Origin of the sequence: Empedobacter tilapiae (genome assembly GCF_004785645.1) — a bacterium.
Taxonomy (GTDB): domain Bacteria; phylum Bacteroidota; class Bacteroidia; order Flavobacteriales; family Weeksellaceae; genus Empedobacter; species Empedobacter tilapiae.
Map to the genome: position 1 here is coordinate 115,344 of NZ_SRPE01000009.1, position 57,671 is coordinate 173,014.

The 57,671-nt window shown below is 30.0% G+C and carries 48 protein-coding genes, 2 pseudogenes and 1 riboswitch (1 of these 51 only partly in view); of the genes and pseudogenes, 21 read left to right on the plus strand and 29 right to left on the minus strand.

Annotated elements, in window-relative coordinates; genetic code table 11:
• Positions 1-100 precede the first annotated feature (100 nt).
• Both E4J94_RS13045 and E4J94_RS13050 read left to right on the plus strand, forming a co-directional pair.
• Positions 101-418 (plus strand): thioredoxin family protein, encoded by a 318-nt coding sequence (locus E4J94_RS13045; protein WP_135836238.1) that lies wholly within the window; start codon positions 101-103, stop codon positions 416-418.
• Positions 399-650 carry a DUF6952 family protein gene (locus E4J94_RS13050; RefSeq protein WP_038336694.1) on the plus strand — a complete coding sequence of 84 codons (252 nt, stop codon included), beginning with the start codon at positions 399-401 and terminating at the stop codon, positions 648-650. The genes E4J94_RS13045 and E4J94_RS13050 overlap by 20 nt, the downstream gene beginning before the upstream one ends.
• 61 nt (positions 651-711) lie before the next feature.
• Here the strand turns inward: E4J94_RS13050 and E4J94_RS13055 are convergent, their stop codons facing one another.
• The 7 genes and pseudogenes from E4J94_RS13055 to amaB all read right to left on the minus strand — a co-directional run bounded on the left by E4J94_RS13055 (position 712) and on the right by amaB (position 6,656).
• Positions 712-915: a hypothetical protein gene (locus E4J94_RS13055; protein ID WP_135836239.1), complete on the minus strand. Its 204-nt coding sequence runs from the start codon at positions 913-915 to the stop codon at positions 712-714.
• Positions 875-1,396 (minus strand): annotated as a pseudogene (locus E4J94_RS13060) (GLPGLI family protein); the annotation flags it as partial. The gene E4J94_RS13055 and the pseudogene E4J94_RS13060, both read right to left, overlap by 41 nt.
• Before the next feature lie 47 nt (positions 1,397-1,443).
• Positions 1,444-2,196 (minus strand): GLPGLI family protein, encoded by a 753-nt coding sequence (locus tag E4J94_RS13065; RefSeq protein WP_135836241.1) that lies wholly within the window; start codon positions 2,194-2,196, stop codon positions 1,444-1,446.
• A 307-nt stretch (positions 2,197-2,503) separates the two neighbouring features.
• On the minus strand, positions 2,504-2,962 hold the full coding sequence (locus tag E4J94_RS13070) for a hypothetical protein (protein ID WP_135836242.1): 459 nt from the start codon (positions 2,960-2,962) through the stop codon (positions 2,504-2,506).
• A gap of 18 nt (positions 2,963-2,980) precedes the next feature.
• Positions 2,981-3,760, minus strand: coding sequence for an HAD family hydrolase (locus E4J94_RS13075; protein ID WP_135836243.1), 780 nt, complete (start codon positions 3,758-3,760; stop codon positions 2,981-2,983).
• A gap of 62 nt (positions 3,761-3,822) precedes the next feature.
• Positions 3,823-5,112 (minus strand): L-lysine 6-transaminase, encoded by a 1,290-nt coding sequence (gene lat / locus E4J94_RS13080; protein WP_135836244.1) that lies wholly within the window; start codon positions 5,110-5,112, stop codon positions 3,823-3,825.
• A 14-nt stretch (positions 5,113-5,126) separates the two neighbouring features.
• A complete protein-coding gene (gene amaB / locus E4J94_RS13085; protein ID WP_135836245.1) occupies positions 5,127-6,656 on the minus strand; it encodes an L-piperidine-6-carboxylate dehydrogenase in 1,530 nt (509 codons plus the stop codon).
• A gap of 141 nt (positions 6,657-6,797) precedes the next feature.
• On the opposite strand from amaB, the gene E4J94_RS13090 reads away from it, so the two are divergent.
• Positions 6,798-7,964, plus strand: coding sequence for an acyl-CoA dehydrogenase family protein (locus E4J94_RS13090; RefSeq protein WP_135836246.1), 1,167 nt, complete (start codon positions 6,798-6,800; stop codon positions 7,962-7,964).
• Positions 7,965-8,036: 72 nt separating this feature from the next.
• Positions 8,037-9,713: a PNGase F N-terminal domain-containing protein gene (locus E4J94_RS13095; protein ID WP_135836247.1), complete on the plus strand. Its 1,677-nt coding sequence runs from the start codon at positions 8,037-8,039 to the stop codon at positions 9,711-9,713.
• 20 nt (positions 9,714-9,733) lie between these two features.
• On the opposite strand, the gene E4J94_RS13100 is transcribed toward E4J94_RS13095, so the two are convergent.
• The gene (locus E4J94_RS13100) at positions 9,734-10,663 is read right to left on the minus strand and encodes an alpha/beta fold hydrolase (protein WP_135836248.1); all 930 of its coding nucleotides are present in this window, start codon (positions 10,661-10,663) and stop codon (positions 9,734-9,736) included.
• 414 nt (positions 10,664-11,077) lie between these two features.
• Here E4J94_RS13100 and E4J94_RS13105 point away from each other — a divergent pair, with 414 nt between their 5' ends.
• Both E4J94_RS13105 and E4J94_RS13110 read left to right on the plus strand, forming a co-directional pair.
• Complete coding sequence (locus E4J94_RS13105) at positions 11,078-12,274, plus strand: CynX/NimT family MFS transporter (protein ID WP_135836249.1); 1,197 nt, start codon at positions 11,078-11,080, stop codon at positions 12,272-12,274.
• A 215-nt stretch (positions 12,275-12,489) separates the two neighbouring features.
• Complete coding sequence (locus E4J94_RS13110) at positions 12,490-13,992, plus strand: tetratricopeptide repeat protein (protein ID WP_135836250.1); 1,503 nt, start codon at positions 12,490-12,492, stop codon at positions 13,990-13,992.
• 49 nt (positions 13,993-14,041) lie between these two features.
• Here E4J94_RS13110 and E4J94_RS13115 read toward each other — a convergent pair whose 3' ends face one another.
• The 4 genes from E4J94_RS13115 to E4J94_RS13130 form a co-directional block, all read right to left on the minus strand.
• Complete coding sequence (locus E4J94_RS13115) at positions 14,042-15,373, minus strand: metal-dependent hydrolase family protein (protein ID WP_135836251.1); 1,332 nt, start codon at positions 15,371-15,373, stop codon at positions 14,042-14,044.
• 138 nt (positions 15,374-15,511) lie between these two features.
• Positions 15,512-16,042, minus strand: coding sequence for a hypothetical protein (locus E4J94_RS13120; RefSeq protein ID WP_135836252.1), 531 nt, complete (start codon positions 16,040-16,042; stop codon positions 15,512-15,514).
• Between the two features lie 21 nt (positions 16,043-16,063).
• A complete protein-coding gene (locus E4J94_RS13125) occupies positions 16,064-20,530 on the minus strand; it encodes a DUF11 domain-containing protein (protein ID WP_135836253.1) in 4,467 nt (1,488 codons plus the stop codon).
• A gap of 821 nt (positions 20,531-21,351) precedes the next feature.
• Positions 21,352-23,772: a hypothetical protein gene (locus E4J94_RS13130; protein WP_135836254.1), complete on the minus strand. Its 2,421-nt coding sequence runs from the start codon at positions 23,770-23,772 to the stop codon at positions 21,352-21,354.
• Between the two features lie 288 nt (positions 23,773-24,060).
• Here E4J94_RS13130 and E4J94_RS13135 point away from each other — a divergent pair, with 288 nt between their 5' ends.
• Positions 24,061-25,143, plus strand: coding sequence for a PCMD domain-containing protein (locus E4J94_RS13135; protein WP_135836255.1), 1,083 nt, complete (start codon positions 24,061-24,063; stop codon positions 25,141-25,143).
• Positions 25,144-25,147: 4 nt separating this feature from the next.
• Positions 25,148-25,942 (plus strand): porin family protein, encoded by a 795-nt coding sequence (locus tag E4J94_RS13140; protein WP_135836256.1) that lies wholly within the window; start codon positions 25,148-25,150, stop codon positions 25,940-25,942.
• 50 nt (positions 25,943-25,992) lie between these two features.
• Here E4J94_RS13140 and E4J94_RS13145 read toward each other — a convergent pair whose 3' ends face one another.
• Complete coding sequence (locus tag E4J94_RS13145; protein ID WP_135836257.1) at positions 25,993-26,721, minus strand: metallophosphoesterase family protein; 729 nt, start codon at positions 26,719-26,721, stop codon at positions 25,993-25,995.
• Positions 26,722-26,930: 209 nt separating this feature from the next.
• Between E4J94_RS13145 and E4J94_RS13150 the strand changes: the two genes are divergently transcribed.
• From E4J94_RS13150 to E4J94_RS13165, 4 genes and pseudogenes are all read left to right on the plus strand, one after another.
• Positions 26,931-27,803, plus strand: a complete 873-nt coding sequence (locus E4J94_RS13150; RefSeq protein WP_135836258.1) for a heme/hemin ABC transporter substrate-binding protein — start codon at positions 26,931-26,933, stop codon at positions 27,801-27,803.
• Between the two features lie 18 nt (positions 27,804-27,821).
• The gene (locus tag E4J94_RS13155) at positions 27,822-28,853 is read left to right on the plus strand and encodes a FecCD family ABC transporter permease (protein ID WP_135836259.1); all 1,032 of its coding nucleotides are present in this window, start codon (positions 27,822-27,824) and stop codon (positions 28,851-28,853) included.
• A gap of 53 nt (positions 28,854-28,906) precedes the next feature.
• Positions 28,907-29,557: pseudogene (locus E4J94_RS13160) on the plus strand (ATP-binding cassette domain-containing protein); the annotation flags it as partial.
• An 81-nt stretch (positions 29,558-29,638) separates the two neighbouring features.
• Positions 29,639-30,676 (plus strand): hemin-degrading factor, encoded by a 1,038-nt coding sequence (locus E4J94_RS13165; protein ID WP_135836299.1) that lies wholly within the window; start codon positions 29,639-29,641, stop codon positions 30,674-30,676.
• Between the two features lie 798 nt (positions 30,677-31,474).
• Here E4J94_RS13165 and E4J94_RS13175 read toward each other — a convergent pair.
• The 9 genes from E4J94_RS13175 to E4J94_RS13215 form a co-directional block, all read right to left on the minus strand.
• The gene (locus E4J94_RS13175; protein ID WP_135836261.1) at positions 31,475-32,725 is read right to left on the minus strand and encodes a T9SS type A sorting domain-containing protein; all 1,251 of its coding nucleotides are present in this window, start codon (positions 32,723-32,725) and stop codon (positions 31,475-31,477) included.
• Positions 32,726-32,837: 112 nt separating this feature from the next.
• The gene (locus tag E4J94_RS13180; RefSeq protein WP_135836262.1) at positions 32,838-34,232 is read right to left on the minus strand and encodes an HmuY family protein; all 1,395 of its coding nucleotides are present in this window, start codon (positions 34,230-34,232) and stop codon (positions 32,838-32,840) included.
• 11 nt (positions 34,233-34,243) lie between these two features.
• Positions 34,244-36,385: a TonB-dependent receptor plug domain-containing protein gene (locus E4J94_RS13185; RefSeq protein WP_135836263.1), complete on the minus strand. Its 2,142-nt coding sequence runs from the start codon at positions 36,383-36,385 to the stop codon at positions 34,244-34,246.
• Positions 36,386-36,599: 214 nt separating this feature from the next.
• Complete coding sequence (locus E4J94_RS13190) at positions 36,600-36,851, minus strand: hypothetical protein (protein WP_135836264.1); 252 nt, start codon at positions 36,849-36,851, stop codon at positions 36,600-36,602.
• 6 nt (positions 36,852-36,857) lie between these two features.
• Positions 36,858-39,035: a hypothetical protein gene (locus E4J94_RS13195; protein ID WP_135836265.1), complete on the minus strand. Its 2,178-nt coding sequence runs from the start codon at positions 39,033-39,035 to the stop codon at positions 36,858-36,860.
• Between the two features lie 13 nt (positions 39,036-39,048).
• Positions 39,049-39,963 carry a bifunctional UDP-sugar hydrolase/5'-nucleotidase gene (locus tag E4J94_RS13200; protein WP_135836266.1) on the minus strand — a complete coding sequence of 305 codons (915 nt, stop codon included), beginning with the start codon at positions 39,961-39,963 and terminating at the stop codon, positions 39,049-39,051.
• A 15-nt stretch (positions 39,964-39,978) separates the two neighbouring features.
• Entirely contained in the window at positions 39,979-40,563 is a 585-nt protein-coding gene (locus E4J94_RS13205; protein WP_135836267.1) for a phage tail protein, read from the minus strand.
• A 5-nt stretch (positions 40,564-40,568) separates the two neighbouring features.
• Positions 40,569-41,156 carry a phage tail protein gene (locus E4J94_RS13210; RefSeq protein ID WP_135836268.1) on the minus strand — a complete coding sequence of 196 codons (588 nt, stop codon included), beginning with the start codon at positions 41,154-41,156 and terminating at the stop codon, positions 40,569-40,571.
• A 3-nt stretch (positions 41,157-41,159) separates the two neighbouring features.
• On the minus strand, positions 41,160-41,732 hold the full coding sequence (locus tag E4J94_RS13215) for a phage tail protein (protein WP_135836269.1): 573 nt from the start codon (positions 41,730-41,732) through the stop codon (positions 41,160-41,162).
• A gap of 424 nt (positions 41,733-42,156) precedes the next feature.
• Here E4J94_RS13215 and E4J94_RS13220 point away from each other — a divergent pair, with 424 nt between their 5' ends.
• Positions 42,157-43,032 (plus strand): AraC family transcriptional regulator, encoded by an 876-nt coding sequence (locus E4J94_RS13220; RefSeq protein ID WP_135836270.1) that lies wholly within the window; start codon positions 42,157-42,159, stop codon positions 43,030-43,032.
• A 93-nt stretch (positions 43,033-43,125) separates the two neighbouring features.
• Positions 43,126-45,075 (plus strand): oleate hydratase, encoded by a 1,950-nt coding sequence (locus E4J94_RS13225; protein ID WP_135836271.1) that lies wholly within the window; start codon positions 43,126-43,128, stop codon positions 45,073-45,075.
• Positions 45,076-45,242: 167 nt separating this feature from the next.
• On the opposite strand, the gene E4J94_RS13230 is transcribed toward E4J94_RS13225, so the two are convergent.
• The 3 genes from E4J94_RS13230 to E4J94_RS13240 all read right to left on the minus strand — a co-directional run bounded on the left by E4J94_RS13230 (position 45,243) and on the right by E4J94_RS13240 (position 47,708).
• Positions 45,243-46,463: a serine hydrolase domain-containing protein gene (locus tag E4J94_RS13230; protein WP_135836272.1), complete on the minus strand. Its 1,221-nt coding sequence runs from the start codon at positions 46,461-46,463 to the stop codon at positions 45,243-45,245.
• Positions 46,464-46,620: 157 nt separating this feature from the next.
• Positions 46,621-46,875, minus strand: coding sequence for a helix-turn-helix domain-containing protein (locus E4J94_RS17920; protein WP_135836273.1), 255 nt, complete (start codon positions 46,873-46,875; stop codon positions 46,621-46,623).
• 191 nt (positions 46,876-47,066) lie between these two features.
• Positions 47,067-47,708, minus strand: coding sequence for a DUF6266 family protein (locus E4J94_RS13240; protein WP_135836274.1), 642 nt, complete (start codon positions 47,706-47,708; stop codon positions 47,067-47,069).
• 432 nt (positions 47,709-48,140) lie between these two features.
• On the opposite strand from E4J94_RS13240, the gene E4J94_RS13245 reads away from it, so the two are divergent.
• On the plus strand, positions 48,141-48,965 hold the full coding sequence (locus tag E4J94_RS13245; protein ID WP_135836275.1) for a hypothetical protein: 825 nt from the start codon (positions 48,141-48,143) through the stop codon (positions 48,963-48,965).
• A 445-nt stretch (positions 48,966-49,410) separates the two neighbouring features.
• Complete coding sequence (locus E4J94_RS13250; protein WP_262710486.1) at positions 49,411-50,199, plus strand: alpha/beta fold hydrolase; 789 nt, start codon at positions 49,411-49,413, stop codon at positions 50,197-50,199.
• 81 nt (positions 50,200-50,280) lie between these two features.
• On the opposite strand, the gene E4J94_RS13255 is transcribed toward E4J94_RS13250, so the two are convergent.
• Positions 50,281-51,075 (minus strand): alpha/beta fold hydrolase, encoded by a 795-nt coding sequence (locus E4J94_RS13255; RefSeq protein WP_135836277.1) that lies wholly within the window; start codon positions 51,073-51,075, stop codon positions 50,281-50,283.
• Positions 51,076-51,686: 611 nt separating this feature from the next.
• A riboswitch (SAM-I-IV-variant riboswitch) is annotated at positions 51,687-51,781 on the plus strand.
• Positions 51,782-51,829: 48 nt separating this feature from the next.
• Between E4J94_RS13255 and E4J94_RS13260 the strand changes: the two genes are divergently transcribed.
• The 5 genes from E4J94_RS13260 to E4J94_RS13280 all read left to right on the plus strand — a co-directional run bounded on the left by E4J94_RS13260 (position 51,830) and on the right by E4J94_RS13280 (position 55,203).
• Positions 51,830-52,435: a hypothetical protein gene (locus tag E4J94_RS13260; RefSeq protein WP_135836278.1), complete on the plus strand. Its 606-nt coding sequence runs from the start codon at positions 51,830-51,832 to the stop codon at positions 52,433-52,435.
• Between the two features lie 48 nt (positions 52,436-52,483).
• Entirely contained in the window at positions 52,484-52,906 is a 423-nt protein-coding gene (locus E4J94_RS13265) for a PaaI family thioesterase (protein WP_038337190.1), read from the plus strand.
• Complete coding sequence (locus tag E4J94_RS13270; RefSeq protein ID WP_246034334.1) at positions 52,903-53,433, plus strand: DUF4269 domain-containing protein; 531 nt, start codon at positions 52,903-52,905, stop codon at positions 53,431-53,433. Before E4J94_RS13265 ends, E4J94_RS13270 begins: the two co-directional genes overlap by 4 nt.
• Positions 53,434-53,521: 88 nt before the next feature.
• Positions 53,522-54,208 (plus strand): VOC family protein, encoded by a 687-nt coding sequence (locus E4J94_RS13275; protein ID WP_135836280.1) that lies wholly within the window; start codon positions 53,522-53,524, stop codon positions 54,206-54,208.
• 80 nt (positions 54,209-54,288) lie between these two features.
• A complete protein-coding gene (locus tag E4J94_RS13280) occupies positions 54,289-55,203 on the plus strand; it encodes an AEC family transporter (RefSeq protein ID WP_135836281.1) in 915 nt (304 codons plus the stop codon).
• Between the two features lie 3 nt (positions 55,204-55,206).
• Here the strand turns inward: E4J94_RS13280 and E4J94_RS13285 are convergent, their stop codons facing one another.
• The 3 genes from E4J94_RS13285 to E4J94_RS13295 all read right to left on the minus strand — a co-directional run.
• Complete coding sequence (locus E4J94_RS13285; RefSeq protein ID WP_135836282.1) at positions 55,207-56,682, minus strand: serine hydrolase; 1,476 nt, start codon at positions 56,680-56,682, stop codon at positions 55,207-55,209.
• Between the two features lie 87 nt (positions 56,683-56,769).
• Positions 56,770-57,345, minus strand: coding sequence for a helix-turn-helix domain-containing protein (locus tag E4J94_RS13290; protein WP_135836283.1), 576 nt, complete (start codon positions 57,343-57,345; stop codon positions 56,770-56,772).
• A 40-nt stretch (positions 57,346-57,385) separates the two neighbouring features.
• On the minus strand, positions 57,386-57,671 hold the final stretch of the coding sequence (locus E4J94_RS13295) for a dienelactone hydrolase family protein (RefSeq protein WP_221411294.1). Its footprint extends 461 nt past the window's final position; the window shows 286 of its 747 coding nt (coding positions 462-747); its start codon lies off the right edge, out of view — the gene reads right to left on this strand; its stop codon occupies positions 57,386-57,388.

Consider the following 57,671-nt stretch of genomic DNA (forward strand, 5'->3'; position numbering starts at 1 on the left):
ACAGGAGATTTTAACGGATTCATTTTCAATAAAAATCACTAAGCTCAACACTTAGACAGCCTTTTTTATACCCAATTTTTAACTTATAAAAATTAATAAAATGTTTGCAGAATTAGAACAAGATAACTTAGCACAAGTAGTTGCTGACAACAATATAGTAATTGTACAATATGGTGCTGGATGGTGTGGAAACTGCCGTTTAGTAAAACCAAAATTCAAAAAATTAGCTGCTGAATATGAAGGTCAAGCTGAGTTTTTATATGTTGATGCTGAGAAATTAGTAGAATCAAGAAAATTAGCTGAAGTTCCGAATTTACCAACTTTCGCGGTTTTCAAAGGAGGAGTTAATGTAGGACAAGTAACTGCGTCTAAAATTGATGCTGTAAAAGAATTGATCAATGAAGCTGCCGGTATTTAAGAATTTAGCAAAAAACGTTTCTATTGAAGCAATGGAAACGGCTTTAGAAGTTTTGGAAGTTTATGCTGATTCCCCAGCTGTAAAAGAGCCAGAACAAGAAGTAATTGGAGAAATGATTTCTAACATTTGTGGAGCAATGGAAATGAAGCAAATGATGGAAGAAGAAGGATTGGATGAGCGTACTGCTGCCAATACTTTTATGCAACGCGTAATGGGTTCAATTGATAAATAATTTTATCAATTAGTTAGTATATAAAAAAGGATTTCACTTATGAAATCCTTTTTTATTTAGGTTAATTTTTATCTACTCCTTGATTTTCATTCGAACTTTGTTGGTTATAATCAGCTTTCAGCTTTTCAAATTCGGCTTTTGAAATTTCCTTAGCCTTGAATAATTTCTTAAATTCTAAATGATCTTTTGTTGTAACAGAAGTTGCTTTCAAAGAATAAGATGGATCAATAATTCCATTTCGAATAGATTCTACTTTTAATACCAAACCTTGGAAGATTAATAAATTCTTTTGGACCAAAACGTTTGGGTAAACTTGGTGCGTACCAAATAATTGATTTGTTATTATCATCATATTTTACAACTGCTTGTTTAACATCAAAACCCAAATAAGTCGATTTCTCTTGTGTTAGTTCGTATTTCAAATGTGTAGAAATTGTATCAGTTACAAGGTATTTTTTATTCTCTATCATCCATTCTTGTTTCATTTTATTTTGATTGAAATCTTGCTCAAAATTATACGAAAAAATACCATACATCGTAACCGATGCGTTACCTTGAGAATTATTAATTTTCTCAATCTTAGAAAAAACACTTTTTCCTTTTTCTATTTGTAGCACATAATTTTTTGGAACAGAAAGTGCTTTTATAAAATCATCATCCAATTTTTCTTCCTTCCCATCTTTTCCTATAATTCTAGGAATAGAAACTTCTTCGTATTCTATTTCCAATCCATTTTGAGCAAAACTTAAGCTAGAAAAAAACTAATAAAAATAACTAAATATTTCATTCAAAATTATTTTTTGTCCACTCCAATTGAAAAAGATTCTCTCATTTTTTGACGAGATTCATCTTGCAATTTTTTTAACTCTTCTTGTGTTATTTCTTCACCTTTTATAGGTTTAGTTTTAGACATTTTTTTAGGATTTAAGGTAATTTTATCCGCTTCATAAGTCATAATCGAACCAAATTTACCACCCGTTTCGCTCACCGTTTTCAGAATCAAACCTGGCAATCCATTCACTTGATTTGGCCCTGCATCAACCTTAATATCTGGCGCAAACCAAGCTGCTATTTGCTTACCTTTATCATTACCAATAGCTTTTTTTACTTTGTAACCCAAAATCGTATCTTCAATATCTGTAATTTTCCATTCATAATCTTTATATGGCGTAACCACAATAAAATTTTGTTTATCTAAAACGACTTCTTGGCGAAACGCTTTCTTACTTGTTTCATTAATCAGATCTTTATATTCTCCTCCAATATTAATTGAAAAAGCCCCCATAGAGCTACCATTTTGATCATTATTAATGGTTTCTATTTTTTTGTAAACGGACTGATGATCACTATATTCTAATTGATAATAAATATTTGGAGACCCTCCAATTTTTATTGTACCTCCTCCTTTTTGTGCTTGTTCTCTTTCAAACTCTTTTATTTTCTCTTCATCATGCTTTATATCGTATTTATAATCGACAATAAGCTTTTCTTGCCCAAAACCAAAATTCGAAAAAAGTAAAAATCCAGCTAGTAATAATTGTTTCATTGTGTTGTAATTAATTAATAGACTAAAATAATTTTAATTTTCAATTCTACAACAATAGAATAATTATTTAACGCAACATTGTGAAAGAAAAAAAATCAACTAAATGGTTGAACTTTTATATAACTTCTATTAAATAATATACTCCCATACCAAATAAGCGATATAATTAAGAATTAAATTAGTTTCCTTGATAAATGATTTCAATCAAAATGAAAACGATTAAATAAATACCAATCTTCTTATATTAAAGGTTTGACGAATTATCTTTCCTTTTATCTCCTAAAATAATATCATATCTAACATTAATTTATTTCTCTATAAACGGATCTTCTAACATTTGTAAGTTTTGTGTTAAATAATATAGCAATTGTTCTCTATCTAAATAGTAATCAAATGAAATCCCTATACGTGTATTACTCTTCAAAAGTAAAAAAAAATTTGACTGTACTTTACCAAAACGATCTTTAGTGTAATGAATAAAATAACCTGAAATTTCGTGATTATAGATTTTTTGCTTCTTAAAACCAAACCTACTAATTAACTCAAAATAATTATGGTAGATATTAATTTTATATATTTTTTCAAAAATCAAAAAATAAAATAATACCATAATAGATATTGGTAATGAGATAAATAGTTTAATGAAAAGATTTTCTCCTTTAAGTTCTAAAAGAAAATATATACCAACCCCTAATAAAGTAATAATAATTAAAATTGCCAGTAATATACTGGCTAAATTAAATTTGGTTATGTAAATTGGTTTCATTGTAGATTTTATAGCTTTCTAAATTATCTCAAAATGTTTCAGCGCATTCCATATTCCGTGATTGTCCGCAGAGGTTGTAACATAATCAGCAAATTCACGAACATTCTCTTTCGCATCGCCCATAGCTACACCAATTTTGCAACCTTTCAACATACTAATATCATTACCTCCATCACCAAAAGCCATTGTTTTCGATAAATCTAATTGATGACGTTCTGCTACACGTTCTATTCCACGCATTTTACTAATATCTTTCGGATTTATATCTGCAAAATATTCTATCCAACGCGTTCCAACACTATTTGTCAACACATTTTTCATCAAATACTCTTCTTGTTCTTCGTTCACAAAAAAGTTCATTTGCATGATATTATCTTTCGGCAAAGTTCGAGGATCAACAACTTCAGGAACTTCCATTCCAAAATAAGCAAACGATTTTTCCACATTCTCATTCACTCGATTGATACTAAACGCTTCTTTTGTCATATACGAAAATGAAAAAGGATTCTCTTCATCATATTGCAACAAAGCTTCTATATCATTAGGATTGATGTAATCTACAAAAAATGATTGACGATTTTCGTCCGAGCACATTCCTCCATTATTATTAATGTAACCATCAAAACCATATTCAAAAATATGTTCGGGCATATCAACCATATTTCGTCCTGTTGCAATGTATATTTTTTTGTTTTTTTGTTTCAATAATTTCAACGCTTCAATTGTTGAATCACTGATTTTGTGGTTTTCAAAACCTTGCAATGTTCCATCAAAATCGAAGAAAAAAGAATCTATCATAATTTTATTTTATCTAATGTAAAATTAAAAAAGCAACCTTCGTTTGGTTGCTTTTTTTTAGTTTATTTTAATGCTAATTTAATAATTTTAATGGCTTTATCCACATCTTCTTCTGAAATATTGAGATGAGGACGCATTCGCACTGAATTTTCTCCACAAGGAAGAATAATCATATGATTATCGAAACATGTTTTGATGAATTCTGAACGATCTTCATCAGAAATAAAATCAAATGCGATAAATAATCCTAGACCGCGAACCGAATGAATTTTCTTTGTTTCTTTGGCAATTTCATTTAATTTATTGATAATATATTTTCCTTTTTCAGCTGCATTCTCAACTAATTTTTCTTGTTCTATAACTTCTAAAATTAATTTAAAACGCAACATATCGATATAATTTCCACCAAAAGTTGAATTAATACGACTCGATTCTTTGAAAACATTATTCGGAATTTGATCTAATTTTTCTTTGTTTGCTAAAATCCCACAAACTTGAGTTTTCTTTCCAAATGAAATAATATCTGGGATTACATCATAATGCTGAAAAGCCCACATTTTACCTGTCATTCCCATTCCTGTTTGAACTTCATCAAAAATTAGTATAATTTCTTCTTTATCACAAATTTCTCTCAACTTTTGAAAGAATTCTTTTCGGAAAAAATTGTCTCCACCTTCTCCCTGAATTGGTTCAATAATAATGCAAGCTATCTTATTTTTTCTATCAGAAAGAACTTTCTCTATCTGTTCTATTGCTTGTTTCTCATGTTCAATAGTTTTACAAAGATTATCTTCTGTAACAGGATATTGAATTTTTGGGTTTTCTATTCTAGGCCAATTAAACTTAGGAAAGTAATCATATTTTCGTGGGTCTTTTGTATTCGTTAATGATAAGGTATAGCCAGAACGACCATGAAATGCTTGCTTGAAATGAATTACTTCTCCAGCCTCCTGCTCAATTCCTTTTGAAAAATTTAATCTAGTTTTCCAATCAAAAGCAGCCTTCAAAGCATTTTCAACGGCCAACGTTCCACCCGAAATAAAGAATAAATATTGTAATTCTTTTGGCATTGCAACACGCTCAAACGTATCTATCAAATCTGCATAATCTTTTGTATAAATATCTGACATTGCAGGTTTATTAACTGCATTTCGACCTAAAAAATCTATTTTAGACATCAAATGTGGATGATTGTATCCAATCGCTGTTGAAGCGAACATCGAAAATAAATCCAAATATTCAACGCCATTTTCATCTACAACATAAGATCCATGCGATTTATCCATATCCATTACAATTGGATATCCATCTGCTAATATATGTTTTGCTAATCTTTCGTGTACTGTACTCATTTCTATATTTTTTTTTAAAAATCAAACTTAATTCCTTGCGCCAATGGCACTTCTGTCGAATAATTAATTGTATTCGTTTGTCGTCGCATATAAGCTTTCCAAGCATCCGAACCTGACTCACGTCCACCTCCAGTTTCCTTTTCCCCACCGAAAGCACCACCAATTTCAGCTCCAGATGTTCCAATATTTACATTCGCAATTCCGCAATCAGAACCTTGTTGACTTAAAAATAATTCAGCTTCACGAAGATTATTTGTCATAATAGATGATGATAATCCTTGCGCTACATTATTCTGAATTTCAATAGCATTTAACACATCCCCAGAATATTTGATTAAATATAAAATTGGAGCAAAGGTTTCATGTTGAACAATTTCGAAATGATTCTCAACCTCAGCAATTACAGGCTTTACATAGCAACCGCTTTCAAAACCATTTCCTTCTAAAATTCCTCCTTCAACGATAATCTTTCCTCCTTCTTGATTAATTTTTTCTAATGCATTTGAATACATTTCAACCGCATATTTATCAATCAACGGACCAACATGATTTGCTGTATCCAACGGATTACCTATTTTTATTTGTTTGTAAGCATTTACTAACGATTCTTTTACTTTATCATAAATCGATTCATGAACAATCAAACGTCTTGTTGTTGTACAACGTTGACCAGCAGTACCAACCGCACCAAAAACAGCTGAAGTCAACATAATTTTTAAATCTGCATCTTGCGTAACGATTATCGCATTATTTCCACCTAATTCTAAAATTGTTTTACCCAAACGAGCAGCAACAACTTTATTCACTTCAATTCCCATTCGCGTAGAACCTGTTGCAGAAACCAAAGCCACACGAGAATCTTGCGCAATTAATTCACCAATTGTTTTATCGCCCATCACCAAAGAAGAAACTCCTTCTGAAATATTATTTTCTTTTAAAACTTCTGCTAAAATATGTTGACACGCAACCGCACATAAAGGTGTTTTTTCACTTGGTTTCCAAACTACAACATCACCGCAAACCATCGCTAAACACGTATTCCAAGACCAAACAGCAACTGGAAAGTTGAACGCTGAAATCACTCCTACAACTCCAAGCGGATGATATTGATCGTACATGCGATGCAAAGGTCTTTCCGAATGAATTGTCGAACCATATAATTGACGCGATAATCCAACTGCAAAATCACATATATCAATCATTTCTTGTACTTCACCCAAACCTTCTTGATAGGATTTTCCCATTTCATATGAAACCAATTTTCCCAAGGAAGCCTTTTTCTTACGAAGTTTATCTCCAAATTGACGCACAATCTCTCCTCGTTTCGGAGCAGGAATCATTCTCCATTCTTTGAAAGCTGTTTGTGCTTTTTTTATCACTTCTTCATAATCATCTTTGGTTGATGATTTAACTTTTCCAATCAATTTTCCGTCTACTGGCGAGTAAGAAGAAAGCTCTTCACCTTTTCCAAACCAAGTATTTCCTGTCGATGTTCCGAGATTTTCGGAAGAAATACCCAATTCTTTTAATTCGTTTTCTATCATTTTTTTGTGTTATTTTGTGTTTTTAACTTTTACCTAAATTAGTCAAAAGTTTCATAAATTAAAATTTTTAATAAATATTATTCAGAATAATTTTTAATTTAATGAATAATCGTTAGATTTAATAAAATAAAACCGCATAAAATGAATTCAACTACAGATTATTTTAAGATTGATGATTTATTAACCGAAGAACATAAATTAATTCGTCAATCTGTTCGAGATTTTGTGGACAACGAAATAAAACCTGTGATAGATGATGCTGCGCAACATCACAAAGATATTCCAGATTTAATGAAAAAATTAGGTGCAATTGGCGCTTTAGGACCTTATATTCCTGAAGAATATGGAGGCGCTGGTTTAGATCAAATGTCGTATGGATTAATCATGCAAGAATTAGAACGCGGCGATTCGGCTGTTCGTTCTGCTGCATCAGTACAATCTTCGTTAGTGATGTATCCAATTTTTTCTTTTGGATCAGAAGAACAAAAACGAAAATATTTACCAAAATTAGCTTCAGGAGAATTCGTTGGAAGTTTTGGGTTAACTGAACCAAATCATGGATCAAATCCAGGAGGAATGGAAACTCGTTTAACTAAAAATGGTGATCATTATGTCTTAAATGGCGCAAAAATGTGGATTACAAATTCACCAATTTGTGATATTGCAGTTGTTTGGGCAAGGGATGAAGAAGGAAAAATTCGTGGTGTTATAGTAGAACGTGGAATGCAAGGTTTTACAACACCAGAAACTTTGAATAAATGGTCATTAAGAGCTTCAAAAACAGGTGAATTAGTTTTCGAAAATGTAAAAATTGAAGAATCTCAGATTTTACCAGAAGTAAGTAGTTTACGCGGACCTTTATCGTGTTTAAATTCGGCTCGATACGGAATTTCATGGGGTGTAATTGGCGCTGCAATTGATTGTTACGAATCAGCTTTGAAATATTCATTAGAACGAACACAATTTGGAAAACCGATTGCTTCTTATCAATTACAGCAGAAAAAATTAGCTGAATTTATTACAGAAATTACGAAAGCTCAGTTGTTGTGTTGGCGATTAGGAACATTGAAAAACGAAAATAAAGCAACGCCTGAACAAATTTCGATGGCGAAACGCAATAATGTAAAGATGGCTATTGATATTGCGAGAGAATCTCGTCAAATTATCGGTGCAATGGGAATTGTAGGCGATTTCCCTATGATGCGACATGCTGCAAACCTGGAGTCTGTAATCACTTACGAAGGAACGCATGATGTCCATTTATTGATTACTGGTGCAGATGTGACAGGAATTAATGCTTTTGTGTAAGATATTTTTTCATACAATCAGATATTTTTATAGGTTTACAATTCGTTTGTAAACCTTTTTTATTTATCACACATGAAATTGAAATCAATTCTATTTTTCATTTTTTGTATTCAGGCTATTGTTCTTGATGCACAGGAAACCTACAAAATTACTTATGAACGCTTTTCGAATGGAAAGAAAGTCGAAGAAAATAACCCAATACAAGTTATTGCTAATACGAAAGAAACCATTATTGGAAAACAACAAAGCTTTAATGATTCAACAAATTATCCTGATGAAATGTTTTATTACACTAAAATAAATCCATCAATTATTTCATTAATTACGCAATTTGATTCGATTAATTCTATTATAACAAATGATTCTATTGCGTTTAATAAATCTGTTTTCACAATTTCTAAAGAAACGAAGCGAATTTTAGGTTTACGTTGTAAAAAGGCTACGACAAATATCAATTCGAATACAATAGACGTTTGGTTTGTTGACAATATGGATTTGAATGCATCCCCAACAATGGTAGGAATGAATTTGGGATTTGTTTTAGAACTTACGCGAAATAATAATTCAACCATTCGAGCTTCAAAAATAGAACGTGAAAAAGATTTGATTCCAAGCCAATTTATCCAAAAAGAATTGTATCAAAATCGAGTTGATTTGTTGACGTATAAAGACATTATTTGGAAAAGTAAATTCGTCGATATTCCACTTTTATCACATCAACAAATTAATTTTAGTAAAGATTTTTCTTCCAATGATTCAATTTATCGCTTTGCAAATGGAACTGTTGTGGTTCGAAAAATTAAAATTCCTCAAATTAAAGTAGGAAGCCAAGTTTTCTTAAATGTTTCACAACAATCGAATGGTGATGCTTACGATAGAACTGGTTCTGTATTTTTGATTCCACGTGATTCTAAAATTACATTTATGGATGGTTTACAAAAAGGAATCAATCAATTACCAATTTATACATCAGCAAGTAATAAGAAATATCAAGGTTATTTTTTGACAGAAAATTATTCGCCAACTATTGAATTAATGCGCTTTTTCACACCTTTTGGAATCAAAAAATTCAATCATATTCAATTAAAAAATCAAACATGGGAAACCGAAGCAAAATATCGTCAAGAAATTACAGAATTTCAAGGTCTATTATCTAATCAAGAGGTTTTAATCGGTTTCTTTATTGGAAATTATGATCAAGGCGGACATATTATTTCTGCCAATATTTCTGTTCATCCTTCAGGTTCTACAACAATGCCAATTAAAAAGGCTTTACCAATTTTCAATACTGCAAATGTGATGGAAATGGCTGGACAAGAATACTCTACTTTGTTCGAAAATCCGAATGGTTTTACAGTAGAATTCACGTTGAAAGAAGATTACAATAATGCTAAATTACGTTTTACAACAACTGGACATGGTGGTTGGGAAAATGGTGATGAATTTGTTCCGAAAGAAAATAGTATTTTTCTTGATGGACAAGAAGTGTTTAATGTTATACCTTGGAGACAAGATTGTGGTTCATATCGCGCTTATAATCCTGCGTCTGGTAATTTTGATAATGGTTTATCATCTTCTGATTATAGCCGCTCTAATTGGTGTCCAGGAACAATCACAAATCCATATTTTATAGATTTAGGCAATTTAAAAGCCGGAAAACATAGTATACAAGTAAAGATTTCGCAAGGAAAACCTGAAGGAAATAGTTTCAGTTATTGGAATGTTTCTGGTGTTCTTTTAGGAGAATAATTTTTTTGGAGCAAAAAGATTTATTTAACATCTTTTTGCTCTATTTTTATGTGATTTATTAAAACCGTTAACCAATCTATAATATCTTGATATACTTCATCTCTGATAGATTCATTCAATATTTCATGTCTCAAGTTTGGATATAATTTTATTGAAACTTTTTCGAAACCATTTTGCTCTAAATCTTCATACGATTGCAAAACTCCTTTACCAAAATCACCAATTGGATCATCTGCTCCACTCACAAAATAAATAGGTAAAGATTGCGGTATAGCTTTTGCCCAATTCTTTTTTGTTGCTTGTATATTTAAATTAATCAAAGTATAAAAACCGTTAACAGTGAAAGGTATTCCACAAAGAGGATCTTTCAGAAAATTTGAACGATTTAACTCATCTAAACTAAGCCAATTAGTATCATGAAAATTTTCTTCATTTTTAAAATGTTTATTATTTGATTTTGAAAAAATAGTGTTAAGTAATTGACTTCTTTTATGAGGAATCAATTTATTTAGAAGACTTAAAAAACTACTCAATAAATTAATTCCAGGAATTCTACCTCCTGTTCCCATAATTATAGCGCCATCAAAGTGATTCCCATATTCTTGAAGTAGGCAACGTGTTATAAACGATCCCATTGAATGCCCTAAAATAAAATGTGGTAATAAAGGATATTGATCTTCTAACCATTTTGTCATAATTTTAGCATTTCCAATCAGTTTTTTTTTAGGATTTTCTAAGCTAAAAAAACTATAATCTTTTTCTATTTTCGCTGTTTTTCCATGTCCCAAATGATCATATAACAAAACTAGAATTCCTTTGTCTGCCAAATACTTTGCAAAATTCTCATATCGCCCACTATGTTCTTGCATACCATGGATAATAAGTAAAGTAGCTTTGATTTCTTCTTCAGGAACAATCGTTTTATAAAATATATTTAAAGGAATATTCATTGTTTTCATATTTGGTGTAAGTAAATTTACCAAGAATTTAAATTTTTTACTTACTTTTTAGTTTAGGTTTTAATTTTGTAAAAGCTGAAAAACTTTTAAAAACTACTTTATATGTCATTTCACTTAATGTAAAATTATTACTCTGTACTTTTTAAAACACTAGTTAATTGCAAATATTTTTAAGGTATAATTCTGTTTCTTATCTAAAGATAAGTTATAGATTTGAATAGACATATTTGCTTTTTCAACTAATTCTTCAGGATGAAAATAATGAGAATCCTTATATATTATGAATATTCTCTTATTATTTGTTTCATCAATCTTTATTCATTATGTCGTTTTATATATAATTTATGGCAAAATTAATAAAAACGACATGATTAATTTTGTAATCGAAATATTAAAATTTATCAAATGAGAGAAAAACAACAAAATAATAAATATATATGGATTGGAATAGTTGTAATAGTATTAGTTTCGGCTAATTTACGTGCACCTATCACAGCTGTAAGTCCTATTCTTGATGAAATAAAACTACTATTAAAAATAGATAATTTCCAAGCAAGTTTACTTACTTCTATTCCTCTTATTGTATTTGCAGCTTGTTCTATTTTAGTTAGCAAAGCTATTTCAAAAATTAATATTCGTCATGCATTAATCTATTCTTTAATTATTTTAATAATAGGTCTTTATATTAGAATTTATGGAAATGTTATAGCATTATATATTGGATCTCTATTATTAGGGTTAGGAATTTGTATCGGTAATGTATTAACTCCAGCTTATATAAAAGATACTTTCCCTAATAAAATAGGTATGATGACAGGAATTTTTTCTGTATCGATGAGTTTAGTTGCAGCTACTGCTTCTGGTCTAAGTATAGCTATTGGGGAGTGGACAAACAAAGGTTGGAAAGGATCTCTAGGAATTTGGATTATAGGTGGAATTCTTGCTCTTTTTATAGTTATTGTAGATTCATTAAAAAACAAATCAACTACAAAACAAAAAGAAAATAATATCAATAATGTTGAATTCAATATTTTTCGTTCTAAACAAGCTTGGAATATCAGTATTTTTATGGGACTTCAATCATTAATCTACTATTGTTTAGTTGCTTTATTACCTACTTTATTAATAGATTATGGAATGAATAAAGTTGAAGCTGGCTGGGTTTTTTCAGTCTTGCAATTAGCTATGTTGCCTGCAATGTTTTTTAGTCCAATTTTAGCTGCTAAAATGAAAGATCCAAAAATAATGATTTACATTACATCTATTCTATACATTATAGGAATTGTCATGTTTATCGTATTCAAATCAAAATATAGTTATATCAGTGCTATTTTAATTGGAATTGCAGGAGGATTTGCTTTTAGCCTTTCTATTTTATTTTTCTCATTAAGAAGCAAAACAATCGCTGGTACAATAAAAATATCAGGAATGGCACAATCTATTGGTTATTTAATTGCTGCTTTTGGTCCTCCTATTTTTGGAAAACTATATGATTTAGATTCTACTTGGAAATATTCTCTTTTCTTTTTATTACTATGTATTATCATTATGACATTCTTTGGAAGCAAAGCAACTAGACCTAAATTTATAGAAGAATATTAATAGAAATATAAAAAAGTGAAAATTCAAGTCTGAATTTTCACTTTTTTATTTAACCATAATTAAACAAAAAAGCCTAATTATTATCAATTAAATTATTGTGTACACAAAAACAATAACGTATTTTAGCGTTAATTGATCAAGACAATCTAATCAATATTATCAACCACTCTTTATTACTTTATATTTAATTAAATCTGGTTAATTAGAATAAAATAATGAAACCTAAATCGACCTTTGTAATTGCATTTATCATATTGATAAATCAATTCGTTTTTGCAAATGCAAAAAAAATCTCTAATAATGAGATTGACAGTTTATTACAACTCGCTAATAATTATGTTGTAATAGATTACAATAAAATGTTTTATGAAGCAAAAAAAGCAGTCCTCTTATCTGAAAAATCAAACAATATATCCAGAAAAATAGAAAGTTATAATATGATTTCAAAAGCATTAATTGCTTTAAATCATTTAGAAGAAGCTTCCTATTATATAGACAAAGGTTTAGAAGAAGAACATGTAAAAAACAATCATAAACTAAAAGCAATTTTTCTTTCTACACAAGCTACATATTATAGTAAATTAGGACTTACAGATAATTACTTTCAAAAAAATTTTGAAGCTCTAGAATTAATTAAATCTAAAGATGATATAGAATCACAACTTCTCAAAGCAAATATTTACATTAAATTTGCTGATTACTATTTTGATAAAAATGATTACGAATCCACTCACTTTTATGCTGATAAATCGATTAAAATAATAGAATCTATTCCTCTTAAAGATTACAACAACTCAAAAAATATTTTTCGAATCAAGCCTTACATTTATTTTTATAAAGGCTGGTTCTATATCAACAATAACCAAGCAGAAAAAGCTAAAGAATACATTGATAAAAGTTTTAAATACGCAATTAATCAGAATTATAAGTATCTTGGAATTTTCTATGAACTATATGGAGATTATTACTCTCAAACAGAAAATTATGACAAAGCTATCGAGTTTTACTTAAAATCTATTGAAAACAACAAATCCTTTAATGATAGCCATTCTTATGTAGACTCTAAAATTGCAAAAGTTTATCATATAATCGGAAATTACGAACAAGAGCGTTTCCATCTTAATAGTGAATCGTCTGGTCGTAAAAAAGATATTATAAAATCTAAAGAATTACTAGAATATGAGTTTCTTCGAGTTCAACAAAAATATACTATTCAGCAAAAAAACACTCAAAAAGAATACTTTGTAATTATTTTGATTATTTCTATTCTTTTCATAATTAGTTTCTTAACTATCTATAATTCTTTGAAAAAACTAAGACAAAAAGCTCTAACTGAAAAAGAGCTTCAATTAAAAGAAAAGGAAGAAATTTTAAGTAAAAATGAACAGGAAATAACAAATTTACATCAAAAAGTAAATGAAAGTTTTGGTCAATTAATAGAAATGGCAAAAAGTAATTCTCCCCAATTTTGGTGTCGTTTTCAAGAAATATACCCGCATTTTTCTATCAAAATGTTAGAAGTTAATCCTTGTTTAAAAAATAGCGAATTAACTTTTGCTGCATATATTTATCTAGGTTTTACAACAAAAGATATTGCTAATTATACACATAAAGCTTTAAAAACTATTGAGAATAACCGCTATAATCTAAGAAAAAGATTATATCTAAGTCCTGATAAAGACTTAATGTTGTGGCTTAAAAATCAAATTGATAATTAAAAAAATAGGGTTAATTAAAATTAACCCTATTTTTTATCTAAAGTAAAACTTACTTCTTCGAAGTAAGTGTGTTTTTAAAAATTTGTCCGTCTTTAATAATCACTAAAAAGTTCTTTTCAGGGTTTGCTATTAAAGATAAATCTTTTAAAGGGTTTCCGTCAACTAATAACAAATCGGCTAAAGCTTGTTCTTCAACAACGCCTAATTTCCCAGGATATGGATTTCGTAAACCCGAAAGTTGCAACAATTCTCCATTATCTTGCGTAACCATCTTTAAAATCTCAGCATTTGTAAACCATTTTTGAAGACGTAATATGTAACTATTTTGATCATCATTTAATTCAGGTTCAAAAAGAAAATCGGTTCCCCAAGCTAATTTCACACCTAATTTCTTCGCCAAAGGCCAAACTTTATCTTGTCCGTCTAATACAGGTTTACGCTTTTCTTTGCGTTGTTCGTCCATATTATCGTTGTTGTCCATCAAGTTTTGAAGACTTAACCAAACACCTTTTTCAGCAAGTATTTTTAAAGTTTCTTCATCTAACATTTGTCCATGTTCAATTGATTTTACACCAGCTTCTACAGCTCGTTGTACAGCTCGCGGCGTGTAAGCATGAACCATTACATACGTTCCCCAATCTTCGGCAGCATCAACAGCAGCTTTCATTTCGTCAAAAGTATATTGTGTAACATCAATCGGATCATACGCAGATGACGTTCCGCCGCCAGCCATTAATTTAATTTGGCTTGCTCCAAAACGTAAATTTTCTCTTGTAGCAGTCAAAACTTCATCTCGACCATCGGCAATGAAAGTTGCTCCTAATTCTTCTGCTCGAGAAGCTTTTCCAAAAAAGCGACGCGAACGTTCATCTGGAGTTCTAAAATCTCCGTGTCCTGCAGTTTGACTAATTGTAGCACCAGAAGGCCAAATACGTGGACCTGCGACTTTGCCTTTATCGATAGCTAATTTCAACGGAAAAATAGGTCCGCCAGCATCTCGAACGCTTGTAAATCCTCGTAATAACATTTTATGAGAAGCTTCGCCAACTTTACTCATTAAAACTTCTTGCGACATGTCTGGAGACATCATTTGCGCCATTGTTAATGAACCAAAAACCATATGAACATGAACATCAATTAATCCGGGCATTAAAGTTTTGCCTTTCCCATTGATTTTTACAACATCCTGATTTTTAACAGAAATTGCTGAAAAACTTATTTTTTCGATTTTTTGACCAGAAACCAAAACATTCATTGGTTGAGTTAATGCTGACGCTTTGTGGTCTAATATTCTAACATTTTCGATTAGAATTTGTTTGGTTTGTGCAAAAGTAAATGTAGTAGTAAGAAGAATAAGTACAAATAAAGCCTTAATTTTCATAAATATATTCGTTTATCGCTCTAATATACGACGAAAGTTAAATTTTTCACTAATAAAACAATATGATGTTTTTGGAAATTTAATAATTTATCAAGTTATAAAAAAACAAAACAGAGCTAGCTCTGTTTTGTTTTTAATTTATTTCCAATAACTCCAAACTATTCCATCAAATACAGCTAAGGATTTACTTTCTGTATCATAAACAATTGTACCAGCTGCAGGGGAAAGAATATTTTCATGCGGTTTATTTACTTTAGGTAAAATTAAAGCTTTATCTGTTGCTTCTAATACTAAAACTCCTTTAGCAGAAGAAGTTTCAGCTCCTATAACAACTCCTTCTCCGTCTTCCTGAGATGTGTTCATGATTCTATTTGTTGTAATTGTATTATTTGATTCATCTTTTTGCTCTAACAAAGAACCAGAATCGCTTAATTCAAGCCAAGCAGAATTTTGCATAACTTTCAATTTCATATCTGTAAAATCCATTAAGATTGTTCCGTTTTCGTAACTCGTAGAACTTGATACATTAACAACTGGAAGAAGTATTCCTTTATTATCTGTACCAAAATCAAGGATACCATTACCATCTACAATATTTTTACCTATTGATACTTGAGCATAAATATTTGTTGTAAAAAAAGTTAGTATTACTAATAATATTTTTTTCATGTCATTAAATTTTAGGTTTACTTATTCGTTACAAGATCGTTGAATACAATTCCAATTTGTTCCATTATAAATTTTTATACAACGATCCTCTGTATCATACACAATCATTCCTTCAACTCTTTTATTAACTGGTATATCTGCAGCTTTAACTCTTGTAAGTACCATTCCTTTTTTATATGATTCTAATACAAGGAACCCATTTGCAACATTTTCGGGCCAACCAACAATTTGATCTTTAAAAGTAGATATTCCTACACTTGACGATTTTGCGACACCTCCTTTTGATGGTTGTGTACAATATGAACAAAATGGAAGTTCTATTTCTCCGTTTGTATAAGCTGTTGCTGAGCCTAAACACACATCATCAGATTCGCTTTCTAAAGCAAAATCAATTGTTAATGGAGCTGGAAATAGATCTTGTCCAATATTTATCATATCTGCTCGTTTAGGTGACTTAATTTTAAAAGTAATTTGATGAATACCTTTGGGTATACTGAACCCTTCTATTGATATTAATCCATCTTCAAAATTTTGTGTTATCCCACTACCTGATAAACTTAGAGATGAAGAAGCAAGAGAATTAAGGATATATAAGAAGTTTTCATCAAAACCAATTTCCAATATAGAATTTGTAATTGCTTGCGTATTTGGATTATTTACCGTCAATGTTGCAGTTAATTCTTCTTCTTCTGAATAACAAGTATCATCTATCTTAATACTTGTTAGAATTGGTTGAGGCCTATCAGAATCTGCTGCATATGTATTAGTTGGTGAACATCCAATTGTTAAACGATCACAACTTTGAAGTGTAACTGTAGATCCTAAATTTACTTTTGACTGATAAGTCAAAACTGCTCTATTACTATAATTTCCAGAAGCTGCTGTTTCATCAAATCGTGCTCTTGCTCTAAATGTAAATGTTTTAGATCCTCCTGGAACTTCGATTCCTTTTATTGTTAATGTATTGGATAATCCATAATCATTGATTATTGCATTTGTTATTGCTGTTTCATCTATTGATAAAGATTCTGGCACCCATTTCATTCCAGCTGGTAAAACATCAGAAAAATCTACTGGAAAAGCATCACAACCTGTATTAGTAATACGGAATGTATAATCAACTTCTTCACACAATAAAACATCAGTAGAACCTTGTTTCGTGAAAATTAATCCGTCTTCTGTAGGAGGAGGCAAAGGAGCAGGACAAGTAAATTCCATTGGTCCAATACCTATACGTTTATATCCTAGAACTGGTCCTCCTGTATACTTATGTTTAATATATATTTTTTCTACTGCATCTTCGAATTCTACAAAAACACGTCCTCTTTCACTAGTATAACCAGAAGTTTTTCTATTTGCAATTGCTTTATTATATTGAATTGTATAGCTACTTTTTTCTGGTTTAGCAACATAACTTAATTTGGGTTTTATAATTGCTGCACCACACATTCCATATACTTCAACATCATCATATCGAACATATCTTCTATCTATTTCAAAAATTTCAAATGTAGCTGCTGCAGCTTTAGATAATACTATTTCTGTTTGCATCACATTATTTCCATTTCCTCTTTTTCTATATTCTCTCAATGATTTTCTAACCGAAGCTCTTGGGTAATTTCTTGTTAACCATTCTGATGGAGCTTGTAAAGAAACATTGACCTGAGCAGTAAAATCATCTCCTAAATCATAATCTGTAGACAAACTACCTTTTATCCAATTTTTTGATGTAAACTCTAACTTCTTACTTCCAGAAAACTCACACGTGTCACATGATCCAGGTACCATTTTTGCTCCGAATGTAAAATATTTATACTTTCCATAGAATGTAAAATCTATTTGATGAACTCCATTAAAATATTCCATAGGCACCATTTGATCCCATTGATTATTTTTTAGTTTAATTTCGGAATCTGCTACTAATAAAAAAACTTCATATCCTGCTCCTTCAAATGGAAATCCGCTACCTCCCACACTCAACCTAACAGATTTTGGAGTAGGATTATTTGTATTAGCTGTTGTATTTTGTGCTAACCATATTCTTCCTGTTGGACCAGTAAGTGTTTCATCTATTTCTCCACATATTGCAGTATTACCAGCAACAGATGTTGGAGTAAATGAACCTTTATTATCTCCAATAAATAGACCATTCAGATTTTCAAAAGACTCTCCATTTGTTACACATGGTATTGTACCATTTGTCATTAAAGTAATTACACCTTCATCTGTCGTTGATTTTGATCTATACAGATTTAAAGCTTGCGCATCATCTCTTACTAAACCTGCTATATTATTATGATAATATCTATTTACAACACTATTTCCTTCCCATACGATCGTTTGATTATCAGATAATTTATACTGATAGTTAAGTTCAGGAAATGTCTTGTTTTCATCTAATGTAAGTCCATATTTCATTCCTAAATAAGAACGTATTTTATCTTGTTCTTGAAGTGTCAACGCTTTTTCATAGAAAAAAACCTCTCCTATCAAACCTTTAAAAGATCCACCAGTCAAACTAGCTCCTCCTAATGTAGATCCTCTAGCCATCCTAAATGCATCTCCGAATAAACCTGTAGGAGATAATTGATCTTGCCATCCTCCAAAATCGTAAACAATACGTCCAGCTCCATTTATACCATTTGCTTTAGAAATCTGTACCATTTGCAAATTTGTACTATTCGCAGAGAAACCTGCTACTGTTCCATTATTATTAGTTTGTCCTGAACCATCATTCCTAATTCGTCCTTGTCTATCTGCAGCATCGAAACCTACCGCAGGAAATCTCGTTGTACCAGATCTAGGATCAGCACTACCAAAACCATGTGTATAAAGTGTACTACTATTACTTGGATCTGAATAGTATAGTACAAAAGATGTAGATCCCAAAGGTGCGTCTGTTGACATTGGTCCAGTTAATGTAGCTAAATAAGCTGTTGCATTAAATTCTAAAGCAGGGTTAAAATTCATTCTTGGATCACAAGACAAATATTGAGGAGCAGTTTTACTTGAATAACTAACTGCATCAAGTGTATAATTATTCTCAAATTTTGTTAAATCTCTCCAAGCTGTTACATTAGTTCCATTTAATTCAATATTCTCTGCACTTGGATCTAGCCAAACTCTAAGTCCATCTGTTACTCCTCCTGGAGCTGTTAAATAATAAGAATACGCGATATAATCACCATTATTTACAACAACATCTTTTGCAACTTTATTTCCATCTAATAAATAAATTCGGGTTGTAGCAGGCACAAAGTTTGCATTTGGAGAAATTAATACATAAGTAGCTGTTCGTTCTGGACGAATATTAACAATAAAACTACTTTTCCCATATGTCTGTGCTTTTAATATTGTCTTGGTAATCTTATTTACTTCTAATGATAGTGTTCCATTCTGAAAAGAAGTTCCAACTGGATACTCATAGTTAGAGCTTCCTGACAAACCATTTGATCCCAAAAACAGAAATGTATTATTATCTAAAGTAGATATATTCTCTTTATTTAAATTGGTTAAATCCCCTAAAAAAACAGTTGCAAATTTATTTTCATAGCTTGAAGATTGTTTTTGATATAAACCACTACCATCATCTCTTCCTAATCCAAACAGATTATAACGATATGAAATATTATTACCAGAAGTTACATCCCAAATAGTAGTACCTGAAGAATTAATTTGATGAGGTTGAGTCAACATATCTAGTTCTACTCCATATTTTAAAGATAAATATGTTTGTACTTTTTGTAATTCAACTGTATTTACTGCTGAACCTATGTTACTTGATAAAACAATAATTTCTTGAATATTTCCATAAAATGGATATGTTGCACTCAAATTCTCATTACCAATAACACTAAAACCATCTGAAGTAGACATTACTCTCGCATTACTCATTGTACCAAATAAACTTCCATTAAAATAAAGTTTATCGAATGTACTTCCATTATTCATACGTGTAGCCAAACTAATACCTGCCATTTTAGCTGGAGTAGCATTACTACCTACAGAATAAGTACTTCCTGTACTTTGTGTTGTCATAAACGGATTACCATATTGCCAACCATTATTACTACCTCTACTTGCATTAAAAGAAAATACAACTCCTCTTGTTGATGTTGTAGTCTCCACTCTTGATACATAAAAAGTAAAATAAGATTTAGATGCAGAAACAAAATGTCCTCCATGAACTAATTTTCGATTTGATGTGCCTGGAGCAAACCGAATAGAAGGTTGAAAGTTCATTATATTAACATTATCAAAAGTAGGAACAGCATAAGTAGAATATTTAGAATAGTCTCTTCCTTTTCCTGAATGATCTTTCCACTGATTAACTCCTGCTCCATTTGATAAATTAATATCATCTGCTTTTAACCAAAGCTCAACTTCAAGAGAAGTACCTCCTGGTTTTTGTGCAAAAGTTATTCCCATCATAAGACTGAAATAAATTGGCAAAACAGCTTTTAAAATATGTAATAAACTTTTTTTCATTTATTTAAATTCTATAATAATTAGTATTAGGTTTTCGATATTTGGCTAGTTTCTACATATAAATCTTGAAAAATTTCAAGATAATACTGATTAAAACTAAGACTCTCTGTATTTTTCATTTTCATAGTATTTTTGGTTATATAATTAATGGATAATAACTTTTAATATAGAAGAGTATTAAATAATAGATAAATTACTTTTTGAATATGAATAAATAAACATGCAGGTAAAGAAAATAATTCTTTACCTGCAATAGTTTACTTATTAAGTCAACAAAAAATTTTTCATAGGTTATAATATTTTTAGGTTGGTTGAATTTTGGTTTAATTTTTAGAATAAATGGCTTATAACTTTTTTTATTTCATCATTAATTACAATATAAAAACTGATCTTAAATCCCTAGCTTTTATTTGTTTACTAAAAATAACAAGAATCTTAAATAAATTAAATTATCTTCCCCCTCAATAACCCCTCTATTACATAAGTAACTGATTAATATATGAATAAAATATTTTTTTTATAAGCTTTTTCCCGTAATAATAAAAAAACAATAGTATTTACAATTTAATTACAATATATCTAATCCATTTCCTTACTTTTAATATAATGAAGTAATTATAATAAAGAGAAATAATAACTAAAATCCAGAGATATAATTATTTATTGAAAATTTTTATACTTTGTTAGAAACTTAGAAAAAATTATACTTGAGATAATTTACATATTAATAAATTTTCAAGTGATATTAGCAAATTAATAAACAAAAAAAGTTCCCTTAAAGGGAACTTTTTTTGTTTATTAATTTAACCGTTAAGGTATTTTTAAAGTTTTATAGTTGCATCATAATTTTTCTGTACATACTTGAAAATATGATCCATTGCATTTCCAAAAATAATCCAATTTGCAATATTTGTATTATTAATATTCTTTGCACCTACAGAAGTTCCATCCCAACCTTGGTATCCATTGAATGTTCCAGAACCAGTACCGATTGGCGATGATGTACCATAATAAACTCCATCTGCATAATTTGTCATTCCCCAATCTGGATACATAAAGAATCCTTCTCCATATATAAACGTAGTTCTCGCAGAATTAACACCAGTTGTAGAACTAGTATTATTCGCTGGTAAATTTAGCAATCCTTTTAATGAACTTGGTAAAGTAGATGGTACGATTCCTATCCAAGAAGGATAATCATCAGATCTTAAAATTCCATTAGGTACATTCCCAAATACACCATTGATGAAAGGATTGTCAGAAGCAATATTACTATCTACTTTTGCTGTATAAATATAATATTCATCCTCTGTCATTGTAACATTAGCATTATACGTCTGATCAATAAAATTCTTTATATAAGATTGATCATCTTGCGATTCTACCCAATAAACAAATCCTTTTTTCTTCTGAACAAAATCTTTAAGTATACTAATACAAGCTGCATCAGGGTTCCAACTCCAACCAATTAAAATTACTTGAACGCCTTGATTATTAATATAATCTTTTAGCTTTGTTGCATTTATACTACCTGTCTCTAATTTTATATTTGCATCAGTAAAAGATTCTATTTTTGACTTTCCATCCACTCCAAAATTCTGAATATTTTTTAATGCATTTCTAACCTGAGTAAAACTATCACCTACAAGTAAAATTGGTTTAATAGGCATCACAACATTTACATTTAATGTACATGTTACTCCATTTATAGTTACCGTAAATGGTATTGTTCCTGCTTTAGTTGGTGTACCTGTCCCATATACTCGTATTGAGGTAGTTCCTGTTGAAGTAATAGATCCACTTCCAGAGAAACTAAAGCCAGGATTATCCGCACTTTCTATACTAATCTCATAGGTTCCTGTACTACTAGCTGTAATTGGTATATCAATGTAGTTTGAAGCCGTTAATGGTGTATTCAAATTATAAGTACCTTTTACAGTTGCAGAACTACAACTAATACTAGAAATTACAGCTTTACTTTCTACAACTACTACAGATCCTTTCGCTGTTGTTCCTACATAACCACTTCCAGTAATTGTATACTCAAATGTCCCTGCATTAGCTGGTGGATTACCATTCGCATATAATACAACAGGCTGTATTCCTGTAGTTGTTAAATTTACATTGTCAGCACTATAAGTAACTCCATTAACAGTATTAGTACTAAAATTAAAGTAACCTGGATTAACTACATTAACTGTAATATTAAATGCTTTTCCAGCAGAACTTTCTCCTTTTTTCAGTTGATCAGCACTTACAAAAACAATATCCTTAAATTGAACATCAGCTGGTAGAACATTTACAACAGGAGTACATGCAATTACTTTATCATTTATTGTAATTGTAAATGTATTATTTCCTGCAACCGCAGGAGTTCCTATTACAGGAATTTGGATCGTATAATTACCTGTGTTAGGAAATGTTCCTTCTTTCTGAAAAAAGAAACCAGCAGTAGGATTGTTAACTAAAATAGAGTAATCGCCTGATTCCACTACATTTACAGTAATTTGAAAATAATTTCCAGAATTAGCAACTGTTCCTACTTTGTATGTTCCTATAAAAGCTGCTGAATTACAATTCGGGACAATTACTTCAGATTGCCCTATATCTCCACACAAAGATTTCCATTTATTATTCTTGTAAAAATTAAAGCAAGAAGAATCTGAATTGAAAATAAGTAAAGAATTTTCGGGGTTAACAATAATATCACGCTCTCCTGTTGTCATACGAGGAATTAAAATACCTTTATTTGATGAACGAACTTCAAATTGAGCAGACTCATTAATTGCTTTAGCAAAACCTATCCCTACTTGTGAATTTTGAACAATATTTTCTGTATTTTGTGTTGCTTCAACTCCCGTCTCTTCAACTCTCCATGGTTCTGAAGGAATACGAACTTCATCCGGAACAACAAATAAAAGCCAGTGAATCCCATCAAAATAATAATACCCATCCTTTTTAATTCCTATGGTTGAAGATAATGAATTTCTAGATGCAGCTTCTTCCACTTCATAAACATATACTATAACCCCAATTTGGTCATTCGTATACAGATGATTTTTTGTTATAAGATAATCTAATGTAACTCTTGGCGAAATAATACCTGCCGCAGCATCATTTATATTATTCGAACTTGAAACGTCTAAAGTCGCTTTTGGATCATTTGTATTAATACCGACCTGTGCGAATAAATTACAACTAAGCAATATAGTTATAAATGTGAGGAATAGATTTTTAATCATACTTTATAAATTAATTCATTTTAGTGTTCTTGTTTAAATTCAATACAATATAGGAATAAAACAATTATTTATTGAACAATATTTATTAAATAAACATTGTTTTTAATAAATTAAATTACTCTACCCTTAATAATGCCTGTATTTTATAAAATATTAATAAACAAAATTTTAAAAACATCATTTTATTATTTTTTTTTCTCAATCATAAAAGAATTCAATAAGACTTATGGTAAAGAAATAAAGATTTAAATTTCTTTTTCATTAATTTTAACCATTCAATTGTACCTGATGATAAAAAAATGTTCTCTTTTAGCTCTTTTTCTGACATCTATTTTGTTAACTTCTTGCATACAAGAAGAAGAATTAGATACAAATGCCGATATTATAGAAGCTTATATTCCTCCACAGTATCTCAAAACTGATCCAATTATTACTAATAATTCTATTGAGTTTAGAGTTAAATCTAATATTGATCTAAAAAATCAAGCACCTATATTTATTATATCTCCAAATGCAACAATAGATCCTGTTAATGGAACGCTTCGTGATTATTCTACAACGCAAACAGCTGTTGTAACTGCTCAAGACAAACGTTGGAAAAAAATATATACAATTAGTTTTAATATTGATGAATTAAGTACTTCTTATTCATTTAATCAAGCTGAATTAACTGATAAAGATAGATACTATCGTTTTTATTCAATTGGTTCTAACGGAGATAAAATATATGATTGGGCAAGTGGTAACTCTGGTTATGTAACAGTAGCTGGAGATAAAACGCCAGGCGAATATCCTACAACAGTAGATAAAGGAAGAGATGGTGGTTATGCAGCTAAGATGCAGACTGTCTATACAAGTAGTTTTGCTGCTGCAACTGGGAATCCTATTGCCGCTGGAAATTTATTTCTTGGTAGTTTCAAAACAAATATATTCAATACTTTAAAATCAACTAAATTCGGCTTACCTTATTCTGGTGAATTACCAAAATCAGTCCGAACTTACTATAAATATAAAGCAGGAAAAGAAGTGAGAGATCAAGATTTCAAACCTATTCCAGGAGCCGTTGATACATTTGACATTTATGCAATCATTTTCGAATCGCAAGCCAAAGAAAATTACTTATATGGAGATCATGATTTCAAAGATCCAAGAAATGTTGCTATTGCAAGAGTTTCGAAAGCAGATCGCCTAGAAACATCAAATTGGAGAGAAATTAATTTTCCGTTCAAATTAGTTGAAGGTAAAAAATATGATCCCTCTAAAGAATATGTATTGGCTATTGTTATGTCTTCGAGCATTGATGGAGCTTATTTTACTGGAGCAATAGGAAGTACATTAATTGTTGATAAAGTTGAACTAATTTATAATTAGATATATGAAAAATATAGTTAAAGTAATTTTTATTATTATAATTACATCTAATACTTTTCTTACTGTAAATGCTCAAGAAATTGAAAATAATTCACAAAATAAAACCTCTTTTTTTAAGAAAAATATAGAGTACCAAGCCAAAGCTCAATTTAGTATTGGAGGAGCTTCTCCTATTGGGATACCCGCAGAAATTAGAAAAATTGAAAGTTATAATCCAACTTTACAATTAGGTATAGGTCTAAATGCTACAAAATGGTTTTATGATAATCGTAAATTCGGTATTCGAATTGGGCTAAATGTAGAAGGTCGTGGAATGAAAACACAAGCAAAAGTAAAAAACTATTATACTCAAATAGAAGATGATACTGGCGCAAAAACCAAAGGATATTTCACTGGACATGTTATAACAGAAATGGATAATGCTTATATTTCTATGCCTATTTTATTTATTTGGAATACTTCTGAAAGATGGAATTTATATGGAGGTTTTTATTTCTCAACATTAATTGACAAATCTTTCTCAGGATATATCTATGAAGGTACTTTTAGAGAAGGTAGTCCTATTGGAGAACCTACAACTTTTGAAAATACAGCAAAAGGATTATACGACTTTTCAAATTATTTAAGTCCATTTCAGTTTGGAAGTCAGGTGGGTGCTGAATTTAAATTAAAGAATAATTTTAGTTTGTTTTTAGATATTACAATGGCTCATAAACAAGTTTTCAAAAAAGATTTTGAAGCCATTTCATTCAAAATGTATAACATATATGGAAATGCAGGTTTTGGTTATACATTTTAAATGAGATATTGTGAATATATCTTATGCATATCTCTAAAAGTGTCTACACTTTATTTCTTTAATAAAAAATCACCATAAAAATTGGGGATTTCACTCGAATAAATAGCTGATGCAACTTCTTCTATTGGATAGTCAATTTTAATAATTTCTGCTTTAATACTATTCTCATCCAATGTTAAAATAGAATAAGTTGCTTTTCTATCAATTTCCTTGCTTCTACCTACAGAACCACTATTTACAAATAATATATCAGAAAACTGCTGAACATAAGATTGATGAGTATGTCCCATTACCAAGGCATCTACTTCTTTTTCTTTTAACACAGAATACATTTTTTGCTTATCGTCAGCTTCATAAACATATTCATCATTTCTATCTAAACTTGCATGAACAAGTAATATTTTCTTATACGAATCATTTATTTTATACACCAATTCAAACTGATAAGGCAGGCTACCTAACCATTCTTTATTCTCTAAATTTATATGTTTTTTACTATGATTAATAGCTTCAAATCTATTTTTAGTTTCATAATTATCATGATGTAATAACGGAAATAAAGGCAAGTCAAAAGCAATTCGTTCATCATGATTTCCAAGTAAGCAAGGAATTCCACTATTCCTAAAAAAAGAAATGACATCATTACTCCAAGGTGCAAAATCAACTAAATCTCCCAAACAATAAACTTGAGATATATTTTTATTTTTAATATTCTTTATAACTTCATTCAAAGCAAGCAAATTCCCATGAATGTCACTAATTACTGCAATTCTCACCATTTATCCTATCCATTTTAGAAAAACTAATTTAGAATTTTTAGAATTATAAAAAAACCTATTTTTCTATACAATTCTATGATTATTATCAAATTAATTAGGAACAGAATAAATTCTATATATTTTTATTTAAAATTAATCTAAATAAAAATTGCTTAACTAAATCTTTTTACTAATATTTGTGTTTTAATTTAGACTTAATACAAATAACAATGAAAAAACTATTTATTTCCACTGCAATACTAGCTCTACTTGCAAGCTGCAATAATAAAGACAGTAAGAACGAGAATACTAATAATGAAGCTAAAACTGAAACAACAGTATCCAATGAAAAAATAGTTTCATTGAACGGAGCAATTACAGAAGTGTTAGCTGATTTAGGAGAACAAAATAACCTTGTAGGTGTTGATGTAACAAGTACTTATCCTGCTTCTGTAAAAGAAAAAGCGCAAGACTTGGGACATGTACGTTCACTATCAATTGAAGCTTTATTGGCTCTAAAACCAACAAAAGTATATGCAACTGACAAGGATTTAAATCCTGAACAAATTGCTCAACTAAAAAATGCTGGAATTCAAACTGAAATTATTAAACAAGATTATTCAGTAGAAGGAACAAAGGAATTGGTTAAAACTGTTGCAACTTCTCTAAACAAACAAGATTTCGATGCTATTACATCTAAAATTGATAATGATCTAAAAGCGTTAAAACCTTTAGCTACGAAACCAAAAGTTCTTTTCATTTATGCACGTGGAGCAGGAAACTTAATGGTTGCTGGAACAAATACCCCAATGGAAAAAATTATTGGAATTGCTGGTGGTCAAAATGCCATTACAGAGTTTGAAGATTTTAAACCTTTAACACCTGAAGCAGTTGTAAAAGCTAATCCTGATTATATTTTAATGTTCGACAAAGGATTAGAAAGCATTGGAGGTATTGATGGTGTTATAAAACTAGAAGGAGTTGCTTCTACAAATGCTGGAAAAAATAAAAAAATCATCGCAATGGATGGGCAATTAGTTTCTGGTTTTGGACCACGTGTTGGGCAAGCAGCTTCACAATTAAATCAATTACTTCAAAAATAAAAAAAGACTAAAACAATTATGTATCCGCAAATCAGAATACATCTTTCTTTGTTAAGCTTAGGCATCTTCGGTATTGCAATTCTTGCATTATTTTTAGGTGTTTATCAATTTAACGAATCCATCCTATCCATTATTAATAAAGCTTTTACAAATAGAACTGCAATCAATGATAGCGATTATTATGTGCTTTTCGATTTAAGATTACCACGAATTATCATGTCTATCTTAGTTGGTTCTGGTCTAGCTGTGGCAGGAACATGCTTACAAGGAATTTTTAAAAATCCTTTAGCATCTCCAGATTTAATTGGAATTACGTCAGGAAGTATTTTATTTGCAGCAATTACAATTGTTTTAGGAGGATATATTAAAGATTTTGTTCCAGAAATTATTCATTACTCATTACTTAGTTTAATGGCATTTGTAGGTGCTATATGCTCAACTGTTTTTGTTTATAGAATTTCTTCTCATCATCAAAAAACAAATATTACCATTCTATTGTTAGCCGGAGTTGCCATTTCTGCTCTTTGTGGATCTGCAACAGGTCTTTTGACTTATCTATCTACAGAAGAAGAATTACGTAATTTGACATTTTGGACATTAGGTAGTATCGCAAGTGCTAACTGGAACAAAATCTTAATTTTAGTAACCGTAATTAGCATAAGCTTTTTCTTTTTAATAGGAAAAGGAAAAACATTAAACGCAATGATGTTAGGCGAAAAAGATGCTGAACATTTGGGAATTAATGTAGAAAAAACAAAAAGACAAATTATTGTTTTTTCCGCTTTATTGGTTGGAACAATTGTATCATTTACAGGAACAATCGGGTTTGTTGGATTAATTGTTCCATATATTTTACGCTTAATCTTCAAATCGAATTATGTTATCATTCTTCCTTTATCTGCATTTTTAGGCGCAATATTAGTCATTGTTGCAGATACAATCAGTCGAACATTAGTTGCTCCATCCGAAATTCCAATCGGAATTTTAACTTCATTAATGGGAGCTCCAGTATTTATTTCAATTTTAATGAATTATAAAAAATCTTTGTAATGTTAGCGGTAAAAAATATTAATTATCAACACAAATCATTCAAGATTTTAGATATGATTTCATTTGATGCAAAAGCAGGAAAAATGATTGCAATCGTTGGACCAAACGGTGCAGGAAAATCATCTTTACTAAGTTACATTGCGAATGAAATTGAACCAAATACAAACCTTATCCGATTAAAAGACATTGCACTTAAAAATTGGAAAAAAGAAGATTTACCTCAACATAAAGCTAAATTTTCACAACATCAACCAACAGACATTCCTCTTTCGGTTAAAGAAGTTGTGTTAATGGGACGTTATCCGTATTTCCAAAATTCACCTCAACAAAAAGACATCGATTCGGTTGATTATTGGATGACCAAAACCGATATCAATCATTTAAAAGACAGGGATTACATTCATCTTTCCGGTGGAGAAAAACAACGTGTACATTTAGCACGTATTTTTACTCAATTAGAAAATGAAGTCAATCAAAAACTACTATTATTAGACGAACCTTTGAATAATTTGGACGTTTCTCATCAATTTAATTTGTTAGAAATTCTAAATGATTTTAAACAAAAAGGAAATTTAGTTATTTTGGTAATGCATGATCTTAATTTGGCTTCTCAGTTTGCTGATGAAGTAATCTTAATGAACAAAGGAAAAATTGTTTATCAAGATAGCCCAGAAAAAGTTTTCCAACCAGAAATTATTTCTAAAATATACAGATTTCCTTGTACTATTTGTAAAAATCCAATCGACCAGAAACCACTTATTTTATTCGGTAAAAAAACAATTACAATGAACACAATTACAGATTTAAAAAAACAATGGAATGATTTGAAAGCAAATCAACCAAAAATTAGAATACGTAATGCTGCAAAAGAATTAGGCGTTAGCGAAATGGAACTTTTAGCAACACAATTAGACGATAATGTTATAAAATTAAAGCCTGAATTTGCTGCTATATTACAAGAAATAGAATCTCTTGGAAAAGTGATGGCACTTACACGCAACAACGAATGTGTACATGAACGTAAAGGTGTTTATTTGAATGGTGATTTTTCTTCACCTCATGCACAACTTTTTGTTGGTGAAGATATTGATATGCGAATTTTCTTGAATCATTGGAAAACAGCATTTGCAGTTGTAGAAAAATCTGAACATGGAGAGCGAAAAAGTTTACAGTTTTTCGGGAAAGATGGCGAAGCAATTCACAAAATATATTTAGTCCCACAAAGTAATGTACAAGCATTTGATACATTAGTTGAGAAATACAAAGACGAAGATCAACAAGCTATTCCTACAACTGAAACTATTGAAAACAATGTGATTGAAAAAGCTGATAACGAAATTGATGTTGAAGGATTTCACCAAGCTTGGATTGATTTAAAAGACACTCACAATTTCTTTACAATGCTAAGAAAATTCGGCGTTACACGTACACAAGCTTTACGTTTAGCACCAACAGATTATCATGCAAAACAAATCTCTAATGAAGCAATTGTGCAACTCTTAGAAAAATCTGCTGAAAAACAAACTCCAATTATGGTTTTTACTGGAAACAAAGGAAACATTCAAATTCATACAGGAGAAATTAAACGTACAGTGTGGCACGAAAACTGGTTCAATATTTTGGATCCTGATTTTAATATGCATTTGGATATGTCAAAAATCTCCTCAACTTGGATTGTTAGAAAACCAACTGAAGATGGAATTGTAACAGCTATAGAAGTCTTTAACGATAAAGGAGAAATCATTGTACAATTCTTTGGAAAAAGAAAACCTGGTATTCCTGAATTGGAAGAATGGCGCGAAATCGTTGCTAGTTTAAATTAAACCATATTTATCAACCTATTATATATTACACTAAATCATTTCCCGATTAATAATTATTTTAATCGGGATTTTTTTATTATTTTCCTTTTTATCTATAAGTATGCGTTGTATAAGACAGCATCGTATGTATCATAAGATATTTCCAAAGCAAAATATAAAGGTTGAATTTTATAATTATCAATGAACAAACATTACAAACACACCGATTTGTAATCAAATCTTTTTGACAAACATTACAAACACACCGATTTGTAATCAAATCTTTTTAACAGACATTACAAACACATCTATTTGTAATCAAATCTTTTTGACAGACATTACAAACACACCGATTTGTAATCAAATCTTTTTAACAGACATTACAAACACATCTATTTGTAATCAAATCTTTTTGACAGACATTACAAACACACCGATTTGTAATCAAATCTTTTTGACAAACATTACAAACACACCGATTTGTAATCAAATCTTTTTAACAGACATTACAAACACATCTATTTGTAATCAAATCTTTTTGACAGACATTACAAACACACCTATTTGTAATCAAATCTTTTTGACAGACATTACAAACACACCTATTTGTAATCAAATCTTTTTGACAGACATTGCAAATAGACTTATTTGTAATAAAACCCAGTCACTAGGAAAGGATTAACAGACTCGTTTATAATGAATGGAACCTAGTAAAAGTACTTTAGAAAAAACGTCTACGAAGTTATATCCAATTCTAATAAAAAAAGGTCGTCAATTAAGACGACCTCCCACAAATAGACAAATAAAGTACTCAAAACTTTATTTCAAAACTATCTTTTTTGACTCCACTTTATCAGCACTTTGAACTCTTACGATATAAATACCTGCTGAAAGTTTAGATAATTGAATTGTTTTATTCGTAAATGAAGATGTTGGTTGATATGATTCTTGATGTACCAATTGTCCATTCATCGAATAAATTTGAATATTTAGTGGAGATGATTTTGATTCTTGTGAATTATAAGCTAATGTAATTGTCTTTGGTTGAGAAGGATTTGTATAAATCTCAAACTTAGTTCTTGCTAATTCTGTTGTTCCTAAATTAGCTGTTACATTTTCGTAATCAAATGTTATTTTTCCTGTTGAAGATCCTTCAAATGTTTTGAAAACTAATTTATAAATTTGATTTGTTGAAGTGTTTTTAATGAAATGATTTGTAGGATTTACAACATATGACCAACCAGATAAAGTTTTCCAGTTATAACCAATTGCATTAATATCGGCTATATAAGCTGTATCATCAGTAGGATTTCCTGTTTCTGTTTTTGCTACTTTTATCAAATCACTCTGCAAAGCTCCTGTCACTGAATACATAACAATACTACCATCATTTGTAGAAAGAGGTGTAACATATTTAGTAAATTTTAAGTCCCATTTACTTTGTACAGGTTCTGGATTAACTGCTTTATCATTCAATAAGCTATAGTAATTGAATAAATTATTTGGATTGGTTTTATGTGCAAGATTCACTTTTTTATCTTCTGACCATACACCATTTACCAACTTAGAATATGTAAAATTATATTCACCTAAAGGAGCGGCGAAATTGTCAATTTTTAGCTTTACATATTCTCCAGAAGCATATTCTAACACAAAAATAATAGTTCCATTTACGTAATGATTTGCAATATTATAGTTTCCCCAACCATAAGTAGCCGAAGCATTGTTAAAAGCACCTTCTTGCCAATCTTTGTCTGAATTGTACAAAAGATTCCAAGATTCAATATTTGCCACATCAATTGAATTCCATTTAGAAATATCGTTTGATGCTTCATATACTTGTATTCCAGCACCATCATTCACTCGAATAGCTGTAGACATATTTGATTTTCGGTAAAATGATATATCCCAATCACTTCTATTTACAATTTGAGTAGATTGATCTGCTAATCCATAATATACATCATTTGCATAAGAAGCGCCCATTGTAACTTCTCCTTTTATAGTTTGAGCATTTAATGCAACAGAAGTTAATAAAATTGTTGCTAAAAGTGTAAATTTGTTTTTCATGATTTAATAATTTTTAATTGTTAATCTAGAATTAGAACAGTCAATCCGAGAGATTACACTCTGACCCGTATGACTCGGATTGACAAATTCTAACCACTAATAATGAGTATGTTTATTTTATAAGTTTATATTCAAATTTGGGATTACCTCTTACACCAGAAGAATTAAGAAAGGCTAACATTTTTATTTTATAATAATTATCTTCTGCATCTTTGATGATATAAAATCTATCTGTGAATAATTTTTGAGGAGAAGTTACTTGTCTCCAAGAATCACCAATTGCTCGCTGATCATTTAAAAACTTCGTTTCGTCAATCATTGTTTTATTAAAATTATCATAAGTAATTTCTTTTGTTACATCGACACGATATGCCTTTACTCCTGCTTTTAAATTATTCACAACAAAATCCGAATATCCATATGAACCATTTCCTTCGATAAGATTAGTAAAAACAGTAAAGCTTAAATCCCATTCTAATTTATGAGGTTCTACACTTACAAGATTATTTGTTGTAAAACTGAAGTGTTCAAAATTGTGAGTTGCATTTTTAGTAATCACTTTTTCTTGAAAAGTTGTATCATCTAAATTTGCATATTGTATTATATATTGTTCGTCTTTTTTAATAAACTTTACCTTTTTCCATCCACGCGAATCTCCTGCAATCAATACTGAACCTTCAGCTGGAGTTCCTTTTCCTACTTCGTATCCCAAATTCAATAAATAAACTGGATTGTCTGTTTCTTTTATTTCTGCAATTGCTGTTTTCAAGATATCTCCTGCTGGATGATCTACGTATTCTTTATTAGAATCTGTAAATGTTCCAACAGCAACTTCGTTGATTAAATTTGCAACAGAAGCTTTTGTTACTTTTGATAGATCAGTTTCTTCTAATTTTTTTACAGCCATATAAATAGATGAATTAAGAACAACTCTAAAACTTGATCCGTTATAAAATCCTAAATCCCAAGAATCTCTTTTTACCTTGGTTTGTGTATCCTTACTTAAATCTACAAAAACTTGATATGGTTGATTTGGTCCGCCAATTTGAGGCTCTATTGTACCTCCTGTAGAATTTTCGAAAGAAATTTTAGTTGAACTATAACCTTGAATAATTGCCGCTGGATAATCAATTTTTGTGATTTCAAATTGAATAGATTTATCAGAACGATCAAATGGATAGATTAAATTCTTAAAAGTGAAACTTGTTGATGTTTCTCCTTTCTTAATCGGAAGTATAATTTCATGATTTGTTGCAACAATAGAAGTAGAATAATCTACATTATAAGTTGCTTTATCTTCTGTAATTCTTATATGAATTTGACCATTTTGTTCTGCAACTTCAGAATAAACTAAATTAATCGTTCGTTCATTATCTATCTTACTAAAATCTACATTGCTATCTTTAAAAGCTACTACAAATTTTTGCCCAATAGGATGAGAATCATCATTACATGACCATAAAAAGAAAAAGCTAAACAATAAGGTATATATAAATATTTTTTTCATGATTTTTTTGATTAATTAATTCCTAAATTAAACGTTAATTTCGCAAAATATGAACGACCATAACCGTATAAAATACTTGCAGCCCCTGTAGAATGCGCTACATCATTAGAAGAAGTAGTATTTAATCTTTTTACATCAAATAGATTTCTAGATCCAATTGTCAAACTGATTCTATTATCCCAAAAGTTTTGTCTAATTGAAGCATCCATCCAATGAAAACTTTCTTTTCTTCCTTTTACCAAAATCTGCTCTGTTGGATTAGAAGGATTATTTATTGGTACAAATTGTTCTTCATTTCCGTTGTATTTATAAAAAACTGATAGAATTGTTTTTGTTTTTGGTAAAGTATACGATATATTCGAATTGACTTCTGCTGTGTAGAAATACTTATTTTTAACTGTATTTACTCGTGCTATTTGATCAATATCTTGCTTAATTCCTGTTAATGTAAAACCAAAACCTCCGTAGAATGGACCGATATTAAATTGATTCAAATATGTTATTCCTTGAACATCATATCGATCTATATTTCTAAATTGATATTTTAAAGGAATATTTTCAACAATGACCATGTAAATTTTATCTTTCAAATTAATTTTCCATAACGATACTTTTTGTTCTATCGAAAAATTATCATTGAACTTCAAGTCTTTTTTAAGATGTAAAAAAGCAGAAATACCTTTTTCAGGATTTAAGTTTTCGTTTCCTCTTACATCATGATTCACATCTACAAAATAAGAATACATTTCATCATAATTAGGCAAACGAGGAGATGTTCCCACAATCGCACGCAATTCCCAATCTTTACCAAATGTATATTTAGAGCTCAAACTCATTACATATTGCGTGTTAAACTGTTCCGAAAACATTACGCGAGCTCCCGGACGAAAAGAAAGTTTATCGTTTAGAATAATTTGAGAAGAAGCAAAAAAATCATACGTTCCAAGGCTTCGTTTAATTGGGGTTTGTCTGTATTCTCTTGCTGCCGGAGAAGAAAATCCTTTGGTTTGATCTATTTCATAACCAAATTGAAAATCAAAGAATTCATTCTTATTTATAAAATTACTAAACATCCCTTTCGAGTAGTACACTTTACGACTTTCATATTCGAATTTTTCGACATCATTTTCAATTCCTTTTAAAATCTCATAATTGTACGTTTTTAACTTTCTCTTTTGTTCTTGGTACGAAATAGAAATATCATAATTAATTGCATCTTTATAACGTCCCGAAGCATTTAAGTGATTATAAATACGATCTGTTGTATAAACACGATCATCACCATAATAATCATATGTATCTGTTGGTACATTTTTATCCATTCTAGGATTTGGATCAAAAAATTTCGTTTCTTCGTTAAAATACTCGAACTTATAAAACAAACGATAATTCTCCTCTTTGTATTGAATCAATGCTTTTGCTGTATTTTGTTCTTTTGGTAGCCATTCATATCCTCTTAAACCATTGTTAGATGGATAATATTTTCCTAATCTATCATCAAAAAATCCTTGAAAATCATTACGTGAAAAACTTAAATTACCATAGATTTTATCTGTAAATTTATGTCCGATTTTCAAGGATTGAATATGCCTCCCTTTATTTTTCCAATTGTATTCATCGCCAATTGTTTCTTCTTGCAAAGTAGCTGAAACATCATATTTATATCTCCCTCCTTTTTTAGTGATAATATTGATAACTCCTGCAATAGAATTTGCTCCGTATTCTACTCCCATAGCTCCTTCTACAATTTCTATTTGCTGAATTTCATCTAGATTTATTTGTGTCAAATCTGTATTATTACCTAAACCTTCATCATTAATTAATGGAATATTATCCACTAAAATTTTGAAATATTGCGCATCTAAACCAAACATCTTGACCGTAGATTTTCCGGTAGAAGAACTTGGAATAATATTCATGTTCAATGTCTGATTCAACACATCTGCCAATGTATTCCCTGCTTGTCGCTCTATCATTTCTTGTGAAATTACTTTCACTTCATAAATAGATTTCTTAACCGATTGAGCATTGTATTGCCCAGAAATAACCGTCTGCTCCAAATCAATTGTAGGTTGAGATGAAATAGAATCTTTTTCTTGTGCGTATAGAGTAATTGTAGTAAGTAAGCTTAGTAGAAAAAAGCGCCTCTTCATTTGTCTTTGTTTTATTATTTAGAATTAGTCTAATAATTAATAAAGCAAATGTAATCGAATTTTTTAATTTATTTTTATTTATTCTAAATTAATTTAATTTAATAAGATAAATTATACTAAAAATTAAATGTAACAAGCTATATTTCATTCATTATGATGCTAAAAATAAATGCCTGAGAAAATTCTCAGGCATTGTTATAATTATAAATACTCTCTAATTATTTTTTATTAATTTATTTCTTCCATAGTAACCAACAATAACAGCTATTGCTATTAATACTATTATATTTGAATCTATAGGAGCTCCATCTACAGGATCATCTCCTGGATCGTGTCCTCCAGGATTTGTATTATTGTTTTCACTAAAAAAACTAATATCAGATTCATTATCTGCGGCATACAAATTTGAAAAAGGAAGGAATAAAAATAAACTTCCAACTAAAATGTATTTAAATTGTTTTTTCATCTCACGTTATTTTACAGTTATTTTTTTTGAAATTTTTGTCCCATTATAACATTCAATCCAAATGATATACACTTTTGTATTATTTGATAGTTCAAAATGCGTTTCAAACGTATTAACAGAAGATATGTTTTTCACTAAATTACCTTCTAGGTTATACACTTTTACAGATTTTATTTTTTCAGCTGATTTTATATGAACTGTATGATTTTCTGTATAAACAATTATTTTATTTTTCCCATTCAATTCATTTGTATTCAACAAGTTGTCCTCATAAACAATTTCAAAACGATCTTTAAAATAACCTTTATCACTTAGGAAATTATAATCACCTTTAGATAGATCAATAGATTTTTTTAATTCTTTATCAATTAAATAAATAGATTGTCCTTGCTTGAAAATTCCATTTGTTTTCGCCAACGAAATCGTGTAATTTCCAGCAGTTAAGATTTTAATAGCTAAATCAAATTGATCTTTTTCGTCAAACTTGGCTCCTCTACCTTGAATAGACATTTCTTTCTGATCTATCATCGAATAAATTCCAGGGTAGACTTGCATTGGTTCTGCATCAAAAGTGTTTTCATATTGTTTCGTAGAACCTTCTTTATAACCAACAAGAGTCGAATTTAACACTTCATTATTTTGTTTCAAACTCAACCAAAATTTATCATCTTCTATGGTTTTATATGAAACTACTTCGTTAGCTGTAACACGCATACTGTTATTAAAAAACAACTGCATTGGTAAAGGACCTTGTAATTTGTTTTCTGCTTGTACAATAAATCCTTGACCTACATCTATTGCTGTGGAAGTAATTGAAGGATCACTCCATCCCATTTCATCACTATAAACAATCCAATTATCGCCTGTAAATTCACCATTTACAATAGGTTTCTTATGTGTCCAAACAAAAACTTTCGAAATAGTTAACATAGCTGAATTGGATGATATAACTTTCTTTAAATCAATTGGAGATGGATAAGGATTACCTACCGCATTATTTCCAATATTATTTTTTGTAAGTACTCTTGAAACAAATCCATTATTTGGAATTCCTGTAAAAGTTCCTTCAAATATTTTTGAAACACCTTCTCCATAATTATTAAAATTATTCGGCGCTCTAAATGCAATGTATTCTCCTTTTTGAAAAATATCAGCTGCATTTATATTTGCTATCCAATTGTTTGCAAACTCGTCATAACGATAGAAACGATTTTGAAGTGTCTTAGGAGATAAAGCAAATATATTTTGTCCGAAAACAGGAGAAGACCAATCCAAAGTTTCTAATCGATAAATTGGTTTTGATTGACGTTTGAAACTGATATCTCCTACATTGATTGCATTATCATTTTGTTGTATTAGATAAGCTCCATTTTCAAAAACAACTTGATTCGAAGGATTATCCACATTATTTACAACAGTATAGGTAATTCCTGAAGGAACAACTACGTTTGCTTCAAATGTCAACGATTTTGCTGTCAAATTATGAGTATAAGATTCTCGTAGAATAGCATCTTTAGTAGCTGTTGGTTCTCCATCGCTCCAAACTCCATTTTCCCAAATTGTTGGTAAAGGCGGTGTGACTTCTGTCCAGGTAAATGCATCTAATCCAACATAATTTGTCGGATTACTTGTAGAAATTTCAAGTTCATTGATTTCATAATTTGAATAATTCATTCCATTTATATTTTTCAAATTAACTTGAACATATCCATTCGTCATAAGAGCATTTAAAGGAATATAAAGTGCTGTAAAAATAACTGTCCCATTCTCTTTTCCATTTATTGTAATTGGCGTAGGCATAATGAGAGGGAATTGCTGTAAATTATAATCAGCTAAAAAAAGATAAAAATTTTGCGAGGTAAAATTAAACCCTTCACTTTTTATCTTAAAACTTGGGTTAACTCCAAATCCTGCTGCACCATCATTATCAATGTATTTATTATCTATTGTTAAACCATTCCAACCAGTACCGGGATAATTTCCTTGTACACGGAATGTTCCTTGTGCATAATCTGCTGAGGCTGAACTTTCTATTTTAAATAATTTTCCATTACTTACAAAAGAATAACTGCCATTATCTGCATTCTCAAAATCCTCTATATAAGGTAAATTTTGCGCAAATGAAAAAACAAATCCAAAGAAAAATAAAAACGTGAATTTAAAATAAAGTAGATTTTTTTTCATAGGAAATTTGATATTATACATATTGTAATTCTTTTACTTTTCGTTGAATTTCAGTTGATTTTGCAAAAGATGAAGCAGGCATAATAAATGCATGTTCGAAACTAATTCTATTCTTTTGCATAGTATATCCAACACTACTTTTACTAACTAATTCTCCACCCATTCCACCTTGCGTTAAAATCACTTCTTGGTCTTTTTTATTTTTTAAGATTAGGGGATAATTAAATTTCTGTCCTTGAACCGTACTCAAAACAAAATCAATTTCTTTGCTTTTCAGAGCTAAATCTTTGCTATTCCATTTACTTTTATCCATTCCCAATTGTGATAAACAAATGACCAAATCACATTGATCTTCTGTTTTTAATTTTTTTGCTATTCGATTGGCTGCTTTATAAGGATTATCAACACGAATTGAAGCATTAGAAACACTTTCAGCAACCCCAGTTATTCCAATTTTTAACTCTTTAGTATACAAAATCACATAAGGGAGAATAACTTCATTCCAATCTTTTTCCTGAGAAGAATAATTACAATTTACAAATGGAAAATCAAAAGCTTTTGCTAAATCTAAAAAGGGTTTAACTCCTAATTTAAAATAATTCACACTTAAAGCAACTGCATGATAACCAACAGAATTAATAGACTGAAAGGTTGATTTATTTAATTGTTCTAATCGAAATAAATTACCTGCATCCACCAAAATTCCGTTTGTTGGTTGATTACTTAATTCGCTCTTAATTTGACTATAAATAGAACGATCTATTGATTGATCTATATTATTAGTTTGATAAATCGTGAGATGTGAATCATCTGTTAATCCTTGTATATTTTTAGAAACATTTGCCAACCCTTTCAACGAAGGATTCAACATCGCTATTCCCATTAAGGATGCGGTATGTTTCAGAAAAGAACGTCTATTACTTTCCATATTTTTAATATTTAATTACCATCTAGGAGGAAAAATTCCATATAAACAAATCACATAATTCATCCCAATATAAGGTTGCATATTGTTATGAGCAATTGATCCACCTGAAACTTGTGTTCTCAATTTCATGTCTATATTCGCATTTATTTCTACTTCAGGTTCTTCTAAATTCACTCCCATTGTTGGAGCGAAAGAACCGTTTACCAAAAATCCGGGCTGAGCAATTGATGAACCTGTAATAGGTGCTGTTTGCGTAGCCGGAGACGAACTAACTTTTAATTTTGGTTCATCTGACAACACAACTCCATGTGTATGAGATGGCATTTCGTGTGTCAATAGTGTTACATTTTTTTCTCCTCCTGTTTCACCTAATACTCTTGCAGATAGTCCAGGTCCTTGTCCTACACCCATCCCCACATGATCTCTGAAATCAGGTAAGCCAAAAGTTTCTCGTCCATCTCCTCCATATGTTGTTCCTAATATTGAAAACAAGGCCGTATTTTGTCTAATAGCTATTAATTGACCATGACAAAATGCCCAATTTCTTGGATCAAAATTGCCAGCAAATAATCTCACTTCTCCTATATAGGCTTCTTCCATAAATTCTAACTTCTTGAAGGATAAATTCCTTCTATTGCTATAATAAAATTAATCCCCAAATAAGGTTGCATATTGTTATGGGGCTGATTTCCTCCAACCGGTAAAGTTGTTTTCGTTAAATCTTCATTTTTCAATGTAGTTTCATGTAACGTCATGTTAGGTACTTCTTGATTATACCCTAAAGTTGAAATTCCTTTATTTGTTGCAACACCCAAACTTTTTCCATTTGTTGGTTCGTGTTCAGTAGATGGCATATTACTCGCAATTCCATTTGTTACTTGTACTGAATTCTTATCTGCGGCGTGAGTATGAGCAGGTAATTGTGGATTCGTAAGTGTTACTCTTTCTGCTCCTACTTGTTCACCCAAAATAATATTTCTTAATCCCAATCCTTGTCCCATTCCAACTGGTACACGACTAGCAAGGTTTGGTAAAGCAAAAGTAGAAATACCATCTCCCCCGTAAAACGTTCCTATAATAGTGTATAATGCTTCATTTCCACTTATAGACAATAATTGTCCCTGGCAAAGCATCCATCCATAAGGGGCGAAATTTCCAGCAAACATTCTAATTTCTCCTATTGTTGGTTCCATAAATTAATTTCTTGATGGATAGATTCCAAATAAACAAATCACATAATTCATCCCTAAAGAAGGCATACGGTTTTCATGTCGTTGGTTTCCTCCTTCTGGTTGCAGTGTAACATCACCTAAACCAACGGAGTTACTATTTAGCTCCACGTTTGGTTCTGTCTGTACAAATCCTTGTGTAGGAACTTTCATACGACCTCTTGATTCAACAGGTGCAGCCAGACTAGAACCTTGTGTAATCCTTGCTTGAGTAGCATCCTCTGCACTTACCTTGAAATGATTCCCTTTTATTTCTACAAGATGTATATGCGCAGGTATTTCTGTAGAAGTTAAAGCATGTGCTTCTTCTCCTGCCATTTCCCCTAAAGGAATTTCATTTGAAAACCCTACAGGAATTCGACCTCTAAAATCCGGTAAGGCAAATGTTGTTACGCCATTTCCTCCATACATCGTTCCCAGTACACTAAATAAAGCCTGATTCTGATTAATAGGTAAAATTTGTCCATGGCAGAAAGCCCAATTCCTAGGAGCAAACTGACCAGCAAACATCCGAATTTCACCAATTGTTCCTTCGTACATATTTTTTATATATTTATTATTTTAATTATCACTCCTAAGATTAAGTTATCATTCTATAATGGTGAATTACATGAATTAACTTATAAAGCCTTTTCTATCTCTTAAAATTATAGTTTTAGTGACTTAAATCAATCATTGAAAAGGGGACAAATAAGGAGACAATTTTAATTAAAAAAAGATGTTATATTTCCTGAAATAATAAAATATAAAAAACTACATAACAATAACATAAATCTAAATTTCCATAATAATAAAAGTTCGATTATGTTATTTGATAACTGAATAAATGATATAAAAAATAACTTCTACATTAAAATACAATTAAAATACCTTATTGTATTTAATACTTTCTAAACAATTCTTATTTTAGCTTTATCAATTCTACTGCCCTAAAAAACGATCTAACCAACTATTATTTTCAAACATGAAAAACTATGAAAATTTAAAAGAGACCTTGTCTTTTTATGGCGTAAATTGTAATAAACTATATTATATCTCATCAGGAAATCCAATTTTTGCATTTCCTGAAAGATCATTTCGAATCGACTTTTATGCATTTTGTATTTGCTTATCTGGCTCAATAGAAGTTGAGATAGATTCTCAGAAATATTGTATTTCTCAAAATGAATTCTTAATTTCTGCTCCTTCTACTGTTTTGAAAATTCTAGATACTAGCTCTAATTTTAGAATGAAATTGTTATTTTTTGAGAAAAATTTTCTCCTTAAAAACATTTCTAACCCTTTCTTTATTGATAAACTTAATTTGTTTACACATCAAAACTTTACAGTTTGTAAGGCAAATAAAAAAGAAGCGAATCATCTTTTTATGTTAATCAATTATCTTCAAGAACAACGAGAAAGAAATGTTTTGTTCTTAGAAGATATTATTCGATCAATTATTTTTACTTTACTTCTTGAATCTGCCTCTATAATTGCTGAACAATATTCAAAAGAAAATAAAAACCATTCCCGCGAAATCAACACTCTATTTTGTAAGTTTACACAACTTGTTCAAGAAAATGTTATCGCTCACAAAGACGTACAGTTTTATGCAGATCAATTATTTATTACAAATAAATATTTGATCCATCTTGTAAAAAAAGCAACTAAGAAAACTCCACATGTTATTATCGACGAATATTTATTAAAAGAAGCATATGTTTTGCTTGGTTATTCAGAGAAAACAATTGTCCAGATAGCATTAGACCTAGGTTTCAACTCTTCTTCATCTTTTGGTCGTTTTTTTAAAAAATACACTTCTATTTCTCCTCAACAATATAGAAAACAACAACATATATAAAAAAAGAAATTTGGGATACAAATGACGAATTTCGGGATACTTTAGAAAAGTAATAAAGCGTAATTTTATTGTAGAATCTTAAAATAAATAATTATGGATAAAATTACTTCAAAATTTGACAACGTTTTAAATCATTCTACTATCTACGGAAATATTGATCATCAACCAGATGCGAGTAAAGAGACACCAAGAAACACTCCAGAAAAGTCTTATCCTTTCTCTGATCAAATAGGAAATTACCAACGCAATAAAGGAATTCCTACAAAATCTTATAAGGACAGTAAGGTATATATTGTGGGAAGTGGTATTGCAGGTTTAGCTACTGCCTATTATTTTATTAGAGACGGACATTTCACTCCAGAGAATATAACATTTATAGAACAACTTCAGGTCGAAGGAGGTTCGTTAGATGGAGCTGGAAATGCAAAAGATGGTTACATAATTCGAGGAGGTCGAGAAATGGATTGTACCTACGAGAATTTATGGGATATCTTTCAAGACATTCCTGCATTAGAGTTACCAGAACCTTATAGTGTTTTAGACGAATATAGACTAGTAAATGATAATGACTCTAATTATTCTATTGCACGTTTAATTCATGAAAAAGGGAAAGTAAAAGACTTTAGTAAATTTGGTTTGAATAAGAAAGATCAATTAGCTATTATCAAACTTTTGTTGAAGAAAAAAGAAGAATTGGACGACATAACGATTGAAGATTATTTTAATCAATCATTCTTAGAAAGTAATTTCTGGACATTTTGGCGTACAATGTTTGCCTTTGAGAATTGGCATAGTTTACTAGAATTCAAATTATATATGCATCGCTTTTTACACGCGATTGATGGTTTAAATGATCTTTCTTCATTGGTGTTTCCTAAATACAATCAATACGACACTTTTGTTACGCCATTAGGTAAATGGTTAAAAGAAAAAGGAGTAAAAATTCAGTTAAACACGCTGGTTAAAGATTTAGATTTATTGATTAATACAGAAGGAAAAGTAGTCAAAGGAATTATAACAGAACAAAATGGGAAAGATGTAATTATTCCTGTCACACCAAATGATTATGTTATTGTAACTACTGGTTCCATGACCGAAGATACTGCGTATGGAGATAATACAACAGCACCAGTTTTAGCGATAGATAATAATACAAGTGGTCAAAGTGCGGGATGGAAACTATGGAAAAACCTTTCTGCTAAATCTCCTGTTTTTGGTCGTCCAGAAAAATTTTGTGGGAATATTGAAAAATCTTCATGGGAATCTGTTACTTTAACTTGTAAACCTTCTGCATTAGTAGAAAAACTAAAAGAATATTCTGTTAATGATCCATATTCAGGTCAAACAGTTACAGGCGGAATTATTACAATTACAGATTCTAATTGGTTAATGAGTTTTACTTGTAATCGTCAACCACATTTCCCTACACAACCAGATGATATTTTAGTGCTTTGGGTTTATGCATTATTTATGGATAAAGAAGGAAACTACATCAAGAAAACAATGCCTTCTTGTACAGGAAACGAAATCCTAACAGAATTATGCTATCATTTAGGAATTGAAGACCAAATAGACGACGTTATTGAGAATACAATCACACGTTCTGCTTATATGCCTTACATCACATCTATGTTTATGCCTAGAGCAAAAGGAGACCGCCCACAAGTAGTTCCAGATGAATGTAAGAATCTAGGCTTAGTAGGTCAATTTGTAGAAACCAATAACGATGTAGTTTTCACAATGGAAAGTTCTGTTCGTACCGCACGTATTGCAGTTTATGAATTACTTAATTTAAATAAGCAAGTTCCAGACATTAATCCATTACAATACGACATTCGCCATTTATTAAAAGCAACTAAAACGTTGAACGATGATAAACCATTTATGGGTGAAGGTTTATTAAATAAAGTTTTAAAAGGAACTTATTTTGAACATATTCTACCTATTGGATCAGACTCACCACAAGAGGAAGAAGAAAAAGAATCTTTTCTAATAGAACAATTTGGTAAATTCAAAGAATGGGTAGGACATTTTAGAGGTTAAAATCACTATCAGTTCAATACTGATTATCAATAGTATTAAAAACAATAAAGGCTTCTACATCATTAAAGATGGAGAAGCCTTTGTATTTATCTTATATTTTAAAAACTTATTATTATAAAAGTTTTTCTAGTTAACTATTCTCTCTAAATCATTCATTATAGAAGAAATTATTTACTAATACTATTTTCGTAATCAGATAGATGTTTCCATATATCTTCTATTTCAGGCCACACATTATCAGTAAAATCAGTATCGGTATTCACCAAAATTATTTTACCAATTTTAGTTGTAGGATTAAAATACATGGCAGTAAAAACTCCCGGATCAGAACCATTATGACCAATCATACTATTCTTAACTTTTAAGAAACCATCTCTAAACTCAATAAAAATTCCATAATTTTCTGTTTTTCCGTTATCTATAAATTCTTGTTTTTCAAACAGTTTTTTATAACTTTCTTTACTCAACAATTTTCCATTTCCTTCATATCCTTTTATTAATTCAGATAAAAACAATCCTAAATCGTGACTAGATGTAATAAATCCTCCATCAGCATATGTTATAAGTGAATATTCGGCAATCATTTTTTCTTTGTTTGCAAATAATCTTGTGCGTTTTGTAATGTCAATATCTTCAGATTTCCAACCTGAATGATGCATTTGTAATGGTCTTAATATATAATTTTGAGTAAAAGTTCGATAATCTTGTCCAATTGCAGATTCTATAACTAAAGCACAAAGAGCAGCAGCGATATTAGAATACTCACGCTCTTCTCCAGGTTTCGAATTCAAAAACGTATTCTTTTTGTACCATTTTCCATTTTCACTCAAACTATTTTTCATGAAATCATGTAGAGATATATTTGTTTCGGGTTTATTGAAATAATCGTAAACGCCTTCATTTTGATCATGTTTATCTTTAGCTAAAACATACGATTTTGCATAAATTTCATCTAAATCTGTAATTGAAGAAGTGTGATATGCCAAATGCTTAATCAATATCGGAACTTCAGGATGATTTGGATTGATAATTTTAAAAGGTAAATAATTATTGATTGGATCATTAAGATTTAATTTCCCTAATTCTTGCGCTTTAAGTAAAGAAATACCGATTAATGTCTTAGATATTGAAGCTATATTTTGAGTTGTACTCGATGTATATGTTTTATCTTCTTCAATATTTGTAAATCCAAATCCGTTTTCATAAATCAATCCCTTTTCGTTAACTACAGAAACCGAAAATCCTTTAATAGCATCTTGTTCACATGCTAATTCTAAGTTTTTAGTTAATTGATCATTTTTCGTGTCATAATTTTTTTTATTTTTCTGAAGAGTTTGACATGAAAAAAGTAAAGTTGAAGAGATGAGAATAAAAATTTTATAGTTCATATTTCATGGTTTTTTATATTAAAGACGACAGTTTTTCAATTTAGTTACAGTTATTAATTTTATTTTTCCGCAAAACTAAACAAATTCTATCTCATTCAACAACATACAAATACACACAATTTAAAATACTCCCAACATCCCACAAAAAAAGCTCTTATCAAAGAGCCATTTGGTTAAAAAACTGTTTTGGATAATAATATTTATTACCCACCTTAAAAAAAGGAATTTTATTCATTTTCCTCATCCGATACAACGTTCTGTCACTTACGTTAAGCAAACTTTTCAGGTCTGCATTATCATAGAATTTCTGATTTTCCCCCAATAGTAGAAGAGTTTTTTGTAATTCCAATAACAGGAGTTTCATTTCCTTAAATGCCTCTCCATTTTTTTGTAAAAATAGCTCATCGTCCATTTATTTAGTTATTGATAAGTTTCACTAAACTACAACACAAATAAATAATAACCAAATATTTACAAATTAAACAACAACTATTTACGCAAAATTAATTTATATTTTTACCTATTATTGTTATTTCATAACTACTTGCACAAGATAGTCTGTTAACCAATTTAAGAAGATCACTCCAACTCTCAAAACTACAATTACACAACTGTATGCTCTCCAAGATAGATACTAGTACTTGCTATTGTTTTTGTTTGGCTGTTAAGAAATGCCCAAAAATTAACTTTTTTACCATTGTAATATGTTGGTAATGGAATATTTACAACCAGTCCAGAACGCGATTCGATATTTTGAAAAACTTCAAACGAATTTAGTTCCTCACAATAACACACAAGATTCACGATATCGGTAGACTTCGCATTTCCTTGTCCTGAATTATCTTCCCAATTCAATTCAAAACTATCTGTACCAACCAATTGTATCGTAGGTTGTAAAAAACCAACCAAATCTCCTTTCGAAATCAGCACACGCTCCAACACAATAATAGGCAAATCATTCACCATTTCCAACGCATTACTCAGCATATAAGATGTCGCAATGTTGTAGCGCGATTTCAACCCAACTCTATTCCCAAAATACAGATTAAGAACTGGACGAATTGGTTGCAAGAAATCAATCACTTTCTTGAATTTGATCTGTTGCATCAGCTGCAAATCAGTAGGTCGCCTTTTCGATTTTTTTGGTAAACTGCGAATAATGTCCTTACCGCGCCAATTAACGCCTACTACAGTTCCCACTTTCCCTGAGAATCCACCAAGGATTCCTTTTTTAATTTCTGCCATAATTGCAAGTTTTTTTGATTAATATTCATAAAGTTAGCATCAGAAACAATATCATTTACAAAAACGCAATTTTGTGTCCGCATATGTCCAGTTCTGTCCACATTTGTCCAATTTTGTCAATCAATATTTTATACAATAATAGTATTATAGCAAAACAAAAACTTCACTAAACCACTATTTATCATAGGTAGATAAGATTCATATTTCTAGTCGGTTTTTAGCTTGTTCGACCATCGTTCGACCATTGTTCGACGAATCTTCGGAAAAACGGCATTCTCGTCGAAGAACGGTCGAAGAAAACACGAGCGAAAGTGGGAGGAAATTTGTGAAATTGCAGTTTTTACAATAAAGGGTTTAATTGTATTTTTTTGGTATATTTGGAAATTTGATTCACTCAAAACTTGTTAGAATAAACAGAAACAAATTAACACCATGAAAAAATATCTTTACTTATTACTATTTATTTTATTTTGGTCATGTAATAACGAAGATGATGTTATTATTCCAGTTGAAAATAATACATTTACCGCATATCCAAAAGGTTATTTCGTATCTACTTATGAGGGATATGATACCATAAAATTAGAATATCAAAATAATAAAATTACCAAAAGAATTGGTGATTGGATACAAACTAGCTCTGCTTCTGGTTATAGAACTATATTTTCTAAATTATTAGAAACTAATGTAGATTATTCTGGAAAAACTGCAAATCTTACCAAATTTTCTAAATTAGATTGGTATCAATATCTAAATGATACGCATGTTTATACATTTAATGGGCTACAAATTTCTGAGGCTACTTTGACCTATAGAGCAATACCAAACTATACAGAAAAATATGTATATGTCTATGAAAATAATCAGATAAAGTATATCGATCTATTTGTAACTGATCATTATTTTACAAATGATTTGAGAAATCGTAGAAATTTTTACTTTAATACAAATGGAAATTTAGATAGTTTGGTTTACAGAGATGCAGACTATGATTTTTATAATGAAGATATCCCTCCGTATATTGATTATAAAAAGAAAGAACGAAAAGTAACAACTTTCTCTAATTATGATCAATCGCAAAACCCATTTCAAAACTTAGGTGTTTTTACAGACTTATATTATAAATCTTTATCTAAAAATAACTTTCGTAAAACACAAACAAGAGAATATGATCAAGAAGGGAAACCTACTCTTAATGTTTCAGAATCTAGTTGGGACTATGAATATATGAATGGTGAGGTTAGAGTTCTAAAATAATACATGTTTTTTTCCTAAATTACTTACCTGTATGATTCATCAATATTTCAACAAAAAGACATTCTCCTCGAAGAACGGTCGAAGAAAACACGAACGAAAGTGGGAGGAAATTTGTGGAATTATAGTTTTGCAACAAAGGGTTTGATTATGATTTTTTGGTATATCTATTCTTAATATTACCAAATACAACTATTGTTGTTTTTTTAAGAAACTTTTGTATATTTAGTTTCACTAATATAGATATTAAGCAACATTTTATAACCACTATATCCCATGAGAATTTTTTTTTTTTACTTTCTGTTTAATAATATTTACTTATTGCGTTCATGCACAAGATTTAGAAAATAATTTAACCAAAATAAATATCTCAGAGATAGTAGAAATTGGTAACTCAAAACAATTTATAAATATAAAAGGTAATGATGAAAAAAATCCAATTCTTTTAATTTTACATGGAGGTCCTGGTAAATCATTATTGTCATTTGCTCCAAATTTTACAAATAAATTATTAAATGATTTTCTTGTTGTAAATTGGGATCAAAGAAATACTGGAGAAACTCTAAAATTAAATAAATCTGATACTTCCATTAAACTGCTACAATCTGATGCACTAGAAGTTATTCAGTATTTAAAGAAAAAATATAATAAGAAGAAAATATTTTTACTGTCACATTCTTGGGGTTCAGTTATGGGATTTGAAATAGCACACAAACATCCGGAGTTAATTGCGGCTTACATTGCAGTAAGTCCAGTTATTGACGCAAACGAAAGTTCCAAACTTTTTATGCAGGATTTAAAATCTTGGGCTAATAAAACCAATAATAATCAAGCAATTAAAGAATTAAACGAAGTTAATCTACCTATTCAAACAAAAAATGATTTTTTTTACGCACAAAAATGGCTTTTTATTCATAACGGGGTTCAAGGAGTAGAAACAGAAGAATTCCGAAATTCTTATTATGAATGGATGGATGAATGGTTTCCTATTTGGAAAGAAAATGCGAAAACAAATGTACCTTCCTCTTATCCCAATATTGAGTGCCCAATCTACTTTTTTATAGGAAGTGCTGATAATCAAAGTTATCATACTTTGGCAAACAAATATTATAAAGAGTTAAAATCAAAAAATAAAAAATTATTTTGGTTTAGAAAATCTGGACATACAATTTTCAATACAGAACCTGTTAAACTTCAAAAATTATTTATAAAAATAAAAAATAAAAACGTTACCTAACATTGGCAACTGTTGCGTAACTTGATATTTCAGACAAAAAATATAACCACAAAAAAAGCTCCTTCTCAGGAGCTTTTTGGTTTATGCAACATTATTAATAAATTCTTTTTCGAGGATACCGTCTACTATTTTTTCAACCTCATCGATATTGGCTTTCAATAATTCGTTGTTTTCTATTTGTTCTATTTCATGAAACTGCACATCTTTGTTAAACTCTTGCAGTTTGGCGTAATAACGTTTCAACTCAGCTTTGTTGAACAAATTTCCGTCCTTCACATAAATCACATGTATCTTCGATTTGATGTATTGCGAAACTTGCAATATATCGCCTCTATTGCGTGATATATCTATCGAATAGAAAATAGATTTCAGGTATTCGCTTTTGGCAGTTGGCTCTTTTACCAACCAATCTGTTGTTTTAGGACTTGCTGCTATCGGAATAATATTCAGCACCTTATTTGGGAACAAACAAGCCATTTCCCACGCTAATCCTCCACCTAAATCTGCACCAATAATGGCAAAAATCTCGTCTACTTCCAATTCAAATAACGTCAACCAAAACAACACCGCTACATCGCGTGCTGTAATGTGATCGCGTGGAATATAGTCGTACTTTATGGTTTGGGAAATGCCATTTCCAGGAATATCTATACAGATTACCGTATACTCATTAAGATCAATTGCTTTGTTTTTTCCCATGACCCCATCCCAATGATAGGTACAATCTGAATCTCCGTGTAAGGAATGGTTAATCAAAATGACTGGAGCAGTTCCTAATGGAAGTCCAAAAAGTTGAAATGTTACCGAAACATTGTTTAAGATTGTGTTGTCCTCTAAGGGCCAAACTGGGATCGTTAATTGTTGTAAACTTTGCATTGTTTTTAATTTTATATTGGTAATTGTTGTTTTTGTTCAAAAAAAAATCCCCATCGAAACTCGACAGGGAACATAAAATATATTAAAAAATAAAATCTCTTTTTAGTATACATGACTTTCCCACGTCTGGATATTCCAAACCTGTTTGCGAATCGACATATATAAGCACGTAAACTTCATTTTTTAATTACTTTGTTATTCAAATGTATAAAATAATTTTCGGCAAACAATTAATTTTTTCTTAATTATTTGTAAAATTTTCTAAATCTCTATTTTTAATAACGAAGTCGTCTCCCTAAACTCATTTTAGAGTCACATCTAATTCAGAACATAAAAATTATAACCACATAGAGACATAATTATAACTAGAGACGAATAGATATACAATAGTTTTCATCTACGATGAAAATACTATGTTTGAACTACTGATTTTGATACCAAATCATCTATTACGATGTATCTATGTGGTAGAATATTAAAAAACAAATCAAGTAATTATTTAAAACTTTATTCTCGAAACAAAACCCTATTTAGAATTTTATTCTAAATAATCGTTTTAAAATAAAATTATTAGAATACATTACTACATGTTCAATTTTTTATGTAGTTTTACATCGTATTTCGAATCGTAGAAAACGATACCAACCGAGAGGAGTCTCCACGGTGGTAAAACAATACGGGAGTTCATCCAAAAACAACGAAAAATCCCCTATTATCGAAATACAATAATTGTTTTATTTTAACTATTTATTGTATGTCACAAAACATTTCTGAGCTTAATTTAGCTCCTATATCAGATGAAAAATTGGTCGATTTTATCAACCAACAATTGCCTATTACAGTTCCTGCGCTAAAAGATCATATTATCGAAGAATTCAAGAGAAGAGGTTTGGATTATCGTCATCTATACAATGTAAAAACAGATGAATTAAACATCAAACTTCCGCTTAGTCTGATTGATGGTTGCTTGTTCGAGCGTAATATTCCCAAACCACCTTTGGTAGGTAATTTCTACGCTGTTGTACATAGATTGAGAAACTTTTTGCAACATAGCAAAGAATTGAACGGAAAACGCCTTAAAACGTTTCATTATATCTTCGATCAACTTTATTTACCTTATGAATTGATTGATATTATTTCGGAAGATGATGTCAAAAATCTAACTGAAGATGATGTATTTATTACCTTCAAAAACTCGAAACAACATTTCCCAAACGATAAGATTATTAATAAAATTCCGAAAAATAATTTATTGATTACCGTCGACAAAGGAAATTATTACCGCGGTTTGGATAAAGTAATTTTGTCGCATCAAAATACAATTATCAAAGAAGAAAACTTGAATAACGTAACTGCATAACTGAAATTGCTTTCGACAAATCTCTATATTTGTTGAAAGCAATTTTATATGACGCCAGAAAAAAGAGAATTAGTAGAAGCAAGTTTTAATCGTTCGGAAACCTTAAAATTTTATAACGCATCACTTATTGAATGCGAAACAGACTATGTTTCGATTAAGATTCCGAAACAAGAAATGATGACACGTAAACATGGAATGTTTAATGGCGCTATGATTGCTTCTTTGGTTGATGTTTCATCTGGTTATGCTGCTGTTTCTCACTATGACGACGATTGCTACGTGGTAACAGTTGAATTAAAGGTGAATTATTTGCGACCTGCTTTGGGTGATTATTTACTATCAAAAGCCTATGTCATAAAAGGCGGAAAAAAGATTAGTACCATACGCACAGAGATTTTTGTGGTTGACGAAACAACGAACAAAGAAACGCATGCTGCTACTTCTTTGGTAACTATGATGAGAATAAAATGATGCAAGATTTTCTTACCATTGATTATTTAGAACACGGAAATGAAATACAACACAATGTGTTTCATTTGTTGCGTAATCATCATATTTTAGAAAAACTTGACACATACAAACCTATTGTCGTAGGTACAATTCCGATCGAAATCAATATTGAAAATAGTGACATTGATATTATTGGTGAAACATCTAATTTTGAAAACGCTACGAATCATTTAACAGAGAATTTTTCTCATCATATTGAATTCAAAATCGATCAATTAACAAACAATAACGAAACTTGTTTGACTTGTAATTTTAGAATTGATACATTTGAAATTGAGATTTATTTAGAGAATAAGATTCCAACCGAACAAAATGCCTATCGACATATGCTCATTGAGGCGAAACTACTTGAAAAATTTGATGAATCATTCAAAAACAAAATCATCGAACTTAAAAAGAATGGGTACAAAACTGAACCTGCTTTTGCAAAACTTCTTGAGTTAAAAGGTAATCCATATCTCGCCTTATTGGAGTATGAAGTAGATTAATCTTTTTACTTATAACGCGATTAATTAAATCAATTCAACTTGTTATTTTCTTCTTTTTAGTTGGTTTACTTTTATAAAAAATAACAAAATGAAAATAAGAGAATTACAATTATATACAAACGAGTTAGAAAAAACGAAATCATTTTATACGACTATTTTAGCTTTTGATTTAATTGAAGAAAACGAAAATCAGTTTAGTTTACAAGTTGGTTGGACAAGATTAACTTTTATAAAATCGGACGAAGAACATATTTATCATTTCAGTTTTTTAGTTTGTAAAAATCAATTCGAAAAGGCGTTTGATTGGATACAAAATAAAACTAAAATCCTAAACACCGATGCTGATCAACACATTGCAAACTTCGAAAATTGGAATGCACAATCTTTTTATTTCTATGATGAGGCTAGAAATCTTGCTGAGATGATTACACATTATGATTTAGCTTATGAGAACGATGCAGAATTTAATCAACATTCTATTTTAGGAATTTCTGAAATTGGTTTACCTACAACTGATATTGAGACTACCAATCAATTATTAGAAGAGAAAACAACATCTAAATTCTGGAAAGGAGATTTTGAAACTTTTGGTACTAATGGCTCAGATGAAGGGAAAATATTATTACCAAATTACTTTATTAAAACAACTTGGTTTCCTACAACTGATAAAATAACTCCTACTCCATTTACAGCTATTTTGGAAAATGAAAATCATTATTCAAAAGTAATTTTCGATAATAATAAATTAAATATATCTAATGTTGCCATTTTATAAAAAATAAGCATTGAATAAAAAGTGATATCTTAAGGGTAAAAAAAAATGGGATTGTAACTTTGCATTCCAAATATCTAAAAATGGTAAACTTTATATTAATCGCAGTCTGCATAATCGCCGGAATGGTGTTTAAAGCAACAAAATCTATACATCCTGATGCACATAAAGGGATCAACACATGGATTTTATATTTGGCTTTACCAGCAGTCTCGTTTAAGTATTTACCAAAAGTAGAATGGTCGCAAGAAATGTTATTCCCTATCTTTTCTACTGTCATTATTGCCGTTGGAAGTTTGTTTTACATGAAATTCTACAGCAAAGCAAAAGGCTATTCGGAGCGTTCGAGAAGAACATTGGAATTGGCAAGCGGCTATAGCAATACATCTTTTATTGGTTTCCCTTTGATCTCAGCATTTTATGGAGAAAAATATTTAAGTATTGCTATTATTTGTGATCAAACCATGTTTTTGTGCTTGTCAACCATCGGAATAGTTTCTGCATTAAAAGGGGGAAGCAATGGATCTGGAGCAATAGATTCTAAATTTATCTTGAAACGATTATTTACTTTCCCTCCATTTTTAGGTTGTATTAGTGCATTGATTTTATCTCAATTTATCGACTTATCTCCTGCAGAACCATCCTTCGACAAATTAGCTGCAACCGTAGGTCCATTGGCTTTATTTTCAGTTGGATTGCAATTAAAGTTTAATGGTTGGAGAAAATTATGGTCACAAATTTCGATGTCTATGTTTTACAAATTAATGATTGCGCCTGCAGTTGTAATGCTTTTAGCTATCCTAATTGGAATAAAAGGTGATGTGGCTAAAATCTCTATTTTTGAAGCTGCAATGCCTACATTAGTGACATCGAGTATTATTGCGGAACAATTTAAACTCAACACCAAACTAACCAATTTGATTATTGGAATCAGTATTATTGTAGGCTTTTTTACAGCTGCTTTTTGGTATGAAATGATACAGTTGGTTATCAGATAAGGATTAATTTTCAATTTCAATAATTCTCTTTCCTTTCTCCCCAAGATAATGTATTAGTAATTCGTTATAAACTTTATAACCTTCATCTGAATTTGTAAAGATTAATACACCTTTTTTAGATTGAGGCAATAACACTACCAGACACTGAGAACCTTTGTCAGCTCCACTATGCGAAATTGCGAACTCATTGTTACCTAAATCATATATGATCCAGCCTAATCCGAAATATTCATTCTCTTTAATTTTAGAATATTGTTGCGTCATTTTCCTGAAAATATCTTCGGATAAATTGCCTCCATTAAGAACATTTACTAAAAAATTCCCATAATCAGCAATTGTTGTATGTAAATCATCCGCAGCATTTATTTTTTTGTTTTTAACTGTTTCATATGCATTTCCTACTCTATCATACCCCATTACAAATCTTGATTCGTCAGTATTTTTAGTCCAAAGAAATTCAGTATCATGCATTTTTAAAGGTTCAAATATTAGCTCTTGTGCCAATTCATTTAATGATTTTTTAAACTTTTTCTCAAGTGCTTTTCGCAAATACTCGAATCCTTCTCCAGAATAACCATATTTAGTTCCAGGATCAAAAATGAATTGTAGTTTTTTATTATCTGTATCTGATCTCCAATTCGGAAAACCTGTTTGATGACTAAGTATCAGTGTCGTAGTTAATTGTTTATTTCTTACATCAAGTGATATATCAAAATCTGTATAAAAATGATATATTGGTTCATCAAGATTCCATTTACCTAAACTGGCTAACCTTAAAGCAACCATTACTGTAATTGGTTTGGTAAGTGAAGCCACATTAAAAATTGAATTATAAGGAGCTGAATTGCCTTCAGATGTTTGACCAATAATTTTGATTTGTTGAAGTTTACCATCTTCAATTATTCCAAGCCCAAGTGTTTTTACATGATTTGAATCTAACCATTTCGTTATTAACGAATCACTTTCAAACAAGCCAGTTGATATTGAATTATCCTTATAAGTTTGATGATCAAAACTAAACGAATTCACCAATTTCCAGCTTTTATTTTCTAAAATCCATACATTACTGAATTTTGCAACTCCCTGTTGAGATTCTCTTTTTTCAGAAAAAGTATGTTCTCCATTCTGTATAGCACCATAAATAATTCCATTCTTATAAAGCGGAAAAATTTCGGTTTTATCTTTAATTAAAAATCTCTTTACTTGGCGATTGTCAACATGATTACAAATACCATTTTTCAAATCTGAAATAAATTTTGTTTTAGTTGAAACACCATCTTTATCATGATAAAATTTTAGATGCTTACTTAATAAATTTTCAAATTGTGAAATATCACATTGATTGAATCCGACATCGAATAGTAAACTATCATTTGCTAAAATAGTCTTATTAAGTACTCGTAAATCTAGATTTTGGGCATAGCTAATAATAGCGAAAAAATTAAAAACAAAACTTAGATAAAAGCTTCTTATTCTCATAGATAAAATTTTTGAACAAAGATTATTTATAATTATTTCTGTTACTAAAAATAACCCCGACAATTACCCGACATCTACCTGACAAAGCTATATTATACTGAAATTTAGTTTAAAAAACATTTTTTGTTTTCTATCAATTTCAGCAAGATTTCTAAGTATAAGAAAAACATTAGATAGAACAATTGTAATTAATAAGACAACTGTAAATGATCTTCCTAACTTTAAAAAAATACCTAACATAAAAATTATTGGAGCACATATTGTCCATAAAATTTGAAGAGAAATAATTTGTTTTGTAAGTAGGTTTTTCTGTTTAAAAACAAATGAAAGTAATAATGGAATAAAAATATTAAAAGGCGGAAAAATAATAAATGGTAAAGAAGATAGATTAATCCATTTTATTTTTTGAAAATCAATATCTACTGGCGTTACAGAATTAGGTAATAAATCAATCGAAGAATCTTCAATAGATTCATCATTTTTATCCTCAAGCAATTCCTTTTCCGAAATATCTAAAGCTTTAGAAAGCGTTTTTAAAGTATAACCTTTTGGTACTGCTCCAGATTCAATTCTTTGTATCGTTCTGACAGAAATCCCAGATTTTTCAGCTAATTCTTCTTGCGTAATATTTAATTTATCTCTTATCTCCTTTAATTTTGACATCCTTTTTAAATTATCAAGTATACTTGCTAAGTAACAACAATTATTTCAATACTTCTTTCAAAAACAATAATGTATGTTGCCAAGCTCTATCTGCCATTACTTTATTGTAATCAGGTGATTCTGGATTGGTAAATGTATGTTTTGAATTTGCGTAAGTAATCATTTGCCAATCTGTTTTTCCATCGTTCATTTCAATTACTAAATTCGAAATATCTTCGAATTTTACAGATTCATCTTCAGCAGGATGTTCAATCAAAATTTTCGTTTTAAGAGGAATATTTTTTCGAGCCAAATCTTTTGCTAATCCACCATGAATAGAAACAACA

Bases quoted from the DNA above. Each gene is read 5' to 3' on its own strand.
- E4J94_RS13105 (WP_135836249.1), top strand. From the start codon at position 11,078: ATGAGAGAAAAACAACAAAATAATAAATATATATGGATTGGAATAGTT.
- E4J94_RS13070 (WP_135836242.1), bottom strand. From the start codon at position 2,962: ATGAAACCAATTTACATAACCAAATTTAATTTAGCCAGTATATTACTG.
- E4J94_RS13255 (WP_135836277.1), bottom strand. From the start codon at position 51,075: ATGCAAAGTTTACAACAATTAACGATCCCAGTTTGGCCCTTAGAGGAC.
- E4J94_RS13050 (WP_038336694.1), top strand. From the start codon at position 399: ATGAAGCTGCCGGTATTTAAGAATTTAGCAAAAAACGTTTCTATTGAA.
- E4J94_RS13270 (WP_246034334.1), top strand. From the start codon at position 52,903: ATGATGCAAGATTTTCTTACCATTGATTATTTAGAACACGGAAATGAA.
- E4J94_RS13155 (WP_135836259.1), top strand. From the start codon at position 27,822: ATGTATCCGCAAATCAGAATACATCTTTCTTTGTTAAGCTTAGGCATC.
- E4J94_RS13120 (WP_135836252.1), bottom strand. From the start codon at position 16,042: ATGAAAAAAATATTATTAGTAATACTAACTTTTTTTACAACAAATATT.
- E4J94_RS13210 (WP_135836268.1), bottom strand. From the start codon at position 41,156: ATGGAACCAACAATAGGAGAAATTAGAATGTTTGCTGGAAATTTCGCC.
- E4J94_RS13275 (WP_135836280.1), top strand. From the start codon at position 53,522: ATGAAAATAAGAGAATTACAATTATATACAAACGAGTTAGAAAAAACG.
- E4J94_RS13175 (WP_135836261.1), bottom strand. From the start codon at position 32,725: ATGAAAAACAAATTTACACTTTTAGCAACAATTTTATTAACTTCTGTT.
- E4J94_RS13075 (WP_135836243.1), bottom strand. From the start codon at position 3,760: ATGATAGATTCTTTTTTCTTCGATTTTGATGGAACATTGCAAGGTTTT.
- E4J94_RS13110 (WP_135836250.1), top strand. From the start codon at position 12,490: ATGAAACCTAAATCGACCTTTGTAATTGCATTTATCATATTGATAAAT.
- E4J94_RS13285 (WP_135836282.1), bottom strand. From the start codon at position 56,682: ATGAGAATAAGAAGCTTTTATCTAAGTTTTGTTTTTAATTTTTTCGCT.
- E4J94_RS13135 (WP_135836255.1), top strand. From the start codon at position 24,061: ATGATAAAAAAATGTTCTCTTTTAGCTCTTTTTCTGACATCTATTTTG.
- E4J94_RS13100 (WP_135836248.1), bottom strand. From the start codon at position 10,663: ATGAATATTCCTTTAAATATATTTTATAAAACGATTGTTCCTGAAGAA.
- E4J94_RS13165 (WP_135836299.1), top strand. From the start codon at position 29,639: ATGAACACAATTACAGATTTAAAAAAACAATGGAATGATTTGAAAGCA.
- E4J94_RS13185 (WP_135836263.1), bottom strand. From the start codon at position 36,385: ATGAAGAGGCGCTTTTTTCTACTAAGCTTACTTACTACAATTACTCTA.
- E4J94_RS13220 (WP_135836270.1), top strand. From the start codon at position 42,157: ATGAAAAACTATGAAAATTTAAAAGAGACCTTGTCTTTTTATGGCGTA.
- E4J94_RS13045 (WP_135836238.1), top strand. From the start codon at position 101: ATGTTTGCAGAATTAGAACAAGATAACTTAGCACAAGTAGTTGCTGAC.
- E4J94_RS13150 (WP_135836258.1), top strand. From the start codon at position 26,931: ATGAAAAAACTATTTATTTCCACTGCAATACTAGCTCTACTTGCAAGC.
- E4J94_RS13200 (WP_135836266.1), bottom strand. From the start codon at position 39,963: ATGGAAAGTAATAGACGTTCTTTTCTGAAACATACCGCATCCTTAATG.
- lat (WP_135836244.1), bottom strand. From the start codon at position 5,112: ATGAGTACAGTACACGAAAGATTAGCAAAACATATATTAGCAGATGGA.
- E4J94_RS13140 (WP_135836256.1), top strand. From the start codon at position 25,148: ATGAAAAATATAGTTAAAGTAATTTTTATTATTATAATTACATCTAAT.
- E4J94_RS17920 (WP_135836273.1), bottom strand. From the start codon at position 46,875: ATGGACGATGAGCTATTTTTACAAAAAAATGGAGAGGCATTTAAGGAA.
- E4J94_RS13115 (WP_135836251.1), bottom strand. From the start codon at position 15,373: ATGAAAATTAAGGCTTTATTTGTACTTATTCTTCTTACTACTACATTT.
- E4J94_RS13130 (WP_135836254.1), bottom strand. From the start codon at position 23,772: ATGATTAAAAATCTATTCCTCACATTTATAACTATATTGCTTAGTTGT.
- E4J94_RS13195 (WP_135836265.1), bottom strand. From the start codon at position 39,035: ATGAAAAAAAATCTACTTTATTTTAAATTCACGTTTTTATTTTTCTTT.
- E4J94_RS13065 (WP_135836241.1), bottom strand. From the start codon at position 2,196: ATGAAACAATTATTACTAGCTGGATTTTTACTTTTTTCGAATTTTGGT.
- E4J94_RS13225 (WP_135836271.1), top strand. From the start codon at position 43,126: ATGGATAAAATTACTTCAAAATTTGACAACGTTTTAAATCATTCTACT.
- E4J94_RS13240 (WP_135836274.1), bottom strand. From the start codon at position 47,708: ATGGCAGAAATTAAAAAAGGAATCCTTGGTGGATTCTCAGGGAAAGTG.
- E4J94_RS13125 (WP_135836253.1), bottom strand. From the start codon at position 20,530: ATGAAAAAAAGTTTATTACATATTTTAAAAGCTGTTTTGCCAATTTAT.
- E4J94_RS13090 (WP_135836246.1), top strand. From the start codon at position 6,798: ATGAATTCAACTACAGATTATTTTAAGATTGATGATTTATTAACCGAA.
- E4J94_RS13180 (WP_135836262.1), bottom strand. From the start codon at position 34,232: ATGAAAAAAATATTTATATATACCTTATTGTTTAGCTTTTTCTTTTTA.
- E4J94_RS13190 (WP_135836264.1), bottom strand. From the start codon at position 36,851: ATGAAAAAACAATTTAAATACATTTTAGTTGGAAGTTTATTTTTATTC.
- E4J94_RS13265 (WP_038337190.1), top strand. From the start codon at position 52,484: ATGACGCCAGAAAAAAGAGAATTAGTAGAAGCAAGTTTTAATCGTTCG.
- E4J94_RS13245 (WP_135836275.1), top strand. From the start codon at position 48,141: ATGAAAAAATATCTTTACTTATTACTATTTATTTTATTTTGGTCATGT.
- E4J94_RS13215 (WP_135836269.1), bottom strand. From the start codon at position 41,732: ATGTACGAAGGAACAATTGGTGAAATTCGGATGTTTGCTGGTCAGTTT.
- amaB (WP_135836245.1), bottom strand. From the start codon at position 6,656: ATGATAGAAAACGAATTAAAAGAATTGGGTATTTCTTCCGAAAATCTC.
- E4J94_RS13290 (WP_135836283.1), bottom strand. From the start codon at position 57,345: ATGTCAAAATTAAAGGAGATAAGAGATAAATTAAATATTACGCAAGAA.
- E4J94_RS13230 (WP_135836272.1), bottom strand. From the start codon at position 46,463: ATGAACTATAAAATTTTTATTCTCATCTCTTCAACTTTACTTTTTTCA.
- E4J94_RS13280 (WP_135836281.1), top strand. From the start codon at position 54,289: ATGGTAAACTTTATATTAATCGCAGTCTGCATAATCGCCGGAATGGTG.
- E4J94_RS13260 (WP_135836278.1), top strand. From the start codon at position 51,830: ATGTCACAAAACATTTCTGAGCTTAATTTAGCTCCTATATCAGATGAA.
- E4J94_RS13145 (WP_135836257.1), bottom strand. From the start codon at position 26,721: ATGGTGAGAATTGCAGTAATTAGTGACATTCATGGGAATTTGCTTGCT.
- E4J94_RS13095 (WP_135836247.1), top strand. From the start codon at position 8,037: ATGAAATTGAAATCAATTCTATTTTTCATTTTTTGTATTCAGGCTATT.
- E4J94_RS13205 (WP_135836267.1), bottom strand. From the start codon at position 40,563: ATGGAAGAAGCCTATATAGGAGAAGTGAGATTATTTGCTGGCAATTTT.